The 57,671-nt window shown below is 47.4% G+C and carries 57 protein-coding genes and 6 pseudogenes (2 of these 63 running past the window's edge); 53 read left to right on the top strand and 10 right to left on the bottom strand.

Annotated elements, in window-relative coordinates; all coding sequences use genetic code 11:
* Positions 1-1,220, bottom strand: partial view of an alkaline phosphatase D family protein gene (locus ACFPYJ_RS18840; RefSeq protein WP_379189724.1) — the 5' portion only. 403 nt of this gene lie to the left of the window's left edge; 1,220 of the gene's 1,623 nt are visible here — the first part of the coding sequence; the start codon lies at positions 1,218-1,220; its stop codon lies off the left edge, out of view.
* A 366-nt stretch (positions 1,221-1,586) separates the two neighbouring features.
* On the opposite strand from ACFPYJ_RS18840, the gene ACFPYJ_RS18845 reads away from it, so the two are divergent.
* Entirely contained in the window at positions 1,587-2,075 is a 489-nt protein-coding gene (locus ACFPYJ_RS18845; RefSeq protein WP_379189725.1) for a hypothetical protein, read from the top strand.
* A gap of 62 nt (positions 2,076-2,137) precedes the next feature.
* On the top strand, positions 2,138-3,067 hold the full coding sequence (locus ACFPYJ_RS18850) for a glycoside hydrolase family 43 protein (protein ID WP_379189726.1): 930 nt from the start codon (positions 2,138-2,140) through the stop codon (positions 3,065-3,067).
* Positions 3,068-3,201: 134 nt separating this feature from the next.
* Here ACFPYJ_RS18850 and gdhA read toward each other — a convergent pair whose 3' ends face one another.
* The 3 genes from gdhA to ACFPYJ_RS18865 form a co-directional block, all read right to left on the bottom strand.
* The gene (gene gdhA, locus ACFPYJ_RS18855; RefSeq protein WP_379189727.1) at positions 3,202-4,578 is read right to left on the bottom strand and encodes an NADP-specific glutamate dehydrogenase; all 1,377 of its coding nucleotides are present in this window, start codon (positions 4,576-4,578) and stop codon (positions 3,202-3,204) included.
* A 209-nt stretch (positions 4,579-4,787) separates the two neighbouring features.
* Positions 4,788-5,768 carry a diaminopimelate dehydrogenase gene (locus ACFPYJ_RS18860; protein ID WP_379189728.1) on the bottom strand — a complete coding sequence of 327 codons (981 nt, stop codon included), beginning with the start codon at positions 5,766-5,768 and terminating at the stop codon, positions 4,788-4,790.
* A 475-nt stretch (positions 5,769-6,243) separates the two neighbouring features.
* Complete coding sequence (locus ACFPYJ_RS18865) at positions 6,244-6,726, bottom strand: hypothetical protein (protein WP_379189792.1); 483 nt, start codon at positions 6,724-6,726, stop codon at positions 6,244-6,246.
* A 360-nt stretch (positions 6,727-7,086) separates the two neighbouring features.
* On the opposite strand from ACFPYJ_RS18865, the gene ACFPYJ_RS18870 reads away from it, so the two are divergent.
* Positions 7,087-7,419: a DUF3139 domain-containing protein gene (locus ACFPYJ_RS18870; RefSeq protein WP_379189729.1), complete on the top strand. Its 333-nt coding sequence runs from the start codon at positions 7,087-7,089 to the stop codon at positions 7,417-7,419.
* Positions 7,420-7,478: 59 nt separating this feature from the next.
* Here the strand turns inward: ACFPYJ_RS18870 and ACFPYJ_RS18875 are convergent, their stop codons facing one another.
* Positions 7,479-7,949 carry a GlcG/HbpS family heme-binding protein gene (locus ACFPYJ_RS18875; RefSeq protein ID WP_379189731.1) on the bottom strand — a complete coding sequence of 157 codons (471 nt, stop codon included), beginning with the start codon at positions 7,947-7,949 and terminating at the stop codon, positions 7,479-7,481.
* Between the two features lie 296 nt (positions 7,950-8,245).
* Positions 8,246-9,016 (bottom strand): carbon-nitrogen hydrolase family protein, encoded by a 771-nt coding sequence (locus ACFPYJ_RS18880; protein ID WP_379189733.1) that lies wholly within the window; start codon positions 9,014-9,016, stop codon positions 8,246-8,248.
* Positions 9,017-9,309: 293 nt separating this feature from the next.
* On the opposite strand from ACFPYJ_RS18880, the gene ACFPYJ_RS18885 reads away from it, so the two are divergent.
* The 12 genes and pseudogenes from ACFPYJ_RS18885 to ACFPYJ_RS18945 all read left to right on the top strand — a co-directional run bounded on the left by ACFPYJ_RS18885 (position 9,310) and on the right by ACFPYJ_RS18945 (position 17,419).
* The gene (locus tag ACFPYJ_RS18885) at positions 9,310-9,804 is read left to right on the top strand and encodes an effector binding domain-containing protein (RefSeq protein ID WP_379189734.1); all 495 of its coding nucleotides are present in this window, start codon (positions 9,310-9,312) and stop codon (positions 9,802-9,804) included.
* A gap of 54 nt (positions 9,805-9,858) precedes the next feature.
* Positions 9,859-10,101, top strand: a pseudogene (locus ACFPYJ_RS18890) (aminotransferase-like domain-containing protein); the annotation flags it as partial.
* A gap of 553 nt (positions 10,102-10,654) precedes the next feature.
* Positions 10,655-11,422, top strand: coding sequence for a hypothetical protein (locus tag ACFPYJ_RS18895; protein WP_379189735.1), 768 nt, complete (start codon positions 10,655-10,657; stop codon positions 11,420-11,422).
* A 479-nt stretch (positions 11,423-11,901) separates the two neighbouring features.
* Positions 11,902-12,354: an NUDIX domain-containing protein gene (locus ACFPYJ_RS18905; protein WP_379189736.1), complete on the top strand. Its 453-nt coding sequence runs from the start codon at positions 11,902-11,904 to the stop codon at positions 12,352-12,354.
* A 48-nt stretch (positions 12,355-12,402) separates the two neighbouring features.
* Positions 12,403-12,732 (top strand): annotated as a pseudogene (locus ACFPYJ_RS18910) (TetR/AcrR family transcriptional regulator); the annotation flags it as partial.
* Positions 12,733-12,819: 87 nt separating this feature from the next.
* Positions 12,820-13,188: a DUF4180 domain-containing protein gene (locus ACFPYJ_RS18915; protein ID WP_379189737.1), complete on the top strand. Its 369-nt coding sequence runs from the start codon at positions 12,820-12,822 to the stop codon at positions 13,186-13,188.
* Between the two features lie 59 nt (positions 13,189-13,247).
* Entirely contained in the window at positions 13,248-13,892 is a 645-nt protein-coding gene (locus ACFPYJ_RS18920; RefSeq protein ID WP_379189795.1) for a formylglycine-generating enzyme family protein, read from the top strand.
* Positions 13,893-14,157: 265 nt separating this feature from the next.
* Positions 14,158-14,625, top strand: a complete 468-nt coding sequence (locus tag ACFPYJ_RS18925; RefSeq protein WP_379189738.1) for an AAA family ATPase — start codon at positions 14,158-14,160, stop codon at positions 14,623-14,625.
* Positions 14,626-14,696: 71 nt separating this feature from the next.
* The gene (locus tag ACFPYJ_RS18930; protein WP_379189740.1) at positions 14,697-15,137 is read left to right on the top strand and encodes a ParB N-terminal domain-containing protein; all 441 of its coding nucleotides are present in this window, start codon (positions 14,697-14,699) and stop codon (positions 15,135-15,137) included.
* Positions 15,138-15,389: 252 nt separating this feature from the next.
* Positions 15,390-16,445, top strand: coding sequence for an ankyrin repeat domain-containing protein (locus ACFPYJ_RS18935; protein ID WP_379189741.1), 1,056 nt, complete (start codon positions 15,390-15,392; stop codon positions 16,443-16,445).
* A 68-nt stretch (positions 16,446-16,513) separates the two neighbouring features.
* Entirely contained in the window at positions 16,514-16,720 is a 207-nt protein-coding gene (locus ACFPYJ_RS18940) for a hypothetical protein (protein ID WP_379189742.1), read from the top strand.
* Between the two features lie 201 nt (positions 16,721-16,921).
* A complete protein-coding gene (locus ACFPYJ_RS18945) occupies positions 16,922-17,419 on the top strand; it encodes a DUF2690 domain-containing protein (RefSeq protein ID WP_379189744.1) in 498 nt (165 codons plus the stop codon).
* Between the two features lie 123 nt (positions 17,420-17,542).
* Here the strand turns inward: ACFPYJ_RS18945 and ACFPYJ_RS18950 are convergent, their stop codons facing one another.
* The gene (locus ACFPYJ_RS18950) at positions 17,543-18,853 is read right to left on the bottom strand and encodes an ankyrin repeat domain-containing protein (RefSeq protein WP_379189745.1); all 1,311 of its coding nucleotides are present in this window, start codon (positions 18,851-18,853) and stop codon (positions 17,543-17,545) included.
* A 479-nt stretch (positions 18,854-19,332) separates the two neighbouring features.
* On the opposite strand from ACFPYJ_RS18950, the gene ACFPYJ_RS18955 reads away from it, so the two are divergent.
* Positions 19,333-20,259, top strand: a complete 927-nt coding sequence (locus tag ACFPYJ_RS18955) for a dienelactone hydrolase family protein (protein ID WP_379189746.1) — start codon at positions 19,333-19,335, stop codon at positions 20,257-20,259.
* A gap of 117 nt (positions 20,260-20,376) precedes the next feature.
* Positions 20,377-21,023: pseudogene (pcp, locus tag ACFPYJ_RS18960) on the top strand (pyroglutamyl-peptidase I).
* Here pcp and ACFPYJ_RS18965 read toward each other — a convergent pair.
* Positions 21,020-21,253 carry an IS3 family transposase gene (locus ACFPYJ_RS18965; RefSeq protein ID WP_379189796.1) on the bottom strand — a complete coding sequence of 78 codons (234 nt, stop codon included), beginning with the start codon at positions 21,251-21,253 and terminating at the stop codon, positions 21,020-21,022. The pseudogene pcp and the gene ACFPYJ_RS18965 overlap by 4 nt on opposite strands.
* A 143-nt stretch (positions 21,254-21,396) precedes the next feature.
* On the opposite strand from ACFPYJ_RS18965, the gene ACFPYJ_RS18970 reads away from it, so the two are divergent.
* The 3 genes from ACFPYJ_RS18970 to ACFPYJ_RS18980 are packed head-to-tail and all read left to right on the top strand — an operon-like array spanning position 21,397 to position 23,069.
* Entirely contained in the window at positions 21,397-22,563 is a 1,167-nt protein-coding gene (locus ACFPYJ_RS18970; protein ID WP_379189747.1) for a GNAT family N-acetyltransferase, read from the top strand.
* A 57-nt stretch (positions 22,564-22,620) separates the two neighbouring features.
* A complete protein-coding gene (locus tag ACFPYJ_RS18975; protein WP_379189748.1) occupies positions 22,621-22,884 on the top strand; it encodes an SRPBCC domain-containing protein in 264 nt (87 codons plus the stop codon).
* Positions 22,875-23,069: an SRPBCC domain-containing protein gene (locus ACFPYJ_RS18980; protein WP_379189749.1), complete on the top strand. Its 195-nt coding sequence runs from the start codon at positions 22,875-22,877 to the stop codon at positions 23,067-23,069. Before ACFPYJ_RS18975 ends, ACFPYJ_RS18980 begins: the two co-directional genes overlap by 10 nt.
* Before the next feature lie 173 nt (positions 23,070-23,242).
* Here the strand turns inward: ACFPYJ_RS18980 and ACFPYJ_RS18985 are convergent.
* Positions 23,243-23,724, bottom strand: a pseudogene (locus tag ACFPYJ_RS18985) (LD-carboxypeptidase).
* 164 nt (positions 23,725-23,888) lie between these two features.
* Between ACFPYJ_RS18985 and ACFPYJ_RS18990 the strand changes: the two are divergent.
* The 15 genes from ACFPYJ_RS18990 to ACFPYJ_RS19060 all read left to right on the top strand — a co-directional run bounded on the left by ACFPYJ_RS18990 (position 23,889) and on the right by ACFPYJ_RS19060 (position 40,198).
* Positions 23,889-24,995, top strand: coding sequence for an amidohydrolase/deacetylase family metallohydrolase (locus ACFPYJ_RS18990; protein WP_379189750.1), 1,107 nt, complete (start codon positions 23,889-23,891; stop codon positions 24,993-24,995).
* Entirely contained in the window at positions 24,973-26,076 is a 1,104-nt protein-coding gene (locus tag ACFPYJ_RS18995) for a DgaE family pyridoxal phosphate-dependent ammonia lyase (RefSeq protein WP_379189751.1), read from the top strand. Before ACFPYJ_RS18990 ends, ACFPYJ_RS18995 begins: the two co-directional genes overlap by 23 nt.
* Before the next feature lies 1 nt (position 26,077).
* Positions 26,078-26,833 (top strand): 2-dehydro-3-deoxy-phosphogluconate aldolase, encoded by a 756-nt coding sequence (gene dagF, locus ACFPYJ_RS19000; RefSeq protein ID WP_379189752.1) that lies wholly within the window; start codon positions 26,078-26,080, stop codon positions 26,831-26,833.
* Positions 26,826-27,848, top strand: coding sequence for a sugar kinase (locus ACFPYJ_RS19005; protein ID WP_379189753.1), 1,023 nt, complete (start codon positions 26,826-26,828; stop codon positions 27,846-27,848). The genes dagF and ACFPYJ_RS19005 overlap by 8 nt, the downstream gene beginning before the upstream one ends.
* Positions 27,848-28,564 carry a GntR family transcriptional regulator gene (locus tag ACFPYJ_RS19010; RefSeq protein WP_379189754.1) on the top strand — a complete coding sequence of 239 codons (717 nt, stop codon included), beginning with the start codon at positions 27,848-27,850 and terminating at the stop codon, positions 28,562-28,564. Before ACFPYJ_RS19005 ends, ACFPYJ_RS19010 begins: the two co-directional genes overlap by 1 nt.
* A 296-nt stretch (positions 28,565-28,860) precedes the next feature.
* Positions 28,861-29,670: a phytanoyl-CoA dioxygenase family protein gene (locus ACFPYJ_RS19015; protein WP_379189755.1), complete on the top strand. Its 810-nt coding sequence runs from the start codon at positions 28,861-28,863 to the stop codon at positions 29,668-29,670.
* Positions 29,671-29,796: 126 nt separating this feature from the next.
* Positions 29,797-30,825: a DUF4432 family protein gene (locus ACFPYJ_RS19020; protein WP_379189756.1), complete on the top strand. Its 1,029-nt coding sequence runs from the start codon at positions 29,797-29,799 to the stop codon at positions 30,823-30,825.
* Between the two features lie 440 nt (positions 30,826-31,265).
* Complete coding sequence (locus tag ACFPYJ_RS19025) at positions 31,266-32,639, top strand: GGDEF domain-containing protein (protein WP_379189757.1); 1,374 nt, start codon at positions 31,266-31,268, stop codon at positions 32,637-32,639.
* Positions 32,640-32,774: 135 nt separating this feature from the next.
* Positions 32,775-33,791, top strand: a complete 1,017-nt coding sequence (locus tag ACFPYJ_RS19030) for an NAD-dependent epimerase/dehydratase family protein (protein ID WP_379189758.1) — start codon at positions 32,775-32,777, stop codon at positions 33,789-33,791.
* Between the two features lie 3 nt (positions 33,792-33,794).
* Positions 33,795-34,877 (top strand): dihydrodipicolinate synthase family protein, encoded by a 1,083-nt coding sequence (locus tag ACFPYJ_RS19035; protein ID WP_379189759.1) that lies wholly within the window; start codon positions 33,795-33,797, stop codon positions 34,875-34,877.
* A 229-nt stretch (positions 34,878-35,106) separates the two neighbouring features.
* Positions 35,107-36,333, top strand: a complete 1,227-nt coding sequence (locus tag ACFPYJ_RS19040) for an MFS transporter (protein WP_379189760.1) — start codon at positions 35,107-35,109, stop codon at positions 36,331-36,333.
* Positions 36,320-37,486: an iron-containing alcohol dehydrogenase gene (locus tag ACFPYJ_RS19045; RefSeq protein ID WP_379189762.1), complete on the top strand. Its 1,167-nt coding sequence runs from the start codon at positions 36,320-36,322 to the stop codon at positions 37,484-37,486. Before ACFPYJ_RS19040 ends, ACFPYJ_RS19045 begins: the two co-directional genes overlap by 14 nt.
* A gap of 186 nt (positions 37,487-37,672) precedes the next feature.
* Positions 37,673-38,626: an aldo/keto reductase gene (locus tag ACFPYJ_RS19050; protein WP_379189763.1), complete on the top strand. Its 954-nt coding sequence runs from the start codon at positions 37,673-37,675 to the stop codon at positions 38,624-38,626.
* Positions 38,627-39,218: 592 nt separating this feature from the next.
* Entirely contained in the window at positions 39,219-39,692 is a 474-nt protein-coding gene (locus ACFPYJ_RS19055) for a hypothetical protein (RefSeq protein WP_379189764.1), read from the top strand.
* Positions 39,689-40,198 (top strand): hypothetical protein, encoded by a 510-nt coding sequence (locus tag ACFPYJ_RS19060; RefSeq protein ID WP_379189765.1) that lies wholly within the window; start codon positions 39,689-39,691, stop codon positions 40,196-40,198. Before ACFPYJ_RS19055 ends, ACFPYJ_RS19060 begins: the two co-directional genes overlap by 4 nt.
* Positions 40,199-40,790: 592 nt before the next feature.
* Here the strand turns inward: ACFPYJ_RS19060 and ACFPYJ_RS19065 are convergent.
* Entirely contained in the window at positions 40,791-41,234 is a 444-nt protein-coding gene (locus ACFPYJ_RS19065) for a hypothetical protein (RefSeq protein WP_379189766.1), read from the bottom strand.
* Positions 41,235-41,976: 742 nt separating this feature from the next.
* Here ACFPYJ_RS19065 and ACFPYJ_RS19070 point away from each other — a divergent pair.
* From ACFPYJ_RS19070 to ACFPYJ_RS19155, 18 genes and pseudogenes are all read left to right on the top strand, one after another.
* Positions 41,977-42,357 (top strand): PadR family transcriptional regulator, encoded by a 381-nt coding sequence (locus ACFPYJ_RS19070; protein ID WP_379189767.1) that lies wholly within the window; start codon positions 41,977-41,979, stop codon positions 42,355-42,357.
* A 20-nt stretch (positions 42,358-42,377) separates the two neighbouring features.
* A complete protein-coding gene (locus ACFPYJ_RS19075; RefSeq protein WP_379189768.1) occupies positions 42,378-43,052 on the top strand; it encodes a hypothetical protein in 675 nt (224 codons plus the stop codon).
* A gap of 262 nt (positions 43,053-43,314) precedes the next feature.
* Complete coding sequence (locus tag ACFPYJ_RS19080; RefSeq protein WP_379189769.1) at positions 43,315-43,740, top strand: SRPBCC family protein; 426 nt, start codon at positions 43,315-43,317, stop codon at positions 43,738-43,740.
* A gap of 430 nt (positions 43,741-44,170) precedes the next feature.
* A complete protein-coding gene (locus tag ACFPYJ_RS19085; protein ID WP_379189770.1) occupies positions 44,171-45,112 on the top strand; it encodes a phosphotransferase enzyme family protein in 942 nt (313 codons plus the stop codon).
* A 254-nt stretch (positions 45,113-45,366) separates the two neighbouring features.
* A complete protein-coding gene (locus ACFPYJ_RS19090) occupies positions 45,367-46,392 on the top strand; it encodes a LacI family DNA-binding transcriptional regulator (protein WP_379189771.1) in 1,026 nt (341 codons plus the stop codon).
* A gap of 79 nt (positions 46,393-46,471) precedes the next feature.
* Complete coding sequence (locus ACFPYJ_RS19095; protein WP_379189772.1) at positions 46,472-46,795, top strand: MocE family 2Fe-2S type ferredoxin; 324 nt, start codon at positions 46,472-46,474, stop codon at positions 46,793-46,795.
* Between the two features lie 21 nt (positions 46,796-46,816).
* Complete coding sequence (locus ACFPYJ_RS19100; protein ID WP_379189773.1) at positions 46,817-47,800, top strand: aldose 1-epimerase; 984 nt, start codon at positions 46,817-46,819, stop codon at positions 47,798-47,800.
* Positions 47,801-47,826: 26 nt separating this feature from the next.
* Positions 47,827-48,918, top strand: a complete 1,092-nt coding sequence (locus ACFPYJ_RS19105; protein WP_379189774.1) for a Gfo/Idh/MocA family protein — start codon at positions 47,827-47,829, stop codon at positions 48,916-48,918.
* 40 nt (positions 48,919-48,958) lie between these two features.
* Entirely contained in the window at positions 48,959-49,861 is a 903-nt protein-coding gene (locus ACFPYJ_RS19110) for a sugar phosphate isomerase/epimerase family protein (RefSeq protein ID WP_379189775.1), read from the top strand.
* Between the two features lie 24 nt (positions 49,862-49,885).
* The gene (locus ACFPYJ_RS19115) at positions 49,886-50,956 is read left to right on the top strand and encodes a fatty acid desaturase family protein (RefSeq protein WP_379189776.1); all 1,071 of its coding nucleotides are present in this window, start codon (positions 49,886-49,888) and stop codon (positions 50,954-50,956) included.
* Between the two features lie 406 nt (positions 50,957-51,362).
* Positions 51,363-51,572: a hypothetical protein gene (locus ACFPYJ_RS19120; RefSeq protein ID WP_379189777.1), complete on the top strand. Its 210-nt coding sequence runs from the start codon at positions 51,363-51,365 to the stop codon at positions 51,570-51,572.
* A pseudogene (locus ACFPYJ_RS19125) lies at positions 51,563-52,174 on the top strand (alpha/beta fold hydrolase); the annotation flags it as partial. The gene ACFPYJ_RS19120 and the pseudogene ACFPYJ_RS19125, both read left to right, overlap by 10 nt.
* Before the next feature lie 150 nt (positions 52,175-52,324).
* Positions 52,325-52,759 carry a YciI family protein gene (locus tag ACFPYJ_RS19130; RefSeq protein WP_379189778.1) on the top strand — a complete coding sequence of 145 codons (435 nt, stop codon included), beginning with the start codon at positions 52,325-52,327 and terminating at the stop codon, positions 52,757-52,759.
* The gene (locus ACFPYJ_RS19135) at positions 52,756-54,021 is read left to right on the top strand and encodes an RNA polymerase sigma factor (protein ID WP_379189779.1); all 1,266 of its coding nucleotides are present in this window, start codon (positions 52,756-52,758) and stop codon (positions 54,019-54,021) included. The genes ACFPYJ_RS19130 and ACFPYJ_RS19135 overlap by 4 nt, the downstream gene beginning before the upstream one ends.
* Positions 54,022-54,138: 117 nt before the next feature.
* A complete protein-coding gene (locus ACFPYJ_RS19140; RefSeq protein WP_379189781.1) occupies positions 54,139-54,573 on the top strand; it encodes a YciI family protein in 435 nt (144 codons plus the stop codon).
* A 73-nt stretch (positions 54,574-54,646) separates the two neighbouring features.
* Positions 54,647-54,986: pseudogene (locus ACFPYJ_RS19145) on the top strand (DUF1801 domain-containing protein).
* 540 nt (positions 54,987-55,526) lie between these two features.
* The gene (locus tag ACFPYJ_RS19150; protein WP_379189782.1) at positions 55,527-57,128 is read left to right on the top strand and encodes a type 2 periplasmic-binding domain-containing protein; all 1,602 of its coding nucleotides are present in this window, start codon (positions 55,527-55,529) and stop codon (positions 57,126-57,128) included.
* Positions 57,129-57,199: 71 nt separating this feature from the next.
* Positions 57,200-57,671, top strand: partial view of an ABC transporter permease gene (locus ACFPYJ_RS19155; protein WP_379189784.1) — the beginning only. It continues 494 nt past the right edge of the window; the window shows 472 of its 966 coding nt (coding positions 1-472); it begins with the start codon at positions 57,200-57,202; the stop codon falls past the right edge of the window.

The following is a 57,671-nucleotide window of genomic DNA, read 5'->3' on the forward strand; positions in this document are numbered from 1 at the left end:
CGGTCACGGTTGGCGGAATAACCGTCCCATGCATCCATGCTGTATTGTTCTCCCTCTCCAATCCTGGAGTCTCTCTTACAGAAAAACACCTGCTGTGCGATGATATTCCACTGCGCCTGCGATTGGTTGAGGCCTGACAGCAGCCACTGCTCCTGCTCTTCGCCCATAATTGACCGGTCAACGCTTGTGGATTCGGGGGTCGGCGGCTTGCTTCCGTCTCCGCTAGCCTGATCGTCGCGGAACTGGCGGGTATCGAGTACATTAATATTAGCCAAGTCACCATAATTAAAATGTCTGTACAACTGAATGGTAAATCCGTTCGGCAATGAAGAGCTTCTTAAAGGCATATGCTCATAGTAGGCCTGATAAGCCGCCGCACGGCGGGCCAAGAATGGTTCGACAGGCTGATTCGCCTCAGGGATCAGACCTGCATAGTTGTTCTCGACCTCATGATCGTCCGGTGTAACCACCCACGGAAACTTGGCGTGTGCGGCTTGCAAATCGCCGTCGCTTTTGTACTGCGCGTAGCGGTTGCGGTAATCCGTAAGCGTCATAATTTCGGGACTGTTATGTAAGCGGGGTTTACCGGTAGTGGCTCCGCCTTCATAGATGTAATCGCCGAGATGAAAGACCAGATCCAGTTCTTCTTCTGCCATATGACGGTAAGCAGAATAATAGCCTTGTTCGTAGTGTTGACAGGAAGCAAACGCAAAAGTCATTTTTGATACTTTCGATCCGACTGCAGGCAGCGTTTTCGTCCGGCCTGTAGGGCTCATTTCCTTTCCGGTTTGAAAGCGGTAGTAGTAGACTTGGTTAGCTTTCAGTCCATCCACCTCGACATGCACAGAATGTCCGAGCTGGGCTCTAGCATAGCCTACCCCTTGACGCACGATTTTGTGGAATTTTTCGTCGGTAGCCACTTCCCATTTGACCGGAACGTCGCTGCCTGACATGCCTCCGCCATTCATCGGGTCGGGTGCAAGCCGGGTCCACAGCACAACGCTGTCCGGCCAAGGGTCACCGGACGCCACTCCTAAAGTAAATGGATAAGCCGTAAATTTCGGCGCTGCGTCGACAGGACCACCTTTAAGCGAAGCGGCGATCGTCAAACCGAGCGATGCGAGTGCGACCTTTCCTGTTGCCTGTAGAAAACCGCGGCGATCCATCTTGCCTTCCCGAAAGCGTTGTTCCAGATCATTGAATAGTTGTTCCTTGTCCATTTCATCGTCTCCATTTCATTGGGGTTCACTCTATTAAAACGTTTTTATATTAAACTAATATCAACTCAGTGTTAAACTATAATGAAGTTATATAAAAATAAACATCAGATATTTTTGGTGTTATTTGGATGTAAAATGGGATAAAATGGATGCATATAACGAGTAATACTCAAAAAATATAGTCTATGTATCTAATCGACAACTTTTCGAGCGAGGGGAGAATAGTTCAAATGACATAGAAGGACTATAAAATGCGGAAAAAATATGACCGCTTTCTTTCACAGACATTTACAAAACATACATAAGTAGCCGCTATATTCTACTTAAGAAGATTTTTCCACACGAACGCCGGCTGATTAGATTTCTATGAAGGCGAAGAAACACAGTGGCTCGAAGGGCTTTATCTTCTTCGGACGCAAGGATGATGGCAATCAACTGCTTTGGGAAGCAGGCGGATGGAAAAATCAGGACTCCATGATTCATGCCCATGTTAATGGACGAAACTCTGTTCTCACACAGCGATTATTTACGGTAGAAATCGGCGTGGAATATGAATTGGCGCTGGAAGTCGAGGGGAGGCGCATTCGCGTTTTCATCGACGGGGAATTGATCTCGGAAACCGAGGATATTCTTGTACAAGGCAGAGAAGTATCGGCTGGAATCGTGTTTGCTGACATGGAGAAGAGACAGCTGGAAGTTGAGGCATTCGGAGTGTCCGGTTATGCTCTACATGATGAAAATAGTTTTGAAACGCCTGATCGTATTAAACCGGAGACAAAACGCATGCATACGAAAGATTCGGAGAATGATTATCTGTTCCCGAAGCATTCGATTACCGTTTTGAGAGTGAAATAAGCAGTGGAGAAATATAAAGCAAGAGCAAATTTTGCCGGGTACTAAAGAGGAGGAATGATGGAATGGAAGCCTATTTGTTTGTTCATTTCAGGGAGAAAAGAACACCGGATGGCGAGCAGGTTTATTTTGCGCTCAGTAAAGATGGGTTTAATTGGAAAGCGGTAAACGGCGGCAAGCCCGTTCTTTGGAGCGAACTTGGCGAGAAGGGCGTTCGGGACCATACTGTCGTAAGAACGAAATACGGGAAGTTTTATATTCTGTCTACGGACTTGAGCCTGGCCAATTGTTTCCATACCAAGTATAGAGGTGATTGGAGCAACATCAACCTTGAGGGAAGCAAGTGCCTGTCAATATGGGAATCGGACGATCTTGTAAATTGGTCGGAGCAGCGATTAATCGAATTAGGCGATGAGGATTTCGGCTGCCTTTGGGCGCCGGAAGTATTTTATGATGACCAGAATGAAGATTATGCGGTTCACTGGACATCGTCTCACGCATCCAATAATTTCGGGAATAAAGCCATCTATTATTCGCGGACAAAGGATTTTAAGAGCTTTACGAAGCCCCAATTGCTCTGCAGGAAGGATGGAAGCGGAATTATTGATTCTGCCATTTATAAGGAGAACGGCTTGTTCTATCGTTTCTTAAAGAGCGAAGCCAACCCCTTAGGCATTATTATGCAAAAGGGCAAAACCTTAACGGGTGAATACACGAGAATCGAGGCCTTCGACGAGGAAATGGCGAAGCTCGGGCACGGTGCTTACGAAGCGCCGACGGCGTTTAAGCTGAACAATGGCAAATGGTGCTTGATGCTGGACTTTTTCGGCGTTGAAGGCGATGGACAAGGTTACGTTCCTTTTATCGCGGATGACATCGACACGGGAAGATTTATTCGCTCGGACGAAAGCTTTAGCTTTCCTTATGGATTCAAGCATGGAACGGTACTCGTCATAACGATTGAAGAGTACGACAGGATAAAATATCTGAAATAACAATAAGACCGATGCTATCATCTAACTCATCCTTCCATATTAGATCTAGGATGGAAAAAGGCTGGACCCCCTCTTAATAGAAGGATTCCAGCCTTTATGCATGATTTATATCTCTAGCTAGTCGAATGTCTCCGTTACACGATCCCTTGGGCCATCATAGCATCAGCCACTCGGAGGAAGCCTGCAATGTTGGCACCCGTGACCAAATTTCCTTCAGCACCATATTCCTTCGCTGCATCAACGCTATGATCATATATATTTTGCATAATGACATGTAGTTTAGCATCTACCTCTTCAAAGCTCCAAGAAAGTCTCATGTTGTTCTGAGCCATCTCCAGAGCAGATACAGCCACTCCGCCGGCATTTGCCGCTTTGGCAGGTCCGAATAAAATCCCATTGCTTAAGAAGACCTCGATAGCCTTCAATGTTGAAGGCATATTAGCGCCCTCGCTTATCGCTGTGACGCCATTTGCTACCAATAACTGTGCGGAAGCCTCATCAATCTCATTCTGCGTCGCACATGGAAGCGCAATATCGCATGGAATGGACCAAATGCCCGAACAACCTTCGACATATACCGCTTGCAAATGCTCAGAAGCATACTCGCTAATTCGTTTGCGCTCCACTTCTTTCAACCTTTTGAGGGTATTCAAGTCAATTCCGCAAGGATCATAGATATAGCCATTGGAGTCGCTGCAGGCCACAACCCTGGCTCCTAACTGCTGAGCCTTCTCAATCGCATAGATCGAAACATTGCCTGAACCGGACACGACGACTTTGGCGTTTCGAAAGTTTAACCCTTTTGACTTGAGCATCTCATTGGCAAAATACACGCAACCGTACCCCGTGGCTTCCTTCCTTGCCAGACTGCCTCCATAGACAATGCCTTTACCGGTTAGCACGCCTGCCTCATAGCCCCCGCGAATACGTTTGTACTGCCCGAACATATATCCGATTTCTCTAGCTCCCACGCCGATATCGCCGGCGGGAACATCCGTATCGGGACCAATATATTTGTAGAGCTCCGTCATGAAGCTCTGAGTAAATCGCATAATTTCATTATCCGATTTGCCCTTCGGATCAAAGTCAGCTCCACCTTTCCCGCCGCCGATCGGTTGACCTGTGAGAGCATTTTTGAAAATTTGTTCAAAGCCCAGAAACTTGATAATGCTTGCGTTAACGGAAGGATGAAAGCGCAGGCCGCCTTTATATGGACCAAGCGCACTGTTGAATTGTACGCGGAATCCACGATTGACATGAATCACGCCCATATCATCCACCCAAGGAATACGGAAGGTGACCATTCTTTCCGGCTCAACCAACCGCTCTAAAATCCCTTGTTTTACGTAATGGGGGTGCTTGGCAAACACAGGGACAAGGGAATCCAATATTTCTTTAATCGCTTGATGAAATTCATACTCGTTAGGGTTGCGCTGGATGACTTTCTTATACACCGACTGGACATACTCTTTGGCCGTGCTGCCCCTCTGCTCCGAAGTATAGGTTAACATTTGATCATACCACTCCTTTTAAACGACTACACTTGTGTTATTTGCATAATAGCTTGCACTTTATGTATATAAATACTAACTAACGATAGATTAATAAGCCAATAAAAATAAATTGGTGGGGTAATTAAAAAAGGTCGATCGCTTGGATGAACGTCGAGATATATCGACTCATCGTTAGTGATCGGCTGTTTGCGTTCACCTAAATTTCACTATAGCAGCTCGCGGCGAAGCTCCTCCGCGGACTTAGGAGACAAGTGCCCCAGCGGAATATCGAATACGGTCTTCGCACCGATCTGTCCTTCCTTACTTAAACGGAATGCGGCTCTAGCGTAGGCAACCAGCACACTTGCCGTAAATTCCGGATTGCTCTCCAGCTTCAAACCGAACTCAATGATCTGCTTCGTGCCCGCGCCGGTAACGCCGCTCCGAATAACAAACCCGCCATGAGGCATTCCCGCATGCTCGGATTTTAACTCTTCCTCCGAAATAAAATTCACCTTTGTATTGTAATCAGCAAAGTAATTTGGCATCGAGACGATCGTTTCCCGAATTTGCTCCTGATCTGCACCTTCTTCAGCTACGACAAAACATTCGCGCAAATGCTTCTCGCGTGTCGACAACTCCGGCGTTTCGCCCGTACGAATTTGATCTATGACTGCTTGAACCGGGACCGTGTATTGTACGCCGGCTTTTACCCCTGGTACGCGACGAATCGCATCAGAATGGCCTTGGCTGACCCCTTTGCCCCAGAATGTATAATCTTTGCCTTCAGGAAGAATCGCTTCGGCAAGCAGCCGGTTCAGGGAGAACAAGCCCGGGTCCCATCCTGTCGAGATCACGCTTAGCGTGCCTCCTTGTTTTGCTGCCGTCTGAACTTGATCAAAAAAAGCTGGAATTTTGGCATGCGTATCAAAACTGTCGACTGTGTTGAACAAGCTGGCAATCGCAGGCGTCTGCTCTGGAAGGTCCGTAGCTGAACCTCCACACAAAATCATGACATCAATTTGACATTTATATTGCTCTACAGAAGAAATATGCTCGAAACGAACGCCAGCTTGTCCAGCCTCCAACTGCCCCGGTTCTCTTCGCGTGAAAATAGCGACAAGTTCCAAGTCTGGATTCTGTCCAATTGCTTGATGGACACCCTTGCCCAAGTTCCCATAACCAACAATACCAATTTTAATTGCCATGTTTTTGTCCCCCTAAAAGTTTTTGTCCGGCTCTGCTCATTCAGCCCGATTAAGACGACAGCTGTTTCTGATACGATCTGGTGAATACGTTTCTATTCATAACTACACCGGAAGCATTGATAAAAACGACATAATTAAGAGTATATAGATATAACACGAAATGTAAACTATTTTCTTTAAAAATCCTTATTTTACTTAGGAATCCCGGATTCTTATAAGCCCATAAATTCGGTTTTTCTGAATAATCTGGCCCGTTCAGGCTTAAGGCTCGAGGCAATATATGAGCTCTCTAAAAGAGATTCGGAGGAAACTCAAGAACATTAATGAAGAAGCCGCTTCATCGAGAGTAGAGGAGCTTACTACGCGGGTGCTCTTTTGTTATTGAAATAATAGTTGACAGGCATGTTCACTGTCTTGAATAACTAGTTAATTGCACTAGAAAGGCCATCCCGCAAAGAATGGCCTTTCACAAATACTACCTCGATTTCTTCCGGCGCTTGCTAATCCATTTATTCAAAGCAGTTCCGCCTCCGCCGACAGCATGCTGCTGTTTGGTTCCTGCACTTTCAATTGCGGAGTTAGTCCCGCTCGTACTGTATCTTCCGCCTCCGCTTGCCACCTGGGTAGCCGAGGCGTTAGCGGCATTTCTTGGAAGCTTGACGATCTGATCATTAAGGACAATGACAATTTCTTTGCCGCGAAGACGTGTTCCGGGCCGGGTATGGCCATGATAAAGTCCGCCATTGGCGCCCTTTAACCATTTGTTCTTGGCTGTTCCTCCTGCCCCGACGCTCTGTTGCTGCTGCGTATTCGGGGATTTAATAGCGGCGTTGCTGCCAGCAGCGCTGCTTCGGCCTGCACCGCTTGCAATTTGCGTCGTGTTGGGGGCGTTGGTAAATTGATGGTTTACGACGAACACCAGCTTGTCAATTCCAGTGATCGGCGTTCTTGCGATCATGCGTTTATTACCTTTTTCTATAATAATCGTGAGTCGGTCTGATTTCATAACCACGCGTATCCTCCCCATCCGGTTTTCTTAAGTATATGTACAAATCAAGAATCCGTAAGGGATATCTGTCGAGTAATTAAAAAAGACATGATGCCTAAAGCGGAAAAGAAGCGAAAAACAAACGCAGGGCTCCCAAATTTGTGTTCTAATATTGCGCCTTCGCAACGATACATTGAACTGCCAGGGCAGTCTGTTGCTGCGTTAAAGTAAAGAATAGCGTACTAATACACCGAAATTGAAGCAATAACAACCAATAGAGGTATATGTACCCTGAAGAAACTGATCAACTTACGACCAGATTTCCCTAACATGAAGGCAGAGTGGTCGATTGACTTCTCTCAACTAAAGATCAGTTTAATGGAACTTTATATTAATATGTATCTGCGAGGTGGTTGCGGAACTGTAACGAATTACCTTATTGAAGAAAAAGGTTACACAGCGGAGGAAATACAGTCTGTTAAGGGAGTGTGGGGAATTAAACTACCTGCTTTTTATGCTGTAGTTGTTTTTAAAGATGAACCCTTTGTTGAATATATCTATTTTGCACACAATGCTGTACATCAATTTGAATACAGACTTTCAGATGAGGGAAAACAAAAAGGGATTAATGAAGCTGATTTGAAGCATTTTGTACCCTATTAACAAAACTTCTTAAATTTAACTTCGTTTGGTTAACTGGCAGTTATGTCTATTGTGCCGGTCTAATTGTCAAAATGGATAGAACCGATACGAGCACTAGTAAACGCCGCGTCTCCAACTCCAAGTAAGTTCTTGAAGGCTTGAACGGCTGCATTGGCCACTTCGATGTCTTGAGCGCTCGTGCCCCCACTTACACCGATGCCACCGATGATTTTGTCTTTACTGACGAAGGGGATACCTCCGCCCAAGATAACAAGTCTACCTTGGTTGGTAGTATTGATACCGAACGAGGGACCGCCAGGAAGCGCCGATTGCGCAAGGTTGGCTGTCGGCATCTGCATGGCTACGCTAGTCCAAGCCTTGTTCTGGGAGATGTCGATACCAGCAATTCGGGCATTGTCCATGCGATGGAAGGCAATTAGGTTCGCGCCTTCATCAACGATTGCGATATCACTGGATAGCCCCATTTGCCGGGCTTTCTGTGCCGCGACTTCAAGCAATTGTTTTGCAATTTCTAAGGTTAGTTTGAACAACTCATTCACTCCTCAGGATTTTGATACTCCGTTATTGTATGGTCATTCCCCTAGTAAGGTGAATTCAACAACGGGCAAAAGAAGGAAAGCGCTGCAGCAAACGGTTATAAGAAAATGGGACTAAGTTCATATTTTTAAAAAAAATATGGTATTATCTCCTCCCGGCGGTCAACAAGGCTAAGTTCATCTTCCAGATGTTCTTTTTGTCTTGTCTGCCAAAAGGGGATAATACCAATGGCCATGTCTTCTTTGTTCTAAGCCCTACTATTTGGGGAAGGGGTTTATTGCCCTTCGCATTAAAACTCTATCGTGTGAGCAAAGAAATGTTCACCTTGCTCCGGTAAACGAATCGTCCAATTACCATCTGGTGAAATGACACCGCCGCTGCAAGAATTCGGCATTGTTACAGGGAAAGCGTTATCAACTGTGACAATCCATACTTTTCCCGCCCGAGCTCTCATTCTAAGATTACTTTCATGGTAGTTTCTGATGACGAACTGAGAGAATTCGTCGTTATTCCGTCCTCCGTTAACTGCATGAAATATAATCTTTGCTCCCATTTTCGCCAACTGCTGGGATAAATGAGGATCCGGCATCGGACTGCATTCAGGATTGGCCCACATGTCATTGCATATTAGCCCACCAATTTCCAATCCCTCGAACGAAAAAACTTTCAATGGCGCGACGGTAAAATATTCGATTTCCCCTTTAGGCGTATCGTCCATAGTGCCACAATTTAACGTTTTGGAATGAAAACCCAAAAATTGTCCCTGCTTATCGTAAAATCGGATCTGGTTATAGCAGAGTCCATCATCTTCGTAATAACAGGTGCCCAGTGCTAGTCCAATCTTCATTACTTTCGCTCTGTTAGTTACATCCTTTAGAGCCTCTTTGATCTCTTTCGGATTGAAACGATTCGTGTATCCGCTTAAAGCTCCTTCTGGAGTTAGCAATATGTCCGCATTCTCACTGGCCGCATAATCGATTGCACGGTGGATCGTTTTCAAGTTTTCGTTCATATTGTCATCATTTACACAGATTTGGGCTCCTGCAATACGCAATTTCATTCGACCACGTCCTTTCTGCAATATGAGCACATAGATTAGGCACAAAAAGACATAACTATGGCTAACGGGTTAATTTTGTTCTTAACGTCTTCTTCTTGTAATTTAATATGTTTTTTGTCGGAGTACAAGAACTTTATCTCATTCCCCGATGGTATTACTTTATGGAATGACTTTGCTCAACTATTCCAGCTAATAGTTTGTAAATTTTTATTTGTAATATAAAATCATGGAAAAGGAGTGTCGCGGTTGTCTGATGAATAGTAACTTGTAGATATTCGTATAGGAGGAATTAGATGAACGAAATCATGGTTTCTTTTTTGCCGGAGATGGAAGCTCAGGTTATTGAGCACGGGGAGTTGAAGTTGGTCGGCATTCCGTGCATCGGCCTAAATGACATGGGGAGCAAGTACCATCATGCGAAGGACAGCTTGCTTGGGCTCTCCGCTCACATGCCCCAAATTGTAGACGCCGCTGTTCAGTATGGCATGTGGCCGCAGGTTCCCGGGCAGGATATCCCAAATACGCATGCCTATATTTTATGCGTAGAGGTTACCACATTTGATGGAGTGCCAGAGTGGTTTACACGCATGACCATTCCAGCGCAACGCTGTGTCGTAGCGGCCAGCAAAGAAGGTGATTTTGACGGGGCTGGAAAATTGATCGACGCTTTTATCGCTGAGAACAGCTTAACAGTCGATAAACATGGGCGCAATTACACGATCTGCGAACGGTACCGTTATAACGCTGAAGGTTTCTCTCGATATTCGTTGCCTATTGTTTCCGATTAAGTTAACGGGAAACGATAGCTCAGTTACTAAGGAGTAGTTAATATTGAACCAAAAGTCCATTCCGGTGTGTTCGTTCAGTTCAAGATGCCGCAGACGGTCAATCTTGAACGCTTAGTAGAGCGGCTTGCGGCAAAGGATATCGTTGTCGTCTCCGGCAAGCGATTTTATTTATCGGATTATATGGAACGGGAGAAGTTTTTACGGATCAGCATCTCACGGGCGCAGCCGGAGCAAATCGAGGAAGGGGTGCGGAAGATTATTGAAGAAGTGAGGCAGGAAGTCAGGTTCCCATCTTAATAACGTGCCTGAATACTTCTATAGTCATCTATATAAAGAGGTGCATCAAATGAATCCCTTAAAGGAGTATAATAACTAGCTGTGAGTATAATTCCCAGCCTTGTTTTTACTTTGCCTATTGTTTTACTGATCGTTTTTTTGGCAAATTGGTTTGCACTATGGTTTAAACCACTCCATATTGTTTTGTTAGGTGTTCAGCTAAGTATCACAGGCATATTTATGTTACTATTGTGGTTGGTATTAAATCACAATGTTGACGAACATCATTATGGAGCGTTGGCATACTTTGCTGCAGTAATCTCTATTTTAGGCCTTTTATTAAGTAGTTCTTTTGCATTGAGAAGGCATTAATTAAAACCCAGTAGGCAAACGTCTGTCGTGGTTTCTGCCGTAATATAAACGATTCACAAAAAGGACGCTTCTTATGAAGTGTCCTTTTTTGCGGGAAAGGCTCGCTGTCCTTGCAAGCGGCTGGTTCTACAAAACTTAGAACTGCCCGGCAGATGAACTTGCTGTTACGCTTGAAGCAAGAAGAATTGAGGAGGGAGACATCATGGCGATGCCAAGTTGGGCTCAGGTTGCCGCCTATGCGGCTTCAAAACTAGCGGCTGCAGGGCTTGTATTTCTCGGCTTTCTCGTTATAGTGGGAGGATTTGAACGCTATGAGATGTCGGAGCTAACCCGGCAGTTCCCGCTGTGGGGGTTTATTTACGGCTATGCCGTTCTATTCTCTGCCGGGGTGGACGCGGTGCTCTGCAAGCGCAAGGCTGGCCCTGCTAAAATGGCGCTTACCGTCTTGCTTTATATGCTCGGAGGGTATGTCCCTTTTTTGGTCTGGTTTCCTGGCCAATGGATCTTGAGTCTGTTTGCTGGCGCCTACGGTGTGGCCTGCGCGCTGGCATTTCTCGCAGCTACTCATCTGTTTCGCTGGCGGTGGCCCTACAGCGCAGCCACGGCAATGCTGCTGTTTGCCGGGGCATTCTACGTCTCCGTGGCTGATTTCACGGTGGCAAAGCAGTGGACGGAAACAAGAACCGCCGATGGCTATCGCGCAGAATTCGCTTATTTTCACGGGCAGAAAGAGATTCCGGTCGAGCTCGGAGCGGGTCAGACATTGTCATATCACATCGACTGGCAGGTCACCAACGGCGGCGGCTACGGTACTTACTTGGACGCCGAGGGCGGGACGTACACGAACGATTTGCGGGGCGGCGAAGCGTGGATCGCGTATCGGGTGAAGGCAACGTCCACGGTGCGAATCGTCGTCACGGGTGATCGGGCGCAGGGGCGCTTAACGATAGAGTGGGAGATAACCGGATGAGGAAGCATGACTTCTGCTCCTGCCAATATCTTGGTTGGAAAAAAGGAAATAAGATGAGAGCCGGATTGCTGGTGAACAACGCTTCTTCTTCCTGATGTGCATGATTGATGTATTTGACAGCGCGATTATTGAAATGTAGGGTTTAGAAAATAACAGGAAATACGAGAAATTCGGAGCATTGTCCAGATTAAAGGAGTTCAACTGGTGCTCAAATGGGATTTAAATACTGGGACTTTTTAAATGCTTTCCCCTACTGAGTGAATTTATTCAAGAGTACAACCGTAAGCGCATACATAAAAGCATTTATGATCTGTCGCCCTATGAGTACAGAGCAGCTTTGAAAGCAGGTTCCATAACGCCGATCGAAGTTAAGGTCTAGTAAATAACAGAGGCATTCGGTCAATTGGACAGGAAAAGTGTTAAAGAAGGGTTTACCAATTATCCAATGCTTATAGAAATAATGAAATTGGAGGGATAGAATGCTGAGTCCTTTAAATGGAACTTTTCCTGTTGACAAAAAAATCGCTGGCGTAAACAGCATACCAATTACCGAAGATGGCTCAATTGTTATGGTCTGGGATAAGAATGAGAAGGCACTCACTACAGTTGGTGGGAGGATAGAAGTTAATGAGGATATGGATACTGCTTTAAATCGTGAGACAATTGAAGAAGCGGGTCTTATTTTAGAGTCTAAGAGAGTACCGATTGCCGCTTGGTACTGGGAGAGTACGGATACATACACTGTTTTTGTTATGGCAAGAGTACAGGATTATGCAATCATGCCGGAAGGTTTTGAAACAACGGGAAGAGTGACCATGAATTTTGAAACTGCTCGTCAAATCATATCAAAAATTGAAGGGGACGGGTTCCGACTTGAATTACTAGAAATGGCTGAATCGGTATATGAACAGTTATTTAAAAATATGGGATAAGGTGAAATAATGCCCAAATTAGGAATGGAACCAAAGCACCGAGCAGATGCGCAGCTTGAAGGAATTGAAAAGATGTTTATCCCTCATGAAGATCAAGCAAGGCCCTTTTTACAGTTTTTCTCAAAAGCCGCGTTGGATCGCAATTTGCAGGAAGTCGTATCCAAGAGTTATACGGCTGATCTCCATGGCATAGCAAAGATTTTCGATTACGGTAACCTCAGGGGGCAAATGTCGGTAAAAGATTCCCAAAGTGCTGCATATGGGCTGCTAGCGATGGTTGTAGGTCTAAGCTTCTTTAGAGTAGCGAACATTCCGCCAATAAATGACGAAGATAATCGATACATTTGCGAGGATTATGTGAATATGTTTACCAATTGATGAGAATAAGCTAAGCACATGCTACCGAAGCCAGTTTGCTCGGAAAACTAGCGCTTTCTGTCTCACAAAACTTTTAGGAGGATGATTATGCATATAACGAAGGTAGAAGCAGCTGGGGGAAATATTGCCGTCGTGAGCAGCAGCGAGAAATTAATAGTGGATGTCCAGTCAGCATTGGATCTTATGGCAACCGTACATTACGAAGCTGGCTGCGATCGTATCGTGATAAATAAATCCCTGCTAAGCGAAAGTTTTTTCGATCTGAAAACACGCCTTGCAGGCGAAATCCTTCAGAAGTTCATCAATTATCGCGTGAAGGTAGCAATTATTGGGGATTTTTCCGCGTTTTCAAGTAAAAGCTTTCAAGATTTCATTTATGAATGCAACAGAGGGAGCGATATCTATTTCTTGCCGACCGAACAACAAGCGATTGAAAAGTTAAGCATCTTGAAGTAGAAGATGGAACGGGAGGAAGATAGTTGTCAAACACTCGGCGTAGTCATAATGAGTATCCAATGGTGCAAATTCCTGCAGGTGAAATTGAATTAAGAGACGATCGAATAAAGACTATATGGACGGCCCAGGTGAATTCTTTTTTACTTGCACCGGTTCCAGTTACGAATGAATTATATTTCTCGATCGTGCAAAAGACAGTTGGAACGAGTGACGAACCTCAGGTTCCGGTAGTGGATGTCTCATGGAATGATGCTATTCTCTTTTGTAATTTGCTTTCTCAGCACTCGGGACTAAAGGAATGTTACTCGGTAAGCGATGATGGTGAGAGCGTCGTCTGTAACTGGGAGGCGGATGGTTATCGTCTTCCTACAGAAGCGGAATGGCAGTATGCGTGTAAAGCAGGAGTGAGTGGTTATCAGTACGGCGAGCTTGATGAAATAGCTTGGTATCATGGAAACTCTGAGGGCATGGTACATGAGGTAGGCAGAAAGCTGCCGAATGCGTGGGTGCTCTATGATATGTTAGGAAATGTTTGGGAGTGGTGTTGGGATTTATACGATGTGAAAGTATACGATACCTACAGAATTTTTCGAGGTGGCAGCTGGGCGGAAGAGGCTAGAGGCTGTGGGGCGACGTGCCGCCGCCGCAGTCACCCTACGTTTCGAATTGATGATCTCGGGTTTCGTCTTGCTAGGACCCTGTAAGGTGGCGAAAAAGGCAAGAGCGGCGAAGATTATCAGGTGCAGGATAGCTCAATGATTTACCGAATACTTTAAAGATTAATTATTGCGAAAATAGTAAAAACGATACATCCTAGAATTGGAATAACAAAATAGACCTTCTTAGTTGTTCGATAGTTAACGTTGATATATCCTATTCTGCTAACGGATACGATAGCTTAAATCCGGAAGTTTGTTCATGATTACGAGCAGCATTCTTGTTATGCTCGCAGGTGAATGAGGAGGGAAAATGCTGAGAATACTGGTCACCGGAATGTCCGGAACTGGAAAGTCGACAGCCTTGGAGAAGCTTGGTGAACGAGGCCACTGCGTTGTGGATACCGACAGCGACATGTGGAGCCATTGGGTCCATTTGGCAGATGGTTCAACCGACTGGGTCTGGCGCGAAGATGCGATTATGGAGCTTCTGACCAGACATCAGGAAGGCAAACTCTTCGTTGCTGGTTGCAAGTCAAATCAGGGAAAGTTCTACCCATACTTCGATCATGTGGTTTTGCTTAGCGCGCCTGCCGATGTAATACTCGCGCGGATAGCCGTCCGGGAGAACAACAACTACGGGAAAAACCCCGAAGAGCGAGACCTTATCCTGCGTCATCTCGCTGAAGTCGAACCCCGATTAAGGGCCACAGCAACTACTGTAGTCGACGCCTCTGCACCGTTAGACGAGGTCGTTCGGCAACTCGAATTACTGGATTAAGTCGAAGCTGAGTAAACTGCCATTCAACTAACGGACACGATAGCACAATTAAGACAGAGGGGGATTGCCGTATGCTGCCTTTATCATTTACAACCGAAGAAGCGATCGAATTTGCCAAGCACGGTTGCATCGAAGAGTGGGTACACCTTTTTCTGAAGACGGCGGGGGGCAACGAGCCGTTTTCTGAAGGGCTTAAGCTACAGCCGAGATTTTGGGCGGGGCCTGTGCGTTTAACGCTTCAGGAGCTTATTCGCTGCTGCGGACCGGAAGCGGAGATGGAATATTGCGTTTCGCAGGACAGCTGGGACCTGCACGTAGCAGAGCTGATGGAGCTTTATCGCAAAGACTGGTCATACCCGCCGTTGATCGTTCAGCTCGTGGGCGGACAACTGTCGATTCGTGATGGCAATCATCGTCACGAAGCTATGCGGCGTCTGAATTTCACGGAATGCTGGGTCGTTCTGTGGGACAGCGACAGTCAGGAGAACCTGGCTCATTATGCTGAGATTTAGCCTGTACAAAAAAGGCTGCCGAGAGATTGAACTTCAATTCTCCTTCCCCGATGATAAAGAGTTTTTATTAGATTACATAAATAAATTTTGCCGGAGGTCGGCTAGGTATTATTACGAATGGCGATCTAAATCAACAAAGACAGAAGCTTGAACGAATGGGGATATCGGATCACTTCGAAGTTTTGATTGCCTCGCGTTCTTTCCAGCGAAGTTCGGACTGAAAAAGACACTTAATCATTGAGGAGCGAAATCATGGAGATCAACTCATTGAAGCCGAAGGATCGATTGATCGAAGCGATTCACAAGAATGACATTGGAGCCGTAGAGTCAATCATTACGCAGCACCCAGAATTGTTGAATGAACCTTTGCCTCGAGTAGATGGAGGGGCAGCACTCAGCTTGGCAGCCCAATGTAATAACTTGGAAATGGTCAAAGTCCTTGTTCAATTAGGACCTAAAGATTTGCAACAGGCACTATCCCGTGCTTCGATGCGTGCTCATCGAGAGGTATCCGAATACCTCGTCCAGAAGGGTGCTGACCCGAACGGGTTGTATTCAGATACAGCGATACATTATGGACCCGTTATCCTAGCAGCTTGTGAAGCTTTGAATCCTGATGGAATCCGATTGATGATTGATCTAGGTGCGGATCCGAATGTGAAGTATCGAACAAGCCATGGATACATTAACTCCCCGATTGGGTTCATATTGGGAGCCTATGCTCGAAATCCACACAATAAACATGAATGTCTCGAAGTTCTCTTTAACTCTGGAGTACCGTTCGAGGATACGCCATTAATGGCTTTTCATCGTGGGCGCATCGATTTACTGGAAAAACACCTGCACAACGATCCAAATCTTGTTCACCAGCGTTTTCAATCGGAGGACATCTATCGTCCTGAGATGGGATTTAGTAAGGCAATGGCCCTAACGCCGATTGAAGGAACGACCCTGCTTCACTTGGCGTTGGAATATGACGAGTTTGAAATTGCTAAGTGGCTTATCGACCATGGTGCTGATGTAAACGCCCGTGCTGATATTGACTCCAATGGATGTGGGGGACATACACCGTTATTCCACGCTGTTGTTTCCATCGTATCACCGACAGACAAACGGACGAGATTCCTGTTAGTCCACGGAGCCGACCCCACAGTGCGGGCAACAATCCGTCATCCAGAAGGAGGATGGGATGAACTCGCGGACAAGGTTTTTGAAAATGTTACCGCATTGGAATACGCATTGCTATTCAAGGATGGACCAAGCTGGTGTAATCGTGATTCAATTTCGGTGTTATCCAATTTGGGGTAGTTTGGATAAAGATGTATGAGATGTATGAGTAGATAAAGGAAATCGGAAATCGCTTTAGCAGCCTATATGTGTGTGAAGATGCAGTAAAGCCGATCTATTCCGGCAAAAAATCGTCGACAACCATCCCGGAGAGCGGTCTTGCCAAGTGGTATACGGTGCCCGAGAAGGCGGCAGGGAAGACCATGAAGGTGAAGATGCCTGCAAACTCCTCGTTTGCCGTATACGACGCCGATTGTACACGATGTACAGTCGGCGTTTTTTGCGTTTTTTTATAGTAACCCTAGTAGCTGAACAAAATCCTGATCGCACCATATTAATTAGAAATTTCTAATCGACATAAATTGGGCTACTTCATGTGGTAAAGTAATATCCTGTAAAAGAAAAATATGGATCGTTTACTCTGAAAGGAGGTATAGGAAGTTAAAGGCATGATATCGAACAGTCAAGGCGATTCAACGATTAGGAGGAATGGAGTAATGGGCAAAAAGATTTCCAAGGTAGTATCAGTAGGTGTATTATTTACTGTTTTTCTAAGTCTGTTTCTTACCTTTGCACCAACAGAAAAAGTATATGCTCTATCTTATGATGGTACAAATCCTTATTCAACAGGCTGTGCGTACAAAAGTCCAATCACCTATGAAACAGAATATATTTATGTAGCCGGTGTCAAAATTGGATATGTACAGCTAAAAGGAAGTGCTTATTGTCATACGGCTTGGGGCTACTTAAAATTTTATTCAGCTGCTCCGTATAATTATTATGCGAATGTTTGGGTTGACAGCTATAACGGTACTACTAAAAGAAAATATGTAAGTTGTGCTAGTTCCGGTGGTAACGGATGGATAATGAAAGGTCAGACCTCTTGTTATACCGCTCAATTATGGGATAAAGATCCGTATAATGCTTTGGCCAAAGCAGGTATTTATTCTTCATCTGGTGCGCTCGTCTTTTCTGCGAATACCCGTCGTTATTAGTGATATTTCCTTATAGTGCATAAAGTCGAATGTTGATCTAGAATTCACAGAAATAGCAGGCCAAGACCGCTTAGTTCCAGTCTTGGCCTGCTTTTTGTTATTACTCCCGCCCTGATTGAAGGATCAGTCCGTTACTCCGTAATCGATAAGTATCTTCTTAACGACATCGCTGCCCGTCACTTGATCAGGCAGTTTCACTCCGGCCTTGATGAGGCTTTCTGTTACCGCCGCGTAATCTCCAGAAGGATCTTGGATATGCAAAGACCCCCAGATACAGCTATTCAATGGCGTTCCGCCAAATTCATTTATTGCATCTACAGATGCACCTTGTGCAAGCAGCAATTTAACGATTTCGTGATGCCCTCGAATGGCGGATGAATGAAGTGCTGTAAATGATTGGGGGCTGCGCCTTGCATCGACATTGAATCCAACCTCCAACATCGTGCGGACCGCATCAAGTCGATTATCTCCCGCCGCATCAACAATTAAACTTTCATCCATCGGCTGCAGGGAGGTAACAATTTTCGGATGTTCAACTATTATAGATTGGACGGTTTCCGTATCCGCTTGTAAACAAGCAAGCAAAAATTTTTGTTCGGCCGAACTATAGCTCAGCATCAATTCCATGATTTCACGACGATTCAAGCTTTGAGCGAGAAATAACGGACGACCCATTCCGCCGATTTTATACAGGTAAATATGTCCGCCGTCTGAATCGCCTGATGTAAAGTTTCCTTTACCAACTTGAGCATTCAGAGCATTCGGATCAGTCTCTAGAATTCGGTTAACTATTTTAATATCGTCCAGCATACATGCCATAAAGATATCCGGTTCAGCGCCTCGCTCTATGAGGTACCTGCATTTTTCCGGATCATCCACAGCCCATTGGGCGGGTGTGCTACCGTGATCAATATCGCGCAGATCGATCTCCGCACCATGAGCAAGTAGAAAATCGATGATCTTGAGTTCTTTGGCAAAGTGCAGGGGGACTTGTCCGTCAGGACCGCGTTGATTAACGACAGAAGGGTCCTCTTCCACCATCTTTGACAGCATCTCCATCATTCCTAATGCAGCGGCTGCGTGGGGATCGACATGAGCACCGCGGTCAATAAGATAACGTGAAAGATCATAATGGTCATGATGCAATACTCCAAATCCTCCAGCCCACCACTGACTTTTAGCATTGATGTCCGCTCCATACTCAAGCAATACATCGACCATCTCGCGATTTCCTTTTGAAGCTGCTATAACAATAGCCGGACTATCAAAAGTAAAGCATGGTACATTTATCAGAGATACCAGCCATGAATGAGTTTTAAACAGACGCGCTGCAGTCTCTACATTGTCATTGTTAATAGCTTGTGTTACTTGTTCTACGACTTCTTTGTCTTGATCATTCATTGAAACGAGAAAATCCCTACTCTTTTTGTCCATAGCAATTACCCTCCATTTCAATCGCTGCCGATTCTCTGCTTGAACTATTTCGTCAACGGCTTCCAGACTCCTTTAATCTGTTAACGAGCCTTTAACCATTATTTGAGGCGGATCTGGATTGAAATGAAACATTCGCCAAGGATGATGCGTTGGAATATTGATGCATTATTTTTAGGCTTACAAGGGGGTTCTGATAAAAGAAGCTAAGCAATATTCTAATGTCGGCCACAAAGAAAGTTAAACAAGCTGACCCCGGTACAGTACGATGAATTTCTGGGGTGTATTTTTTTATATGAGGCGTGATTTTCAGCTGTTACATGCGAAAATAAATTTTTCACACTTAAGGCTGCCCCATAGTGGGAGGATATCGCAACAGCGATCACGTATTTTTAGTAAAGAAGGAAAGTTTCATATTGTAGGTTCTAAAGATCATAGACGGAAGGGTAACCCAAAGAGACTATCCAAGGAGGAGCAATAGAATGACACATTCAGAACTAATGAGCCAGCAGGAGGAGAAAAGGAATCAATTGTATCGCTTGCTGGGCAGACTGCCGTCTTTGCCAAACGGTGTTAACGCTACGCTAGTATATGAAGAAGAGCGAGAATCGTATACGCTTGAGAAACTCATGCTGGATTTGAACGGAATTGAAAGGGTACCTGCTTATTTTCTGCGTACAAAGAAGGCGGTAGGGAAAGCGCCTGTCATTTTATACAACCATTGGCATGGAGGCCAGTATGAGATTGGAAAGGAAGAGATATTGAGTGGTCATCAAGGGCTTCAAGATCCCGCCTATGGAAACGTGCTTACTGATATGGGATTCTCGGTAATGTGCATCGACACTTGGGCATTCGGAGAACGCGCTACGCGTACCGAAAGCGCTATTTTCAAAGAAATGCTGTGGCGGGGACAAGTGATGTGGGGAATGATGGTGTACGACAATATTCGTGCGTTGGATTACCTTTGCCTCCGGCCGGATGTAGATTCGGAGCGCATTGGTACGATGGGAATTTCCATGGGCAGCACGATGTCTTATTGGCATGCCGCATTGGACAGACGAATAAAGGCGGTCATCGATATTTGCTGCTTAACCGACTTTCAGTCACTGATCGAAGAAAATGGATTGGATCTGCACGGCATTTATTATTTTGTTCCCGATCTCTTGAACCACTTCACAGCTGCAGAGATCAACGCATTGATTGCACCGCGTCCCCACCTGAGCCTGGCCGGCAATCATGACAAATTAACACCCGTTGGTGGTTTGCAAAAAATCAATGAAGAGCTTGAAGCCGCTTACCGGGCTTTCTCGGCCGAGGATGCATGGAAATTGCTGCGATACGATGTTGGGCATATGGAGACGGCAGATATGCGGCAGGAAATCATTCAGTTTTGGAGAAAATGGCTGTAGCACGGGTGTTGTTGCTAAGGGAGGGGCGGTAGCGTGTTTTGCTAAATTCACAAAGGATTTCCGATTACAATGCCGTGAAGTAAGTATACATTGAAGCCAGACTGTGGAGGGTATGAGATGAATAGAGTGCTGCTAACCGGCTTTGATCCGTTTGGGGGGAAGCGATTAACCCCGCATGGGAAGCGGTCAGCCATTTTCACCATAGGAACTACGAAGGATTTGAGGTGGAGGTCAGACAAATCCCGACGGTGTTCAAAAAATCAATTTATGCACTTAGGCAGGTGCTACTGGATGTAAAACCTGATGTTGTCATCTGTATCGGACAAGCCGGCGGTCGAAGCGATATCGCGGTCGAACGAGTGGCGATCAATATTGACGATGCCCGCATCCCAGACAACGAGGGAAATCAGCCTATTGATGAGCAAATTGTCGTAGACGGCCCAGCAGCATATTGGTCATCCTTGCCGGTTAAGGCGATTGCAGCACATATACGCAGGGCAGGTATACCGGTCTCTGTATCTCATACCGCGGGTACTTTTGTGTGCAATCATCTTTTTTATGGACTTCAGCATGTGATCGCAACGGAGTTTTCTAATATTAGAGGCGGCTTCATTCATATACCTTATTTGCCAATACAAACTGTCGTAAGACCGCAATTGCCAAGCATGAGTTTGGACGTTATGGTGAAAGCAATCGAAATTGCCGCATGCATAAGCATACAGTACGATAATGATATTACCGTTGTTGAGGGTCAGCTGTATTAAAATTTTATAGAAACTGAATAAATCTGCTCCACCTGACGATCATTCCTCTTGGCAGCCTTAAGCAGCCTTGTTCGGTATTCAACCGGACTAAGGTTGTTTAGTTTTTTCTGAAAACGCTCGTTGTTATAAAACTCGATGTAATGATGGAGTTGCTGAAATGAGGAGATACATATGGTGAAAAAACTAAAAAACAAGGCTATAGTTATATTAATAGTGATTGCTTGTTGTATTCCATTTCTTTTATTATGGTGGTGGTATCAAGTCATAAATGCACCAATGATACCGTGAAATTCACTACGAATCTTTTAGGTACAGTGATGATTTTGACACAAACTTATTGAATGAATATTAAGATATTAGGGAGGATTGGATCATGGAATTAAGACAACTGATACAAGAGGAATTTAAGTCTAGTATAAAGCTTTCATCATTTGCTTTTCAATATGAAGTAGAAGAGCAGCGACTGAAAGAATTGGAGAAGCGCTTTAAACCAGAGCAGACTTGGGGTTTCTTTGAGGAAAACAGCTTAATTGCAAAAATGTCTATCATTCCTTTTGATACGTATATCGGGGGAAAGGTATTTGCTATGGGCGGCATTGCTGGCGTTGCTACTTGGCCAGAGTACCGAAGACAGGGCCTCGTGGCTAAGCTATTAGAACATGGTTTGCGGTTGATGAAAACAAATGGACAGTCGATATCATTTCTCTATCCTTTTGCCTTTAACTTTTACCGTAAATATGGCTGGGAAACGTATACGGATTATAAGAAATATACGATTGAGACTAGTCATTTTCCAGAACGTAAATCTTACTCAGGTACAATTTTGCGCATTGGTAATGAGTGGGGAATATTAGATGAATTGTATCAGGCTTATGCGAGCAACTACAACGGTACACTTGTCCGAAATCAAGACTGGTGGAACTACAACGTCCTTCAAAAGAAAGAATCACAAGTAGTCGTGTATTACGATGAAACGAAGCAAGCTCAAGGCTATTTAATCTACAATGTGAAGGATCAAGAGATGACGGTTCATGAGATGGTGTATGTAAATGAATTGGCGTCGGATGCACTTTGGACCTTTATTGCGAATCATGATTCGATGATTTTAAGAGCAGTTTTGAAGGCTCCTAGCAATGACCAACTCCCTTTCAAATTATCTAACCCTCGTATTAAACAAGAAGTTATTCCTTATTTTATGGCCAGAATTGTAGATGTGGAAGCCTTTTTGAAAGAATATCCTATTCATGACACGGGGGAGAAGGATACCTTTTTGTTGGAAGTGGTAGACACTTTTGCTCCATGGAATCAGGGGAAGTATGAGTGGACAATGGGTGCAGACGGTCAGACTCAAATTAGTCGAAGTACGAGTGATGTGGTGGACATCACCATGGACGTGCAGACACTAACGACTCTAATGCTCGGTTATCAGAGTGCAGCTTTCCTGCAACAAATCGGCAGATTAAAGTGCAGTGAAAGCTTGGCTAATCGTCTGAATCAGAGATTAGCCATTAGGCAGACGTATAATATGGATTTCTTCTAAAGCTTCATTCGGTCAACCCACGCAAACCCCGTAAAACCGAAAGAGGAGGTTGAAGTCATGACAAATGCATCGGGCAAGAATAGAACTGACTCAGCTTCGGGAGTCATCAAGGCATCACCGCAAACGATCTATAAGGCATTCGTGGATCCGGGGGCTCTGGTTTCGTGGCTTCCACCGAAGGGTATGAAAGGCCATATCTACGAGTTCGACACTCGGGTCGGCGGAGCCTATCGAATGTCTCTAACAAGACCTCGGAGCATGCTGATGTCGTCAAAGGGAGATTCTTGGAGTTCGCCCCAAACGAGCGAATTGTGCAGGTAGTAGAATTCGAGTCCGAGGACCCCGTGTTCGCGGGAGAGATGATCATGACATGGACCGTAGCAGCCGTTCCGGAAGGCACCATGGTTACCATCGTTTGTGAGAACGTACCCGAAGGAATACGGAAGGAAGATCACGACGTTGGTTTGAGGTCCACTCTGGAGAATCTCGCCGTCTACACCGAATGATCACCTCGGCTATCATGAACTACGGTAATTGAACAATTGATTACACTAATGGAACACGATAATAGAGGAGTCTGCTATGCGCAGCTCCTCTTTTCTATTGAAGACGGAATTGAATAGGATAGAGGATGAAAAAAATGGGGTGGTGTTGTTGTTGAAGCGGAAAAGACAGTTGTCTAGTCAACGCTGACCACAGGTTCCAGGACTGTCAAGCTGTTGGAGTATGTATTCATATTCACTGTGGCTCCGATGGGTATTGCTGCTTTGTAAACGCCATGGGCGGTCGTAAGATTCGTCATGAGTGGTTTTCCAAGCGGCACAACGAATTCGTCAATCAAATCATTGTATGATTTAAAAGTTATAGGAGGGTGTATTTTGCCGGAAGTCGATAAGCAAAAGGCTCTGAAATGTAATCAAATTAACCCGGCTATCGCCGAACATCTTCATTAAATCCGAAGCCCGCTCCTGATCTGTTCCCGCAAGAAAACTGTTGTTTGCATATACATAATCACCGAGCACGACATTAAAACCAATATTCTCCAGAAATCGTACTCGATCGTTAATTACAGCAGCATGGACTGCCCAATGTCACAATTCCCACTGTATCGCCTCTGCGCAGAATGGGAGGTTTAATGTGGTTGGGGTTTTGCTTTGCAATCCATTTGTTTCGCCATGTTCGACAGTATGTTAATAGGATTGAGTTAAACATTATAATGTTTGTTGACGCCAAACTCTATTCCATGTATCTTAACATTATAACGTTATAACTTAATAAAGCGTGCCTAGTAAACCGAGAACGACAACACCGGAGGTGAGCTTACGATGCTAGAAAGGTTAGTGCTGCGCAGGGCGACGCTCGCAGACGGCAAGACAACGGTCGATATCGTGATCGAGGACGGCGTCATTGCAGAAGTGACTGCAGCGGGCAATGCCAGTGCCACTGACGGCAGCATGATAGACTGCTCCGGGCTTTACATTTCGAGTGGATGGGTCGATCTTCATGTCCACGCTTTCCCGGAATTTGATCCCTACGGCGACGACATCGACGAGATTGGCGTGAAGCAAGGCGTCACGACAATCGTCGACGCGGGCAGCTGCGGCGCGGATCGAATCGGCGATCTGGCAGCTAGCCGCTCGAAGGCTATGACGAATGTATTCGCGTTGTTGAATGTCTCCAAAATCGGCTTGCTCCGAATCGATGAACTATCTGACATAGGTTGGCTCGATAGGGAGAGCGCTTTGCAGGCCATTCGAGCTTATCCCGGCTTCATCGTCGGATGGAAGGCGAGAATGAGCGGCAGCGTCGTTCGGAACAACGGCATCAAGCCTTTGTATATCGCAAGGGAGCTTGCGGAAGAAACCGACCTGCCGTTGATGGTCCATATTGGCTCCGCTCCGCCGCGCATTCAGGATATTCTTCCTCTATTGGCGAAGAATGATGTCGTGACGCACTATTTGAACGGTAAGAGCAACAATTTATTCGACGACGGTCAGCCGCTGAATGAGCTGACTGAAGCCATGGCGCGAGGCGTTCGACTGGATGTCGGGCACGGAACAGCAAGCTTTTCCTTTAAGATCGCGGAGGCGGCGAAACGAAGCGGCATTCGGTTCGATACGATCAGCTCGGACATCTATCGCGGGAATCGGCAGAATGGTCCTGTGCGCAGTTTATCGCATGTCATGTCGAAGTTTATGTACTTGGGTTACTCATTAAGCGAAGTGATCGACGCTGTGACGGTACAGGCGGCAGAATGGTTGAAGAAACCGGAGCTGGGCCGCATTCAAGTTGGAGATCAAGCCAATCTGACATTGTTCTCCGTCCATCATGAGCAAACGGAATTCGTCGATTCCGAAGGGGACAAGCGCTTAGGCGATCATCAAATTCAAGCAAAAGGGGTTTTTGTCAATGGTCGGTTCATTGAATGCTAAATACGGATTGAAACGCGTCATTAACGCCAGCGGGCGAATGAGCATTCTCGGGGTGTCGGCTCCTACCGACACGGTTATGGATGCGATGAAGCAAGGCGGACAAAGCTACGTAGAAATCGCCGATCTCGTCGATAAGGCCGGAGATCATATCGCGGGCGTGCTGGACTCCGAGGCGGCTGTGGTCGTCAATTCAGCATCGAGCGGCATCGCGCTTTCCGTTGCGGGTATTGTAACGGGGGGGAATAAGCGTCTCAGCGAACGTCTTCATCAGGAGCCGATCGCCAAGAATGAAATCATTATCCTGAAAGGACATAACGTCCAATATGGCGCTCCGGTAGAGACGATGGTGTTCTTAGGAGGAGGCAAACTCGTTGAAGTCGGTTATGCGAATGAAGGCAAAGCCGAGCATATGGAGGACGCAATCAGTGATCGCACGGCCGCGATTCTATACGTCAAGTCTCATCACTGCGTGCAAAAAAACATGATCAGCGTAGAGGAAGCTTGGGAGGTTGCGCAGCGAAATGGCGTGCCTCTTATCGTGGATGCGGCGGCGGAAGAGGACGTTCAGAAATATGTAAAGTGCTCGGATCTCGCAATTTACAGCGGCTCCAAGGCAATCGAAGGGCCGACCTCAGGTATCGTCGGAGGCAAGCGAGCTTTCATCGAGATGGTCAAAGTGCAGCTGCACGGCATCGGCCGCAGCATGAAGGTTGGCAAGGAAACGACATTCGGGCTGCTTCAAGCGCTCGATGAATATATGGTGAAAAAGGATAACAGCGAGCAGGAGAAAGCTGCCCTGCAGACGCTTATGCCTCTTAACGAGCAAGCTGGCGTCAAGGTAACTATCGTGCAGGACGAAGCGGGACGCGCGATATTCCGCGCGCGCATTCATATCGATCCGCAGCAATCGGGCACGAACGCCAAGAAAGTCGTCGATGGGCTGCAGGGTGGCGACATCGCCATCTATACGCGAGATTACGGCGTGAAGCAGGGCTATTTTGACATCGATCCACGTCCGCTGCTGGGCGATGACATCGATGTGATCGCAGCTAGAATTCGTACGCTAACGGGAGGCAACTAACATGTCGAATATGACAAAGCGATTGTACAAAGGCCGTGCGGCTCTGAATGTTCTGGCTAACAGTGTAGATAATGCAAAAGAAGTATTCGAAGCTGCTGAAGGCTTCGTGCTTGTCGGTGTCCTCTCGAAGGACTATCCGACCGTCGAAGCTGCCGTTGCCGCGATGAAGCAATACGGGGAAGCGATCGACGATGCGGTATCGATCGGATTGGGCGCCGGAGACAATCGGCAGGCGGCTGTCGTCGCGCAGATCGCGAAGTATTATCCGGGCACGCATATCAACCAAGTGTTCCCGGCTGTCGGAGCTACTCGTGCGAACCTTGGCGATCAGGACAGCTGGATCAATAGCCTCGTATCCCCGGCAGGTCAAGCCGGTTTCGTGAATATTTCGACAGGCCCTGTCAGCGCTGCACAGCCTGTACATGCGATCGTGCCCGTGAAGACGGCGATCGCGCTCGTACGCGATATGGGCGGCAACGCTTTGAAGTATTTCCCAATGAACGGCCTTAGCCGCGAGGATGAGCTTCGTGCCGTAGCAAAGGCTTGCGCAGAAGAAGGATTCGCCCTTGAGCCGACAGGCGGCATCGATATGGACAATTTCGAGCCGATCTTGCGCATCGCGCTTGAAGCGGGTGTTCCGCAGGTGATTCCGCATGTATACTCTTCGATTATCGACAAGACGACCGGCAGGACGAACGTGCAGGACGTGCGCGTATTACTCGAGGTCATGAAAAGGCTGGTCGATCGCCATGGCTAACCGAGTGCGCGTCGCCTCATTCGGAGAAGTCATGATGCGCTTGCAAGTGCCGGGATACGACTTGCTGTCCCAGGCAAGCTGCTTGAACTATTCGTTTTCCGGTACGGGCGTGAATGTAGGCTCGGTGCTGGCACGTTTTGGTCATGACAGCTTTCTCGTATCGAGGCTGCCGGACAACGCAATTGGAGACGCGGCGGCAGCGAGCCTCAGGAAGCTGGGGCTTTCGACAGACTTCATCCGCCGTGGCGGCACCTACTTGGGCATGTATTTCCTGGAAAACGGCTTTGGACCAAGGCCAAGCCGTGTCACATATTCCAACCGGCAAGAAAGCAGCTTTAATACGGCTCCAGCCGATGCATATGACTATGAAGCGATCGCAGGCAGCATCGATGCCGTTCATTTCTGCGGTATTACGCTGGCGATGAACGATGCCGTCAGGCACCATATGCTTGAACTGGCCAAGGCGGTCAAAGGAAAAGGCGGTACGGTCATCTTCGATTGCAATTACCGAGCAGGCCACTGGGGCGAAGGAGGTTACGCCTTAGCGAAGCCCTTTTACGAGAAAATGCTTCAGCTTGCAGATATCGTCATGATGAACGAGAAGGACGCGATGTTCATTCTGGGCATGACTACGGACAAGGAAGACCGGCTGGATCAGCTGCAGGCATTAATTCCAGCGGTTGCAAGCGTTTATGGTATTTCCGTCATTGCCGGCACGCATCGGACGATCAACGGTGATCATACGCACTCGTTGCTCGGTTTTCTGTACAAAGACCATGCTTTCGCATTCTCCGAGCGGCTTACGTTTGCCGTCTACGACAGAATCGGAGCGGGAGACGCCTTCGCTAGCGGAATCATCCACGGGGAGCTTTCATCCTTCGGCCCGGAGCGGACGGTTCGTTTCGCTGCAGCTGCCGCGATGCTTGCGCATACGGTGGCTGGAGACACGCCGATGTCTAATGAAAGCGAAATTCTGCGCGCGATGACGGATACGAACGGAGATGTGATCAGGTAATGAAACGATCCCGCAGTAAAAAGCCGTTATACGCGCAGATTGCCAACATATTGAAGGACCGAATTCTGCATGGCGTTTATCCGGTGGGGACGAATGTTCCATCGGAGCCGCAGCTTGAGGAAGAATTCCAGGTTAGTAAAATCACAGTTCGAAATGCGATCAAGGAGCTGGCACAGGACGGCTACGTGGAATCGGGCAGCGGCAAAGGAACGAAGGTCATCCGCAACACCTCCTCGTCCAAGCTGTCTAAGTTAAAGCGGTTTACAGAGGTACTGGTCGAAGAAGGCCACCAGATCCGCAAACAACTTCTTCATGCAAAGAGCGTTTCGAATGAAGCGGGTTCGCTCGCACACCAATTGTTCGGGGAACGTTGTCTGCGAATCGAAAGGCTGTACCATCTGAATGAGCAGCCCTATATTCATTACACGCATTATCTGTCGAGCCGGGCTGCTAACATTGAGCTGTCCGATCTGAACGCGCAATCGCTCTACGGCCTGCTGGAGGAGCAAGAGGTGTCGTTGGAGAGATACCGGGACGAATTTTCTGTATCCGCTGCGGCTCCTGCTTCTATCCTTGCAGCGCTGCGGATCAAGGAAGGAACGCCGCTTCTGAAACGCACCCGTCATTCTTATGACGAGAGCGGCGAATTGATCGAATACAGCGAAGGCTATTATCATACCGAACTTCATCAATACGTCGTGAATTACGACGTATAAACTGGTAATAACCCTTTCTAAGAATCATTAGTCAACAATACCGAAAAGTTAGAGGAACAGGCTTCTGTCGATAGCAGATGCCTGTTTTTTTATGCAACCTTAGACTATAGGAAGTCCAAACAAGCTCTTTGACCATGGTGAGAGGTGTTGGATCTCGTCCTGTTGATGATGAGAATCTTAAATATTGAAGGAAAAGGGCAGGTTAACGTGAAGCTCGCGTAGAAGATTACTTGAAAGGGAAAAAATAAAATTCTTCCACCTGTTTATTCTTATAGACTAATTTGGAGGTTATTTCATTGGAAAATCATACCACAATTTCATTGACGGATGCACAGATTGAAAATTACAGAGAAAATGGATATTTAATGATTAAGAAATTGTTTACGTTGGCCGAATGTGATGAAATTATCCAGAATGCCAATGACATGATTACCGGAAAAATTCCGCTTGGTGCACCTAATGGTATATATATGGAACCAGAGGCAGTCGCGCAAGGGCTTGTATCGAATGATAAGCCTGATCCGGCCTATCTGTTTAAACTTGGTCATCGCATGCATATGACAGATGAAATCTTCCGCTATTATGCTATGCATGACAAATTAGCAGATGCCCTGGCAGATCTGATCGGACCCGATATCAAGTGCGTACAAAGCATGTATATTGATAAACCGCAAAATTTTGGTGTCGGTCAACCCTACCATCAAGATTCCTATTATCTGAAATCCGAACCTAATACGTTAATCGGAGTTTGGATCGCTCTTGACGATGTTGATGAACAAAATGGCTGCCTGCATGTCATCCCAGGGAGCCATCGAGGGCCAATTCTCCCTCATGAGGTGCCGATCGACGAACGCCAACGGAAGTATTTTCAGGAAGTATATGCAGCAAAGAAGGAAGATGAAGTCCCCTGCCGCCTGCCGAAAGGATCAGCCGTCTTTTTTCCGGGGACGATGCTGCATCGTTCGGGAGATAACGAAACCGCGGATCGTCAGAGGCGTGCGTACGTCCTGCATTATGTGAGTGCACGATCGAAACAGCCTAACCTAACCAACTCACACAACCCGCATCTGCTCGTGCGGGGTCGTCAATACCCAGGGTGTGTATAAGTAACCGGCAGATTAAAGTGCAGTGAAAGCTTGGCTAATCGTCTGAATCAGAGATTATCCAATAGGCAGACGTATCATATGGATTTCTTCTAAAGTTTCATTCGGTCAAGGAGGAGGCAAGAGAATATGCGATTATACGGCAAAGATTGGACACGGCGGGAGATCGAGGCGCGAGTCGGGAGAATGGAGCAAATCGGCGGATTGCGCCGCTATAAGCTGTCCGAAGGACTGGAAGCCGGAACGGAAATCGTCGAAGTACGCACCGGCACAGGGCTGCGGTATCTCATCTCGCCTTCCAAGGGTCTTGATATTGGACTTGCGGAATGGAAGGGTATTCCGATCTCGTGGCAGTCGCCGAACGGAGACGTCAATCCGGCGTATTACGAATCGAATGGAAAGGAATGGCTTCGAACCGCATCCGGCGGGCTGCTCATGACTTGCGGCTTGACTCATATCGGTGCGCCTGAATCCACGCCCAGCGTCCAGGGGCTGCACGGCCGAATTCATCATACGCCTGCCTCACAGATATGCGCTGTCACCGAATGGATCGAAGACGAGTACTGCTATCGAATTGCCGGTGTCATGGAAGAGACTTCGATTTTCGGTGACAAGCTGCGGTTGCATCGGACGATATCCGGGCGGCTTGGGGACAGCCGAATCGTTATTGATGACCGGGTGGAGAATGCGGGTTTCCGCCCCGCGCTTCATCGGATTCTGTACCATTTCAACTTTGGATTTCCTCTGTTGTCGGAAACAGCCGACATTCAGCTGCCCGCAGCGGAGCGTTCTGCTGTCGTCCCCGGTACGCCTCTTGAGGGCTTCGACAGTTGGTGCGCGCCTGATGCATGGGTCGGCGAGAAAGTGTACTACCACCGCCTGCTGGATGAGGCTTCCGATATCAGAAAGATGGCGGAAGCATCGATCCGTAATATCGATTTTCCGGCGGGAGCATTAACGGTGCGGCTGCGATGGTCGGCTGACACGCTTCCAATGCTCGTGCAATGGAAGATGCCCGGGGCTTGCGAGCATGTACTCGGTTTGGAGCCTGCGAACGGACCGTTCAACGGACCGGGGACAGATGTCGCCTCGTACTCGCTAGAGCCGGGACAAGCAGTTAAATACAAGCTGGAAGTCAGCTTGGATATCGTCGAATGAAGAAGTGAGGATTGGCGATTCGAAGGAGCTCGCGAACGTCAGCGAGATAAGCCAGCACGACCGAGGGGCGTGTTCAGGAAGAGATTCGATTACGTAAAAACCTACCGGCGCGTATGCCATTAGGCTAGCGGGGTGAATTAAACCAAGTCCAAATTGTTTTCTGTGTCGGTCCGCCTGCGAATATTACTCGCCAATAAACGGTTTCACCTGGAGCCACTACTCCGAAACGTAAACTCAGGGTCTTATCCCCCCTGTTATTTGCCCAAACCGGCTTTAAAACACCGCTGCGTCGATCATGAAAGCAAGCATAACGCTGTATGTTCTGAGCTTATTTCTAACGCAACTCCTCCAATGGAATATCAGATCTCTGCTCTACAATGTGCTATATTTATATAAAGACGTTTTGTAGACGTTGTCCTAATCGTGACGGAGGGTTTTAGATGTATAACATAACCGAATCAAACGCAACCAAGGCCACAAACTCGGATAAAGGCATCTCGATCGGCGTAATCGGCCCGGAAGCTTTGGTGAAGCAGATATTGAAGGTGTTGAAGTCGTTTCCCTCATTCCAGCCAATACCGATCGCATACAGGAAAGAAGACGAGGCTCCCGGGCTTGCTGAGGAAATCGCCGATGAAGTCGAAGTGCTTCTCGTATCCGGGCCGGTCCCGTACCGCAAAATCCGTGAAGAGACGAATTTGAAGGTGGCCCTGCATCATATTCCGTTAACCGATACCAGCTTCTTCAGGGCGCTGTCCAGGTTGAAAAACGCACTCGGTCCGGAAAGACGACTGCGGGTTTCCATCGACACGGTTGGGATGCAGATGGTGGACAAGTCATTAAAGGAAATCAATGAAACCCGAGTCGATGCGGTTCATTATGTCGGTCTGGCCTATCCATCCAGAGAAACATTGACCGCTTTCCATAAACACCAATTCGAGTCCGGAGCTTGCGATGCAGTCATGACGGCCGAAGGATCGGTAGCCCACGCGCTGTCTGAGCTGGGCATCCCATGCGAATGGATCGTTCCGACTGATCAGAATATCGTCGTAGCGCTGGAGAGGGCACTGCTGTCGACGGAAACGAGGCAGAGTAAGGAAGCACAAATCGTCGTAGGTTTATTGAACGTCGATCAATTCGAGAAGCACATTCATTATCATTCCTCCGAACATGAGGTTCAAAAGTTTAAGCTGGAAATACACCGGATATTGCTCGACTATGTGGAATCGCTTGACGGTTGTTTGACGCATCTCGGCGGGGACGAATATTTGTTTTTTACGACTAGGGGAATCTTCGAGAGGGAAACCGGCGGCTACAAAACGATCCCTTTGGGCAAACATGCTTATCATAAACTCGGCCTTTCCTTGAGCATTGGAATCGGTTTTGGCCGATCGGCCAATGAAGCGGGGACGCACGCCAGAACCGCACTGCGCAAATCGAAGGAGGCGGGCGGAGACGCATGCTTTATCGTACGGGAAGACCGCACGCTGATCGGACCGCTTTCCATGTCCGACCCGCTTACTCTCGACCTGTCCTTGACAGATGAGGGATTATTGAAGAAAGCAGAGAAGGCGGGGATGACCTCCGATTATTTGAGCAAGCTGATGGCGCAAACGGCCCGAACGGGCAAAACGGATTATAAAGTGCACGAGCTTGCCGCCATTTTGGATATTACGGTCAGGAGTACGCACAGGCTGCTGCTGCAGTGGATCGATCATGAGCTGGTAAAGGTCGCCGGCGTGGAGAAGGTACCCAAAGGAAGACCGCGTCAAATTTTCCGACTCTCTTTCCTGGAGGATAAAGCTGGCGTATAAGAGGAAAGAACCGCCCTCCGCGGACTTTCCTCTTTATTAAAAGACAACATAAAGATTTGTCTTTTATTAAATCGGCGATTAAGATGAGATTAGTGACGCGTACATATCTCATGCATGGAAGGAGAACTGTGAATTTTGAAAACGATCGAACAATTGGAAACCAAGCTGGCCGAGCCCTCGGCAGCGCTAATACAAGACATCAAGGAAATTGAAGGCGATATTGTGTTGTTCGGCGTCGGTGGGAAGATGGGGCCGAGTTTGGCCAGACAATTAAGGAACGCTATCCAACAAGCGGGAGTCGACAAAAAAGTGATCGCTGTTTCGCGGTTTTCGGAGCGCGGGCTGCAGGATCAACTGCAAGCCGAAGGCATACAGACGATTGCTTGCGATCTATTGGAGGATGAGAAGCTTCAAAGCCTGCCGGACGTCAAAAATGTTATCTATATGGCCGGTAACAAATTCGGTACGACCGGCAATGAATCGTTCACGTGGGCGATGAACGCCTACCTGCCCGGTAGGGTTGCCGAGAAGTATCGGAATTCTAACATCGTCGTATTTTCCTCCGGCAACGTGTATCCTTTTACCCCGGTCGGGAATGGAGGCGCAAGCGAAGCGGTGTCTCCTTCTCCGATCGGCGAATACGCGCAATCCTGCTTGGGGCGGGAACGCATCTTTGAGCACTTTTCCAAAAAGTATGAAATACCGATGGTCATTTACCGTCTAAATTACGCCATCGATATGCGTTACGGGGTTCTTCTTGAAATCGCCAAGTCCGTAATAAACGGTAAAGCGGTCAATCTAACAATGGGCCATGCGAATGTCATTTGGCAGGGAGACGCGAATGAAATCGCGATCCGTTCCTTGCTCGCTTGCGAAGCTCCGGTTAATTTTCTGAACGTTACGGGACCGGAAACGATGTCGATTCGCTGGGCTGCGGAGGAATTCGGCAAACGGTTCGGCGTCGAACCTTTATTCGAAGGCGTTGAAGCCGATACTGCTTTGTTGAGCAATGCGTCCAAATGCCATCAGCGATTCAGTTATCCACGCGTGCCGCTCCTGCAAATGATTGATTGGACAGCTGAATGGGTGAAGGCTGGCGGTGCGACATTGAACAAGCCGACTCATTTTCAGGAGAGAAAGGGGAAATTTTGAACCATGATCCATCGAAATGAGATGTCTCAAGAGCAGACTCGGGCTCTGCACGACGGGCTAGTCATTCCGGCCCATCCTCTCGCTCTTGACAAGGACCGCCGGTTGGATGAAGCACACCAGCGAGCGCTGACACGCTACTATATGGCTGCTGGAGCGGGAGGCGTCGCAGTCGGCGTCCATTCCACGCAGTTCGAAATCCGCGATCCGAAATTCGGTTTGTACGAGAAGGTGCTTTCTCTGGCGGCCGAAGAGGTCAAACGTGCACAATTGCAGCGACCTTTCATCCAAGTAGCAGGTATCTGTGGACCGATAGAGCAAGCGCTTCATGAAGCGGAAATATCCGCGGGGCTTGGGTTTGATGCCGGACTGCTCAGCATGGGCGGGCTTCAGGGCTCGTCAGAATCGGACATATTGAAACGGACGGAAAAGGTGGCCGAGATCATCCCCGTCATCGGCTTTTATTTGCAGCCGTCTGTAGGCGGAAAAGCGTTCAGCTTCGACTTTTGGCGGGCGTTCGCCGATATACAGGGTGTCATAGCGATTAAAATGGCGCCGTTTAACCGATATCAGACGATAGATGTGGTTCGCGCTGTCTGTTACTCCGAGCGTCGTGACGAAATCGCCTTGTACACAGGCAACGACGATAACATTGTTGCTGATTTGTTGACGGCATACCGATTCCGGATAGAAGACCGTATTGTGGAAAAAAGAATTGTCGGCGGACTGCTGGGCCATTGGGCGGTTTGGACGAAAAAAGCGGTGGAGCTGCTTGAAGAAATAAAGCGTATAAGGACACAACAAAATATATCGCCGGAATGGCTCACACGCAATATTGAAATAACCGATGCGAATGCCGCATTTTTTGATCCCGCTCATGGATTCGCTGGTTGTATTCCGGGCATACATGAAGTGCTGAGGAGACAAGGTCTCATGCAAGGGACATGGTGCTTGAATCCTCACGAGCAGCTGTCCGAAGGTCAACAGGAAGAAATCGACCGGGTATATCGGGAGTATCCGTATTTGAACGATGACGATTTTGTGCAAAAGCAGCTGGCGGACTGGCTCCATCCATTCCCACAAGAGTGACGTGCTTTTTTGGGGTGAAGTCAGGGGCCCCCTGAAAAGAATAGAATGTGTCTGAAGACGCCCGGGCCGCATGATCCGGTAGTTGTCGTCGGATTCGGGGCGGTAAACGCGCTTCCTTATTATTTTTATATACGTATGTTCTTGTTAAAAATGAAAGGATGCAGGTGCACTAAATTATGTTATTGTTATAATAGCTCGAAATTATTTGGTAACGAGAGGTATTCATGCAATGCAAATCATTCGTGACGTTCGCAAGTTTATTTCGATCCCCGGAGCGAGAACACTGCTCACCATGTTATTTCTCTACGGCATAGGAACCGGCATTTTAGCACCTATGAACGCAGTATATCTCGACGAGAGCGTAGGGCTTTCGAAAGTTCAGATCGTTGCCGTCTTCGCGGTATCCCTGTTCTGCAATATAGCCATTACGATTACAGTCGGTTGGATCAGCGACCGTCTGAACAACAAGAAGAAGCTCCCGGTATTAGCGGCTTTCCTTTGCATTATCGGGTTGTCCATCTACATGAATGCTTCTGGTTTTCGGAGTGCGCTCATTGGAATGACGATCACAGTCGCACCGTCCGGTTTGATCATGGGGCAGTTGTTTGGCATGGCTAGAAATCATTTTTCCCGCAGAGCCGGTGACATTGTGGAGATGGCCCAACTTTGGCTTCGGGCATCCTATAGTGTTGGATTTTTCACGGGGCTGCTGCTTGGAGCGAACATCTTCCTTATTGCAACGTTTAAAGGCGTATTGTGGGGGAATATGGCAGGTTATGTGTGTTTGGTGGTTTTGTTGCTGTTGTATAAAGAAACGACGGGAGGACCGGGAGCGAAGCAAGCGTTGAAAGGAGAACCGTTCTCCCTTGTAATGCTGGTTGCACTGCTGATGCTCTCTTGTGCCGATGCCATTCGAGGATTATATTTGCAGCTTGTCGTATTAAAGCTGTTCGGTAAGCCGGAGATTATGTCCTACATATGGAGCGCCCAGGCGGTATTTGAGCTGTTTTTCATGACACTGGGCGGATATTGGGCGGCACGGTACGGTAGTAAGAAGATTATTTTTCTTGGCAGTTGTTTCGCGCTCGTCACTTATTTGACTTATACGAGCAGTTCCTCGCTTCCTGTCTTCTTTGCCATACAGCCGTTGTATTCATTCTTTGTTTCGATTCTGTACGGAGTTGCCATGGGATATGTGCAGCGGATGTTCTTAAGCCGAACAGGCTTTGGGGCAAGCTTATACGTGTTCATATCGCAGACGGCTTCTTTAATCGGATATTTCTTACCTCTGTTCATTCAGGGGATAACGCCGAACATATTCTTCATACCGAGCGCTCTTGTTGCGCTATCATTACTTATAATCGGAATGGTGTTGTACCGGGAGAGAGGATCGAATATGAGGAGTACGATGAAAAAATCTATTGTAGATAAGGGAAATCTAGATGCAAACTTATAGCTACTTCTGTAATACGAGAATCGAGATGGGGATGGGGAAATCCGAGCAACTGCCCGAACTATTGAATTCCTTAGACATCGGTTCATCCATTCTGCTAGTCAGTGATCCAGGCATCGTGAAGGCAGGATTAGCAGCACCGATTCAAACTGCGTTGGAGGCGTCAGGTTACCGGGTAGTTCTATTTGATTCACTCTCGCAAAATCCAAGGGATACGGAATGTATTGCCGGGGCCAAGCTGTTTACTGAGCAGGGCATGGATGCTGTGGTTGCCGTTGGCGGCGGAAGCGCGATGGATGTGGGGAAAGCGATCGCACTGCTTGGTCCTAATGGAGGTGCGCCGATTGATTATTGTGAAGGAAGAAGGGCTTACACCAACATCTCACCCATTATTTGTATTCCGACCACGGCGGGCACCGGATCAGAAGTGACGCGTTCCGCAGTTATTACAGAGTCTTTCACGCATCGGAAATTCACGCTTAAGCATGCCTCGTTACGGCCGCTGCTTGCTCTTCTTGATCCGAAATTGACGTTCACAGTGCCGAAGTCCGTCACAGCGGCAACAGGTGTTGATGCATTGGTTCATGCGATTGAAGGCTATACGTGCAAAGTCGCTAATCCAATCTCGCAAGCGCTGGGTGCAAGGGCAATGCAGTCGATTGTTTCTGCTTTGCCGATCGCATTTAGAGATCCGGAACATGAACAGGCTCGTTATCACATGATGGAAGGCAGTCTGTTGGCGGGATTGTGCTTTGGCTCAAGCGATGTTGCGGCTGTCCACTGTTTAGCTGAGGCGCTTGGCGGGCTGTACGATACACCTCATGGGGTTGCGAATGCGGTATTTTTGCCCTATGTGTTGCGATTTAACACGCAAGAAGAGAAGGCGATCCATGCGACACTGGCGCGAATAATGAATTTTGCTGCAGAGTCGGATAAAGATGAGATTGCGATTGATAAGATGATCGAGGGAATTAGGGAGTTTACGAACAAGCTCGAAATTCCGAAGCTGAAGGACTTGCCAGGAGTACAGATAGAGGATTTTCCTCGAATCGCCGAGTTAGCTGTCCAAAATAATTCAACGCCCAGCAATATCCGTTCGATTGGCGCCCAGGATTACTTGCATATTCTTCAACAGACCTACGATGATGTTGTTTAGTAAAAGCGGCGGCTTTAACCGACGTCCTTATGAAGACTTGAGATGAATTCGGTGAATGCCTCTCCTCGGATAACGTTAAACGAGTTGCAGAGGGTCTCTGGAGCAATCTCTTAATTATAATTCAACAGCATCAATAATCTTTCCATGCTATAATAGTTGGTAAAATTAAAACTGGAGGAATTTGGCATGCGATATCGGAATTTGGGGACAAGCGGATTGGAAGTTTCGGTGCTAGGTTTGGGTACGAATGCATTCGGTGGACGCGCAGACAAACATACTTCGATTCGAGTACTGCATCACGCTGTTGACAATGGGATCACATTCATTGACACCGCCAATATTTATACAGGTACGAAGTCGGAAGAGATAATCGGAGAAGCGTTTGAAGGACGGCGTCATGAGGTGCTCCTTGCGACAAAAGTGGGCATAAAGCTAGGAGAAGGTCCGAACACCAGAGGCTCCTCACGTCAGCATATTCTAAAGGAACTCGAAGGGAGTTTGCGTCGCTTACAAACGGACTACATTGACCTGTATCAGATCCATGTTTTTGATCCGAAGACTCCGCTTGACGAGACTCTCCGTGCTTTGGATGATCTAGTGACATCCGGAAAAGTGAGATACGTGGGGGCCTCGAATTATGCAGCTTGGCAAATGATGAAATCCCTGGCCATTAGCCAAAGTCAACATCTGATCAAGTATGTTTCGGTTCAACCCGGTTATTCACTGGCTGATCGCGGTGTTGAAAGGGAACTGCTTCCGTTCTGTGTAGATCAGGGGATCGGACTCATACCTTATTTCCCTCTGGCAGGAGGAATTCTTACAGGCAAATATTCTGGAGGTTCGGTACCAAGCGGATCGCAGTTGGACAAGAACCCTAACTTTGCGCAACGTGTGAACTCCGCCCGAGTGGAGTTGGGTGAACAGGTGGCAAAAATTGCTGCGGAGATCGGTACTTCCGCCACGGCCCTCTCGCTGGCTTGGTTGATGCACCAACCTGCAGTAAGCACCGTCATCGCCGGAGCGACTCGTGAATCGCAAATCGATGAGAATCTGAAGGCGGTTAACCTCAACCTTACCGAAGACGTTCTGAAATCGCTCGATGAAATAAGTAAAGACTTTATCTATTCACCTCCGTTTTGAAGCATAATGAACTGCGCGTGAAAAGGTGAAAGATTGGTTTCCAAAACATAGGGCACCCTCAGGTACCCGAAGCGATGGAGCGTGCGCGCACGAACAAACGGCAGCTTAAAAATTATGGTATCCATCATTCAATAACAGCAGCGGCAGCTTAGGACTTTTTTCGAGTCCGAGGCTGCCGCTGTTTTTTTTACATCACACTGCTCGTAGTCTGGTCCAATTTTTACACCATTAATCGAGGTCATTCATGTGCGTTTTTTTTCCTGCTGGACGGCTATTTGTCTCGTGGTTTTCCGACATTAGTCCGAATGGAGTTTTTTTAAAACTCAAAGAAGAAACCTATTAATAAAGGTTTACCTCCTTTTAAGGTACAGGAGCTACAAATTAGGATTTCCAGTAAAGTTGAGTGGAAGTCCCAACGTACTTATAACACCCACACTTCCTTCGACTTTTCCTTGAATGTATTTGAAAAAAATGGGAAAAGTTATAGGAGTACATATTAAAATCTGCATATAGCATATATTTCCCCTTGTACAAACATACTTAAATTGAAAAAACACACAAGTGTCCACGGTGGAGGAGAGGTGCTTCTAAGATGGTCATCGTCATATTCCTGCTGTTCGCGTGGTTTTGCATTCATGTACTGATTAGTTTGCCGTGCAAGCTGCCGTTTGTTACGAACGTCCTCTTAATTATGACAATAGAAATTGTACTCATTAACAAACTGACCATTATCGGCTTCAATCTGCGGTTATTCGAGATTAATATGAGAGTACCCCAATTTCTATCCTTGATCCTACACAATGATTTTACTGTTACTTTCATCCTGCTTACATTTGCCAACGTATTTCTTACTACCTCCAAAGCCAGCGTACGCTTGGGAATAACGGCGTACACGTTCTTCTTACAGCAAGTAACAGGACTTGCGCTGCGTTGGAACGGGGTACTCACAGATAATGGCTGGAATATCGTAATGGAGTCGGTGATGATTGTTTTGGTAATGGCATATACCTTGCTCATGGGAGCGCTCTTTAAACGAATGTCCTCTAAAGAAGGGTGGATACGGTGACGGACAATATCGTGTATGACAATCATTTTAACGGGAATGAGTGGTTCGTCATCGGGGTGACTGTAATCTTCTTGGCAGCAATTTGGTTGTTTCCCCGTCGATTTTCACCGACACAAACCACTTTTAATCTGCTAATCGGGATTGTGCTCGGACTCATATTCGACCATACGATCGCGGTGCCGCCATTTGACCTTTACGATGTTGGAGACCAATCGAAGTACCAGTTATTTGATATGTTCTCTTATGTGATGTATGCACCATTTGGGTACTGGTTTATTTATTGGTATGAAAGACTGCGAATCTGCGGGATATTAACGATAGCGTATATACTCGTTTGGACGGGACTTAGTATCGGAATGGAGTGGCTGAGCGTACAGGTCGGAGTATTTCACTACAAGGACAGCTACCGCTTATTCTACTCGATCCCTATTTACTTGATTCTGCAGAGCGTCCATCTGGGGTTGTATCGTGAGGTGTTTGCTCGGGAGCGCTGGAAGAGGCGGTAACTGTCAAACTCAAGTATAGAAAATTCGACTCCTTTTTGATCCTTTATGATGAAGCATATTCTTGCCAAAAGTGATTTGAAGCATATCTGTGTCAAAACGGCAAAAAGATATGCTTCAAGTCACATTATTTATTCCAGGGCAACATTTGCAGCAGCTTGGAACATATAGTGTTCCAGGCTGCTGCTTTTTTTCGTTAAATCTTTAGCTGAGGAAAATGGCAATAGGCGTTGATCCCGTTCCGGGCTCTGAGGCGTTCCATGATGCATACATACAGACATTGGAAAGTAATCCTGAAATTCCAACTCAAGTCATCCGTCAGGCTTAATTCATTTGCCTGACTCAAGCGACTCAGACTATTGACATAACCACGCCTTACTTTGTGCCTGAAGCATAACTGTATATTGCCAGCAACAACACAAAACGGCCGCTGTTCGCATTGCGAAAGGGCAGCTTTGTGTGTATATGCTAGTCCAAATTACTCGGTCTCTCAAAACTTGTGAAATGTGATTAATGCGTTTCTGCAAAATAAAGGGTGTAAGATACATAGTACCTTAGTGGTTCCTACTCAGTTATCAAATGGCATATGAAGTCCTTACCCTGTGAAGTTGCCCGCAGCGGCCGTCCCACTAAAGTTTCTTGCCCCGATTGTCGAACCGGCTGCTGCCGCAAAAATCTGAACTCTATAGCGGATTTGTCCGGTTGTGACAAGTGCTGCGGATGGGAAATCAACGGCACTGAAGCCCCAACCTTCATTGTCCAAGTTATCAGCAGCGCCAAAAGTTGTTGAGAAAATAGGAGTGGCCTCGTCATTTCTAATAATTTGAAGAGTTAATAGTCCAAATTGAGGACTAACGACTACTTTCGCGTAGCCTGTCAATAGGACCCGAACCAGTCCTTGGTTTGCTGCTAATACCCCACTGGTTTGAAGCCCGATATCCCCGAAAACCAGCGGTGCAGCTGCTAAGGGGATTGCTACGGGAGCTGCATCAGAATTATCTTGTGACGATATGCGTAAGTCTAAAAATTGAATAGTCATAAGTTAATTCACCTCCTTTTAGTTTACTATATTCAAAACTTGTCCAATCCGTTCTGGGCATGCGGTAGCATGAAATAATGCTTTACCAACGTTGTACAATAAAGATCGGGGGAACCGTTCGAGTCAATGATTGCTGCATGAAGGACGTTGTAAACGACAGCCGCCTTGATTTGGACAGTTCTGGTTCTACCGGCAAAAACGCGTGAAATCACTATACGTGTTGACACGCCTTTATTCTTGCTCGAAGTTAGTTTGGAGCATGTTCGAACCTATCTTCTGCTTTCCATTTTTATTCCATACTTTTATCTTTCGTTCGATTGAATTTGTTTAGCACTTGCCTGCGTTCATTCATGATCGGCGTATCTAACTCTATGTATGAAGAAATTAGTTTCCCTTCTAGAGCTGATTTGAGGCTCCCTTTTTACCGCCCTTCGATTCAATCTCTCCCCCAGGCAAACGGATTCAGCTGCTAAATCCGTATAGAAGTTTCAATTTCTGTATTTAGATGAGTACGGAAACAACAATATGCTAAACACCTCTGTAGATGCAGCATTCGATAGCTGCTGCAAAGTTCGAGTCTAGGTACAGAAGAGTAGAAGAGGTAGCAATGGGAGATAGGCGGGGGGGAGAAAAGTGGCTGCAAAAGTTTAGATAAGCATGCCAACACGTATATTGTTGGCACGCCTAAATTGTGGTAGATTAGGAATAAATCATTAGTTCGATGAAAGGCAGGTGCCCCTCTTTGCCGCGTAATGAGAATCCCGTTGTGAAGGAAGAAACATTAGGCCATGTGGTGAAGGTACAGCAGGTCATGGACTTTATTGTGCTCGCTGAATTGCAAAAAGGCAGACGCTACGGTAAACAAATTGATGATTATATCGTCGAAGTATTGAACGGAGTCGGTGTCAATGATTCGTATCTTGCGCAGCGCTTAAAGACACTTGCGGAGAAAGGGCATGTCATCGGGAAATGGGACAGTGATAACCGGTATAATCGTTTCTATGAAATTACGGATTCAGGCATCGAATATTTCAACCAGCTGCTTCGTGAACTGCCTGAACGGGTTGAGCTTGCGCAAAAGGTCTATCGGATGTTCAATAAATTTATGAACAAATATGATTAATGAGAGAGGACGATAACCAGGTGGATTTTAATTATGCCGAAGTTGTTGCTGATCTGAAGAAGGCCTTTGTCAAAGGTACCGTGCAATTCCGCAGTGATAATGGCCGGCCGTATATTCCGAATCAAGTGTATACCGACCGCGTTGAAGCAGCCACCAACAGCCGGTGGAGCAGGGAAATTAAAGAGCTTGAAATTAATACAGCAGGCCGGTTCGTCAAAGCGATCGTCCGGATCCATATTGGAGCTTATTATCGGGATGGGTACGGGTTCTGCAGTATAGAGGAAGATTCAGCTAATCATCCGAAGAAGATTGCTAATGCCGTGGATAAAGCGGTGAATGAAGCCCTTCTAGAAGCCTTCGACAGCTATGAGATGGGATGGAGAGATCTGGCGCCATATAAGAAAGAGGATTGGGCAGGAAATCCTGCTCTGCGGCATCTGCTCGAGTCGGATGCCCCTCCTGCACCCGGCACAGAGATTTCCGTGCGCAGCCATTTCATCTCCGAGCGTACCTGTATCTTTACCAATTGCGGTAAACGGCTGACCCGTGAGGAGTGGGATATTCTAGGGATGGTCAAGGGGTTGAACCGTGACAAAATGACCTACTGCTACAACCATCTGCGGCCTCATTATAAGAAGCTCCTGCCCGAAGAACTTAAGAATAGACTTGATCATGAGTACAGCGAAAACCCTTGATAATCAAGGGTTTTTTTATTGCATCAATTACTGCGGCAATTGTTGATGGGGATGGATGCACTTTTATCATCACTTAGCAGCTGCAGCGTGAAAGCACTTGAACATTATTGGATAGGAAGCTGAAAGTTTCTGTTAATGAATTCCTTATTCGTTGATCGGCAGGTTATTCTAAATATTGACAGTGACGAACATTTGTTCTAAAATTTTAACTAGAATGAAGGCTCCATCTGACAGGATTTAAGATTTAACTAGGAGGCTTATGATGTCCACGAACACTTCCCGAATTATGATTCAAGCATCTGCGAATAGAGTCTGGGATGCACTTACGAAACCCGAATTAGTTAAGCAGTGGCAGTACGGAAGCGATCTTATTACGGATTGGCAAGTCGGCAGTGACATTCGTTTCAGCAGCGAATGGGAGGGTGTCGTCTATGAGCAATGGGGGAAGGTACTGGAAGTCGTCCCGTTTTCGCTGCTTAGATACTCCCTTTTTGCACCGCGGCCGGGCCTGGAGGACAAGCCCGAGAATTATTTCATCATGAGCTATGTGCTGAACGAAGAAGAGAATCGTACGTTATTAACGATTGAACAGCAGGATAACAGACCAGAAACCGGTACCCAGGAATCTAATGAAGATGAGAGTCAGTCGGTTCTATCTGCACTCAAGGCCATAGTCGAGGCCAACTGATTAAGTTGAATCTCGTGCTTACAGATAGGAACTCATAGCGAACCGCCCATTCATCGGGCGGTTCTTTTGTATTGGAAGGAACAAATATGGAGCGCGTATTAATAAACGCTTAGTTAAACTAAAGAATTAGTTTACATATTATAATTTATGTAATCTATGATCCTGCACAGGCAAGACTTCCAATGTTGGCATGCTGTAGATTATTATTGTTGAAGTTGATTAATCAACTAATGTTGGTATGTTTTAGCACCAACGAACGAGTAGCAGCTCGCTATATACATGTGCAAAGTGCGTTTTTTTAGTTGTGCAAACGCGATCGCTGTAGGATGATGAGAATGACGTTATTGTAGAAGGTGGAAATAAAGCTGGTATACAATGACTTTCAAGGACCGCTTGTTAACGAAACTATAATCCTAGGAGGAATTTTCTGGTGACATTAACGGAAATATCTTTTGCATATCTAGAATCATTAGAAATTCCCGTTGGAACTCCGCAAGCGCTTTCAAGAATGTCTGGCGGATTTAGCAATGATAATTACTTGCTTACGACCAGTCTTGGCAGGTATAGACTCCGAGTGCCGCAATTTTCTATTCAGGCAGACCAACTTTTGGCTGAACAAATGGTTTTGAAATGGGCATCAGAAAAAAGTAATATTGTTGTTCCGCTGCTGCATCACTTTACACTGCCGAAAGGTACGCACCTGAGCATATTTCCATTCATTGACGCTGATCTCAATTTTGATTTACATAATGAACAATTGATGCGCAGTGCCGGCATGGCTCTAGCTGAATTTCATCTGGCTGTCGAGGGGTATACGGGTAAATTGCCTATGAAGCCGTTATCCAGGTCCTTCAGTCTTCATGCGGTAGATATTGAAGATCTAAGAACCATCTTGAATGAAGAAACGGTATCCGAGTACCCCGGTATTTGGGATGCTGTAGAAAACCTATTATCTCGGATGCAAAAGATCAGTAAGCAAATGACCGAGGAGCCTTATATTTCCCTGCCTCATCTTTCGTGCCATGGAGATTATGCGCCTGCTAATCTATTAGCACATCAAGACAGTGTAGCCGGAATTATCGATTTTGAGTGCTGCCGCTGGGCGCCGAGAGTATACGATTTGGCCACCTTTTTACTTGCCTTGCAGCAAGGTGAGGGATATGAGGAATTTATGTCAGCTTGGTTCCTGAAAGGATATAAATCCATGATCACCTTATCGGATACAGAGCTTGGGTGGATTCCAAGATTACAAATGATCCGTTCTTTGGACGCGGCCAACAGACATTTTAAACAAGCGATTCAAGGAGATTACCAAGTACATGCGGGTCTAGTGATGTATTGGGACCGTATAACAAGTGTTGGACAGAACTGATCTAAGCATGGAACAAACTGCGTACTGACATGGACCGGTTCGGCAGACAAATCGCAGCCGATAAGTCTGCCTTATTGGCTTGCACACTTCAACTAGAAGCCTGTGTTTGCATCATTGCACGTATCATCCAGAGGCTCGATCTGCAAGCAGCCCAAGAAAAACGCGAACGACAAAAAAACCTCTTGAAATCATCGCTAATCTCCCTCATAATTGGAATGTGCGCGGGCACGAAGTGTCAACTGAGGAGAGAAATAATGACGATCACGATTAAGCATATCGCCGACAAGGCCGGAGTCTCCAGAGGCACGGTAGACAGAGTACTTAACGGACGAACGGGCGTTAAGCCGGAAGTAAGAGAGCGGGTTCTGGCGATTGCCAAAGAGATGGATTATTCTCCTAACGTTGCCGCAAAAGCTTTGGCTTACAGCAAAAAGCCCATTCTATTTGGCGTAGTGATGCCGCCGCGGGAGATCAGCTTTTTTGACGAGGTCAGACGCGGCATTCAGAACGCAGCAGATGAATTGAAAGATTTGGGCATTCGCCTGGAATACGAATATGTGAACAACCGCAAGCAGGAGGAAAGCGCCGCTGCCATCGATAAGCTGGTAGAGATGGGCGCGGACGGTATTCTTTTTTCAGCGATGGATAACGACCTGACCAGGGCAAGCATCGACCGGGCAGTAAAACAAGGAGTTCCGGTTGTTACTTTTAATTCGGACGTGGAGAATTCAAGCCGGGTTTGCTTTATCGGCCAAGATCTCCCCAAAAGCGGACGGATTGCAGCAGGACTATTAAGCAGGATTTTGAAAGCGGATTCCAAAGTGCTTGTTGTCACAGGCAGTTTGAATTTCCACGCTCACCGCTCCAGAGTGAAAAGCTTTCAGGACAACCTGCAGCAGACTAGAAGCGATATTGAGATTGTGAATGTCGTCGAAGGTTTCGATCAATACGAGTTAACCTTTTCCCAGATCGATCAAGCTTTGCACCAAGAACCAGGCATAGAAGGGATATATATGGCGACCGGCGATGTCGGAGCATGCATAGATGCCATTAAACGCCATGGAAAGGAGGGAAAGGTGAAAGTTGTATGCAACGATCTGCTGCCCGAAACAGAGCGTGGCATGAAGGAAGGCATTATCGACTTCACTATTGTTCAGAATCCGTCGATGCAGGGTTACCGGGCGCTTCGTATTCTGTTCGATCATCGATTTTTGGGTAAGCCTCCGGAGATCGAATACTATTTTACAGAAACGAATATTATGATCCCAGAGAGTATGTAAAATTTTTTATCCTAATTCGTGCTCGGGCACGAAATGAACGAAGCATTGTATTTTCAGCATAGAAGAAGGAGCGAATGTTATGAACCAGCAGAATTGGGTTGAAGCCTGCGCTGAAAACGAGGTTGAGGTCGAGGACGTTATTCGGTTTGACTACGAAGAAGGGACGTATGCGATTTATCGTACGGATAAGGGCGATTATTACGCGACGGACGGGTTCTGTACCCATGAAAAAATTCATTTGTCGAACGGTCTTGTCATGGGCCAAATCATTGAATGTCCCAAGCATAACGGCAAATTCGACATCCCTACAGGCCAGGCTAAACGCGCTCCCGTCTGCATTGATTTACGCACTTATCCCGTGAAGATCGAGGGCGGGAAGGTTTGGATTCAGATAGGCAGCTAATCTCAAAAAAGGCGGAGTGCCATGAACCCTTATGCAGCGAAACCTATAATGAAGACGAGTTTTCAGATCTATGAGTTAAGCGACTCTCAAAGTCAGTCAACCGTAGAGATCATCCCGGAAATAGGCAATAATCTGTACCGCTTCTACTGGATGGGCCATCAAATCCTCATGTCTCCGGAAAGCTTGCTTACCTTGAACAGCGAGCCAATGGCTGCTTTCAAATACGGGACGCCGATTCTGTTTCCGCCCAACCGGATTAAGAAAGGAACCTTCAGCTTCCAAGGCAAAACCTACCGGCTGCCGATCAACGAACCGCCCGATCATCATCTGCATGGCGAACTTTGCTCGAAGCCTTGGGAGGTCGTCGAATTCGGAGCTTCAATGGAGGAAGGGGCTTATTTGATCAGCCGTTTCCGATATGCGGACCATCCTGATGTATTCGCTTACTTCCCGCATGAGCTCGTCTTTACGGTGAAGTACCTCCTATATGAGGGGCAGCTTTATTTTCACAGCACAATTACGAACGAGGGCAAGGAAGCAGCCCCCTTTGCGTTCGGACTTCATCCTTACTTTCACATTTCATTCGCTGGGGGAGAACAACTGACCTTAAGCGTTCCCGCTACAGAAGAATGGCCGGTCACGAATCAGTCATTCGTGACGGGATTACCTTCCGCGACTCCGTTCAGCCGCGCTCTGAATGAAGGTGCTTCGCTTGAAGATATTCCGCAGCTTGCTTGCTCATTAATTGCATTTAGCGAAGCGGAACGTACATGCCGCATCACGATTGGCAGCAAAGGATACTCCATTGCTTATCAGATTGGAGAAGGCTTTCCTTATGCCGTGTTGTTTCGGCCTGACTGGGGATCGGCTTATTCCATTGAACCCTATACGTGCTTGACGGACGCGTTTAACCTTCCTTATGGGGAAGACCGGACGGGAGCCAGGGGCATAGAACCGGGAGAAGCCATCGAACTATCGACCCGTATTTGGATTGAATCCGTTTAAAGTCATTCAGAGGAGGATTCGTGGAAATGATCGATTTAAATCTGAACGTCGAACCGGCAATGCCCATGCGAAAGGATTTTCGAATCGGCTGCATCGGCTCTGGCTTCATCATGCGGGATTGCCACCTTGTGGCATATCGCGATGCGGGGTTTCACCCTTTTGCCATCAGCTCCAGAACGCCGGAGAACGCTGAAGCTGTTGCCAAGCTTAGAGGAATTCCCCATGTTTACCGGACCTCGAAAGAATTGATTCAAGACGAACGCGTGGAGATACTGGATATCGCGGTACCGCCGGACCGGCAGCTCGAAATCGTACGATATGCGGTTAAATTCGGTCACATTAAAGGCATCTTATGCCAAAAGCCGTTAGCGATGAACATGCAGGAGGCACGGGAGATCGTCAGCCTCTGCGAGGAAGCCGGCATTAAGCTCGGGGTCAATTCCAATATGCGGTACGACCAGTCAATTCGTGCTTTGAAGACGATATTAGAGCGGGGATACCTTGGAGAACCCGTGCTGGCTACAATTGAGATGCGGGCAACTCCACATTGGCAGGATTTCCTCCGACACTATGAGACAATCGGCATTCTCAACATGGGCATTCACCATATTGATGCCTTTCGCTATCTATTCGGCGACCCGGAGAACATTACGGCCGTTACAAGGCGTGATCCGCGGACGAAGTTCAAACATATTGACGGCATTTCGCAGTACACCTTTCAATATGGCAGTGAGCTCATGGCTACCAGCCTCGATGACGTATGGGCTTGGCCAGGTGAAGGAGCCGAGAAGGATATCTACATTAAATGGAGAGTCGAAGGGCTGGAGGGTTTCGCTCAAGGAACTATCGGCTGGCCGGGTTATCCCGAACGAACCCCGAGCACACTGGAGTTCACAACCAAACAATCGCCCAGCGAATGGTTCCGCCCACTATGGGAAGGGGTTTGGTTTCCAGATGCGTTCCAGGGAACGATGGCACAGCTGCTGCGCGCCGTTGAGACCAATACAGAGCCGGAAATAGGGGGCAGAGACAATCTGGTGACGATGGCATTGGTTGAAGCCTGCTACAGATCGATTGCTGAACAACGTACGATCGCATTTTCGGAAGCGTTTTCTTAATTAATTGTATATAAACCTCAATTTCAAGGAGGAATCGTCCATGATATCAGTAGGCATATTTAATGGGTATTATCCTTATTCACTGGCGGAAAGCATTGCACGTATTAAGAAAGACGGTATGTCATGCGTTCAACTTGATCTGTCCTTCAAAGACATGGATGTATCACCGGCATCGTTAAACCGCAGCAGCGCCCGCCAGATACGCGATGCGTTCCGAGATGCGAATCTGCCGATCGTCTGTATCTCCGGATACACCAATATCATTCATCCGGACCCGGTCAAACGCGCAGAGAACATCTTCAATCTGAAGAAGCTGCTGGAATTCGCGCGAGATCTCGGATCCCCCTATGTGATTAGCGAGACCGGAACCTACAACACCGAGAGCGATTGGGTATGGGATCCGAAGAACGGCACGGAGGAAGCATACGAAGAGGTGTGCCGGCAATTAGAGGACTTGGCCAAGTTCGCCTACGAACACGGTTCCATGTTTCTCGTCGAGAATTACGTCAATAACGTCATTGGCTCCGTGGATCAATTGGCCCGGTTGTTCTCCGATGTCTCTCATCCCGGTCTGGGCTTGCTGATGGATCCGACTAATTATTTCACAGACATGAATATCTGTCATGTTGACGAGGAACTCGACCGCATCTTTAATATTCTCGGCGACAAAATCAAAATCGCCCATGCCAAGGACTGTAAACCTGCACTGGATATATCGGAGAAGCATGCTTCAATCGACGCGTCCGAGTCGCACACCTTCCGCGGCGCCGGGGCCGTCGAGCTGCCCGCTCCCGGCCTCGGTATTTTAAACTATGATTTGTATTTAAAGCGTTTGTCTAAGCTTCACCCGAATATTCCGATTATTATCGAGCATTTGGATGAAGCAGACATCCCCCGGGCGAAACAGTTTCTCGATGGGAAATTGAAAAATATTGGCGGCTAATGAGCAGGAGGAGGTAAGATCATCATGGCCGAAGCACTGAAGAAAAGGGATTACAGCATTACCGGCCCTGAGAATCGACGGGCGCAAGAGAGGGGGCTCGCAACCGCGGAATGGTACGCGAGCCCGATTCCCCGGCAGCGGATGAAAGAGCTCATGAAAAGAAGGAACGGTCCGGCCATTCGGGATACGCTGATTTGGTTCGCTCTTCTTATCCTCGTCGGGTATACGGCGTATCTATCATGGGGAACATGGTGGGCGATTCCGGCTTTTCTGGCTTACGGTATTCTATACGCCACGCCGGGCGATTCCAGGTGGCATGAATGCGGTCATGGCACTGCGTTCAAGACGATGTGGATGAACGAGGCTGTCTACCAGATCGCTTCATTCATGGTGCTAAGATCAGCGACACCCTGGCGTTGGAGCCATTCCCGTCATCACACGGATACCATTATCGTCGGACGCGACCCCGAGATCATTACGGAGCGTCCACCGGTATGGAAAATCATACTCATGCAGATTTTTCACCTCTATGGAGGTCCGATTGAAATCAAACGGTTCGTACTGCACTGTTTCGGCAGGCTCGATTCCATAGAGCAGGAGTATATACCTCCAACAGAGCGGCGTAAGACATACCGGGAGGCTCGCATCTATTTGTTCATTATATTTGCAGTCACAGCCGCGTGCCTTTCAATGGGTACGATCCTGCCTGCAATGTACATCTTTTTACCTTCCTTTTACGGCGGGATTGTCGTTATTCTGTTCGGTATTACCCAGCATTTAGGCCTCTATGAGGACGTATTGGATCACCGGCTTAATACCCGTACGATCTATATGAATCCGATTCTGCGTTTCCTTTACTGGAACATGAATTACCACATTGAGCATCATATGTTCCCGATGGTTCCCTATCATGCGCTTCCTAAACTGCATGAAGAGATGAAACGGGATTGCCCGGACGCCCGCCAGGGTCTATTGGCTGCATTGAAGGAGGTCATTACGGCACTAAGAAAGCAAAAGCACGATCCTTCTTACGTAGTCGAGAAGCCGCTGCCCAATACGGCGCACCCTTACAAGTTTGGGCCGGATTCGGTTTAATAGGATTCAAACAAGAAGCTTACTGCTCCGGTCTCTGGCGGAGCCGTGAGTTTCTTTTTTTTGAGGCAGGAGAAAGGGATAGGAATGTACTGAGTTATCCTGGTGAACGCAATTTGCTAATGCAGGAAATGTCTGGGGATGCGGCGAATATGTGACCAGCCTATCAAGCATAGCAAAGTCTTTTCAGGGTGTCCCACCAACACGGTAACAAGAACCACAAAAACCTCAAATTCAGTTAATCAATCATTACATTTTTTTGCGGATGTGTCGATTTTGCCTTCAGCGGTTCGTCGTCTTCATAGAGGCCCGGATATCCTGAAAGCCGACGAGCAGGAATAAAGTGGTGCATGTATCCACTCGAAGCCATATCTAAACCAGCTGTTTGAGCAGCAAAGGAGACATAGACATGTACAAATTAATTTCAAAAGATGGCACCAAGATCGCCTATGACAAAGCTGGTCAAGGACCGGCTCTCATAATGGTAGCGGGAGCGTTCAGCTACCGGAAATTTCCGGGACAGGTGCAGCTGGCTAATCTGTTGTCCAGCACTTCACGGTCTACAACTATGACCGCCGCGGCCGCGGCGATAGCGGAGACACACAGCCATATGCCATAGAGCGCGAGATTGAAGATCTTCAAGCAATGATTAATGAAGCTGGCGGCTCAGCATATGTTTGGGGATTGTCATCCGGGGCGGTTCTTGCCCTGCAGGCAGCAGCGAGGGGGTTAAACATCACGAAATTGGCCTTGCATGAACCTCCATTCGTGGTTAATGCCGCAGACCGCAGGCCGCCGAATCATTTCGTCATGCACGTTACTGAGCTTATAGCAGCTAATCGCCGGGCCGAGGCCATCAAGTACTTTATGACCCAGGGCATGGGTGCGCCTTCATTCGTTGTCAGCTTGATGCGCATTATACCTGGCGTGTGGTCCAAGCTCTTAGCCGTTGCACACACGCTACCCTACGATGCGGCTTTGTTGGATGGATATATGGACGGGAAGCCGCTGCCTGCCGAATTATGGAGGGCAGTCACGATGCCGACTCTAGTGCTCGAAGGCACGGAGAGCCCGGCTGTACTGCGTCATGGTGCCCAAGCACTTGCAAACATACTCCCCAAAGCGCAGCTGATGAGTAAAAAGGGACTCGGCCATACCAAGAAGCTCCATAAAAAAATAATTTCATCGGAACTTGCAGCTTTCTTTAACGGAAATCGCTAAGCTGCAGGAGCCTTACTTCCTGCAGTCGAAAATAATTGATATGGGCTGTCGATCCAGTCAAGATTGATTCGTCATGTATATAGAAGCGGATTTACTTGGACGGTCTTACACCGGTATACGAAGCTTCACCAATAATAGGAGGGTACAACTATGAGATTTATGATGATTGTTAAAGCGACAACAGATTCAGAGGCGGGAGCTATGCCGAGCCGGGAGCTTATTGATGCCATGCAGAAGTATAACGAGGAGCTGGTGAAAGCCGGTGTTTTGCTCGCTGCCGATGGACTGCAGCCCAGCTCAAGCGGAATCCGGATTTCCTATCCGGAACCCGGAGGCAAACCGAAGGTTATTGATGGTCCGTTTACGGAGGCCAAAGAAATGATCGCTGGCTATACGCTGATCGAGGTTAGATCCAGGGAAGAAGCCATTGAATGGGCCTTGCGCATGCCGGATCCCCATGGATTTGGACAAGGCGAAATCGAACTCAGACAGGTGTTCGAGATGGAGGATTTAATGGACAATCCCGAAACGCTGGCCAAAGAAGCCGCACTCCGCAAACAGGTAGAAGAGCAGAAAAAAGCGTGAGCTTGTCCCATACACACCGAACCATTGATGCGATATGGAGAGTGGAGTCGGCCAAGATTATCGCGGGATTGACGCGCATGGTTCGGGACGTGGGTCTAGCAGAGGACCTTACCCAGGATGCTCTGGTGATTGCCCTGGATCGATGGCCTGAGGCCGGCATTCCGGACAATCCTGGCGCCTGGCTGATGACGACGGCGAAGCGGCGTGCGATCGATCTTATGCGCAGGACCAAGCTGCGCGATCAGAAATACGTAGAGATTGCCCGCAATACGGATTTGTATACCGAGGAAGATATAGATCATGCTTTGGACGGGGAGATCGGCGACGATCTCCTTCGTCTGATCTTCTTGACCTGCCATCCGGTGTTATCACAGGATGCCAGGGTTGCCCTGACGCTCCGCCTGCTATGCGGGCTTACCACGGATGAAATCGCACGCTCTTTTCTCGCCGCCGAATCAACGATTGCCCAGCGAATTGTCAGGGCCAAGAGAACTCTTAACGCGGAGAAGGTACCTTTCGAAATGCCTGAAGGGGAAGAACTCAAAGACCGCCTGTCTGCCGTGCTTGAGGTCGTTTATTTAATGTTCAATGAAGGATATTCGGCAACCTCCGGGGAACACTGGATCCGTCCATTGCTTTGTCAGGAGGCGCTGAGACTGGGACGCGTACTTGCCGAGATCGCTCCTCAAGAACCGGAAGTTCACGGTCTGGTTGCCCTTATGGAGATTCAATCTTCGCGGTTTAAAACCAGAGTTAACGCCAAGGGAGAACCGGTTCTTCTCATGGATCAAAACCGGGCGCAGTGGGATCAACTGCTGATCCGCCGCGGCTTGACGGCACTGGAGCGCAGCCAGAAGCTAGGACGTCCGCTCGGACCTTACTCGCTGCAGGCTGCGATTTCTGCTTGCCATGCGCAGGCACCGACTGCAGCTGAGACCGATTGGATTCGAATAGCTGCTCTTTATGAAGCGCTCTCGAGAGTAACGCCTTCGCCGATCGTTGAATTAAACCGGGCGGTCGCCATTTCCATGGCGTTTGGTCCGGCCTTCGGGCTCCAGATTGTCGATGAGCTGGGTGCTGAACCTTCCTTAAAGGGATACCATCTGCTGCCGAGCGTTCGCGGCGATCTCTTGGTGAAGCTGGGGCGCTTCGATGAAGCCCGTACAGAATTTGAACGCGCCGCATCCATGACCCGGAACGAGCGGGAACAGGTGTTTTTACTGAATCGGGCAGCTGAATGTGAGTCTGAAACATCGAAATAATTCTTTTTTCAACCGTTTTGTCGATCACTGCGTTTCCCATTCGTCGTTATAGTAAGGGAAGAATTGCGGCAGCCTATACGGCCCTCAGGTCTTCTTCCCACTAGGAGGGAAACAAAAATGCGATTTATGTTAATTGTCAAAGCGACAGGATACTCGGAAGCTGGAGTCAATCACAGCCGGGAACATAGCGATGCTAGGATTGCGTACAAGAAGTCTTTGTCCAAGGCCGGTGCACTCCTTGCAGCAGAGGAGCTTCAGCCAAGCTCAACCGGGATAAGGATATCGTATCCATCGCATGGCGGAGATCCAGAGGTACAGGCCGGCCCTTTTCCGCCGGATCAAGAGCTCATTGCGGAATATACCCTGATCGATGTGGGGACGGAGGACGAGGCTCTGAATTGGGCTCTCCGGATGCCGGTTCCGGCGGGCCGCGGCGAATGCGAGATCGAACTGCGGAGGCTCGAGGAAAATTCGGATTCGTTACGGGAACCTAGATTACAGGCATTGGAAGCTGATTTGCAGGATCAACTCAACATGTTAAAAAAAATCTAATTCTTCTTAATCTGCTGTCGATTTCTCCTAATCCAAAAAATAACCGCGACGAACCTAAAGGAGAGTATTCAGAATGAATCAGGACGTAACCGATTTTATTGAAGCGTTAAAAGAACCGTGGCAGGGGGAATTGTCCGCTAATCTGCGGGAGGTTGTCCACCAGGCTATACCGGAAGTGCATGAACGTATTCAGTATAAGAAGCCTCATTTTTTGAAAAACGGCAAATACGCCGCTGTCATCTCGACATCCAAAGACGCGGTCAGCTTTACGATCTTCAATGCTGCCGCGCTGGAGCTCCCGGAAGGCATGTTCGATGGTCCCCCGGAAAGAAAAACGCTGAAGCTGCGTAGGGGATACGTTTGATTCGGGGCAGCTGATGTCGTTGGTCAGCCAAGCTTCTGGCTCACTTTAAAGCTAATTGATCCCAATAGCGACAGCGCATAATTTTGTAAGGTCAAAGTTAGATTGAAATCAGCTCACCATGAGGCGGGCTGATTTTTGTTTTCTAAATCGGTTTAATGCGGAGCTTGTCTTTTTGGCGAAACATCGGCTCGCTCACCGGTGTGAAAGTGCAGCCACAGACATGCCTTCTGGACCGGCGCCGAAGAAGGCCGAAACAGTCATGCTGAAAAGCAGCTAATAAAAATCCATGCAATGGAAACGTTGTTACCGTTATGAAATGATGTAATGCGTGCCGGATGTTTATTCAACTTCACTAAGAACCCACAAGCAGAGCGCTGCTGACCTTAAGACGCTTATCCGCTCTGAAATAACGGTCGTTTTTGCTCTAAACCTTTAGTTTTAACAGGCCGGAAGAAAAAAAGCATGTTCAGAATTATAAAAATAAAGGTCGACATTAAATATCGTTTGTAGCCTATTCCAAGTCTTGCGATTACGATAATGTGACACCAGATTTGATTCCGGGTGATAAGACAAAGGAGGAGATATAGTAATGACAAAAAAGAAGCAGGTCTCGAGTATTCTATTCATTACGTGCCTGGGAACATCAGTTTTAACCGGTTGTAACTCATCCAGTCCTGCTCAAGAAGCAAATACCGATCCGGCAGAGGTTCCAAAGCTGACCAGCCTGACATATTGGACAGGCATGGCCGGTCAAGCGTCCGCAACTATGAAAAGCTATAACGAAATGGAACTCTATAAAGGACTGGAACAAAAAACCGGAGTCAAAGTCGACTTCCAGCATCCGCCTCAAGGACAGGATGCAGAGCAGTTTAACTTAATGATTACTTCGGGCAAGCTTCCTGATGTCATTGAATATCATTGGACGACAAGCTTCCCCGGCGGTCCGGAGAAGGCGGTCAAAGACGGCACCATTATTAAATTGAATGATTATATTGATAAATACGCCCCTAAATTTAAACAAATGCTCGATTCGCACCCGGATTGGCGCAAGCAAATCACTACAGACGACGGCAGCATCATATCATTCCCATTTATTCGGGACGGTAAAGAGCTGCAGGTGTTCATGGGACCCGCAGTCCGGCAGGATTGGATGGATAAGCTCGGACTGAAAACGCCAACGACGATCGACGAATGGTACAACGTTTTGAAAGCGTTTAAAGAAAAGGATCCGAACGGCAATGGCAAGCCGGATGAAATTCCTCTGCTGCTGCGGGTTGCAGAACTCGGAACACACGCATTCATTGGCGCTTATGGCATTACCAACGGCTTCTACCAAGACAAGGGGACAGTCAAGTTCGGTCCGGTTCAGCCTGAATTCAAGGAATTCCTGATGACGATGAACAAATGGTACAAAGAAGGCCTGCTGGACCGTGATTATGCAGCAACGGATGACAAGCTGTACGATGCCAAAATTACTGGAAATCAAGTCGGATCTGCCGTACTCCTTGTTGGTGGCGGGATCGGAAAATATTCCAACTTGATGAAGGATAAAGATCCGAACTTCAAGCTGGCGGGCGTACCGTATCCCGTGTTGAATCCGGGCGATAAGCCGGAGCTCGGGCAGCTCGATTTTGCGTTCAACGGCAGAGGAGCGGCAATTACAACCAGCAACAAGAACCCGATCGAAACGGTGAAATGGCTCGATTATGGCTATTCCGAAGAAGGTCACATGCTGTTCAACTTCGGAACGGAAGGCAAAAGCTACAATCTCGTTGATGGCTATCCCAAATGGACGGATGACATCTCGAAAAACGCTAACGGGCTGCCGGTTCAGCAAGCTATGGCCCGCCATAACAGGGCGTCCTGGGACGGTCCGTTCGTTCAGGACAAGCGTTATTTGGAACAATATTTAGCGCTGCCACAGCAGAAAGATGCGGTTAAGGTATGGTCCGAACCGAGCAACGAGAAGAAGATGCCGCTCGTAACCCCGACCAAAGATGAAAGCAGCCGGTTCGCATCCATTATGGCGGACATCAATACATATAAGGACGAAATGTTCAACAAATTCGTCATGGGAGCCGAACCGATCGACAGCTTCGATAATTATGTCCAAACCATACAGAGTATGGGCCTCGATGAAGCTTTGAAAATCCAGCAGGCCGCCCTGGAAAGATACAACAACCGTAAATAATCGGCCGTACGAGTCTCCGGAGGTGGAAGTTTGGGGAATCATCGGAAGCGATCGAGAGGAAGTGAATGTTCATGTCCGTCACGCAAACGGAGCTTGCGGTACGCAAAACCGCTGTAGAGAAAAAGGATAGTGCCTGGCGCACCATACGGAAGGATCTAAAGGCTAACAAACTGATCTATCTGATGGTATTGCCCGTCGTCGCTTATTACATCATCTTCCATTATGGTCCCATGTACGGCTTACAAATCGCCTTCAAAGATTTCAGTCCGGGACAAGGGATTGCCGGCAGCTCCTGGATCGGGTTCCGTCACTTTCAGGAGTTTTTCAGCAGTTATTATTTCGGGCGTCTTGTCTGTAATACGATCCTCATTAATATTTATGAGCTGTTGTTCGGTTTTCCGGCCGCTGTCTTGATGGCCCTTCTGCTCAATGAAATTCGCAGCACCTTATTCAAGCGCTCCGTACAAACGATCTCTTATTTGCCTCATTTCATATCGATCGTTGTCGTGGTCGGGATGATGGTTGATTTTTTGGCCCGTGACG

The organism is Paenibacillus solisilvae, assembly GCF_042656405.1.
In the GTDB taxonomy this organism is placed as follows: Bacteria; Bacillota; Bacilli; order Paenibacillales; family Paenibacillaceae; genus Paenibacillus_Z; species Paenibacillus_Z solisilvae.

Bases quoted from the DNA above. Each gene is read 5' to 3' on its own strand.
- ACFPYJ_RS18845 (WP_379189725.1), top strand. From the start codon at position 1,587: ATGAAGGCGAAGAAACACAGTGGCTCGAAGGGCTTTATCTTCTTCGGA.
- ACFPYJ_RS18850 (WP_379189726.1), top strand. From the start codon at position 2,138: ATGGAAGCCTATTTGTTTGTTCATTTCAGGGAGAAAAGAACACCGGAT.
- gdhA (WP_379189727.1), bottom strand. From the start codon at position 4,578: ATGTTAACCTATACTTCGGAGCAGAGGGGCAGCACGGCCAAAGAGTAT.
- ACFPYJ_RS18860 (WP_379189728.1), bottom strand. From the start codon at position 5,768: ATGGCAATTAAAATTGGTATTGTTGGTTATGGGAACTTGGGCAAGGGT.
- ACFPYJ_RS18865 (WP_379189792.1), bottom strand. From the start codon at position 6,726: ATGATCGCAAGAACGCCGATCACTGGAATTGACAAGCTGGTGTTCGTC.
- ACFPYJ_RS18870 (WP_379189729.1), top strand. From the start codon at position 7,087: ATGAAGGCAGAGTGGTCGATTGACTTCTCTCAACTAAAGATCAGTTTA.
- ACFPYJ_RS18880 (WP_379189733.1), bottom strand. From the start codon at position 9,016: ATGAAATTGCGTATTGCAGGAGCCCAAATCTGTGTAAATGATGACAAT.
- ACFPYJ_RS18885 (WP_379189734.1), top strand. From the start codon at position 9,310: ATGAACGAAATCATGGTTTCTTTTTTGCCGGAGATGGAAGCTCAGGTT.
- ACFPYJ_RS18895 (WP_379189735.1), top strand. From the start codon at position 10,655: ATGGCGATGCCAAGTTGGGCTCAGGTTGCCGCCTATGCGGCTTCAAAA.
- ACFPYJ_RS18905 (WP_379189736.1), top strand. From the start codon at position 11,902: ATGCTGAGTCCTTTAAATGGAACTTTTCCTGTTGACAAAAAAATCGCT.
- ACFPYJ_RS18915 (WP_379189737.1), top strand. From the start codon at position 12,820: ATGCATATAACGAAGGTAGAAGCAGCTGGGGGAAATATTGCCGTCGTG.
- ACFPYJ_RS18920 (WP_379189795.1), top strand. From the start codon at position 13,248: ATGGTGCAAATTCCTGCAGGTGAAATTGAATTAAGAGACGATCGAATA.
- ACFPYJ_RS18925 (WP_379189738.1), top strand. From the start codon at position 14,158: ATGCTGAGAATACTGGTCACCGGAATGTCCGGAACTGGAAAGTCGACA.
- ACFPYJ_RS18930 (WP_379189740.1), top strand. From the start codon at position 14,697: ATGCTGCCTTTATCATTTACAACCGAAGAAGCGATCGAATTTGCCAAG.
- ACFPYJ_RS18935 (WP_379189741.1), top strand. From the start codon at position 15,390: ATGGAGATCAACTCATTGAAGCCGAAGGATCGATTGATCGAAGCGATT.
- ACFPYJ_RS18945 (WP_379189744.1), top strand. From the start codon at position 16,922: ATGGGCAAAAAGATTTCCAAGGTAGTATCAGTAGGTGTATTATTTACT.
- ACFPYJ_RS18950 (WP_379189745.1), bottom strand. From the start codon at position 18,853: ATGGACAAAAAGAGTAGGGATTTTCTCGTTTCAATGAATGATCAAGAC.
- ACFPYJ_RS18955 (WP_379189746.1), top strand. From the start codon at position 19,333: ATGACACATTCAGAACTAATGAGCCAGCAGGAGGAGAAAAGGAATCAA.
- ACFPYJ_RS18970 (WP_379189747.1), top strand. From the start codon at position 21,397: ATGGAATTAAGACAACTGATACAAGAGGAATTTAAGTCTAGTATAAAG.
- ACFPYJ_RS18975 (WP_379189748.1), top strand. From the start codon at position 22,621: ATGACAAATGCATCGGGCAAGAATAGAACTGACTCAGCTTCGGGAGTC.
- ACFPYJ_RS18990 (WP_379189750.1), top strand. From the start codon at position 23,889: ATGCTAGAAAGGTTAGTGCTGCGCAGGGCGACGCTCGCAGACGGCAAG.
- ACFPYJ_RS18995 (WP_379189751.1), top strand. From the start codon at position 24,973: ATGGTCGGTTCATTGAATGCTAAATACGGATTGAAACGCGTCATTAAC.
- dagF (WP_379189752.1), top strand. From the start codon at position 26,078: ATGTCGAATATGACAAAGCGATTGTACAAAGGCCGTGCGGCTCTGAAT.
- ACFPYJ_RS19005 (WP_379189753.1), top strand. From the start codon at position 26,826: ATGGCTAACCGAGTGCGCGTCGCCTCATTCGGAGAAGTCATGATGCGC.
- ACFPYJ_RS19010 (WP_379189754.1), top strand. From the start codon at position 27,848: ATGAAACGATCCCGCAGTAAAAAGCCGTTATACGCGCAGATTGCCAAC.
- ACFPYJ_RS19020 (WP_379189756.1), top strand. From the start codon at position 29,797: ATGCGATTATACGGCAAAGATTGGACACGGCGGGAGATCGAGGCGCGA.
- ACFPYJ_RS19025 (WP_379189757.1), top strand. From the start codon at position 31,266: ATGTATAACATAACCGAATCAAACGCAACCAAGGCCACAAACTCGGAT.
- ACFPYJ_RS19035 (WP_379189759.1), top strand. From the start codon at position 33,795: ATGATCCATCGAAATGAGATGTCTCAAGAGCAGACTCGGGCTCTGCAC.
- ACFPYJ_RS19040 (WP_379189760.1), top strand. From the start codon at position 35,107: ATGCAAATCATTCGTGACGTTCGCAAGTTTATTTCGATCCCCGGAGCG.
- ACFPYJ_RS19045 (WP_379189762.1), top strand. From the start codon at position 36,320: ATGCAAACTTATAGCTACTTCTGTAATACGAGAATCGAGATGGGGATG.
- ACFPYJ_RS19050 (WP_379189763.1), top strand. From the start codon at position 37,673: ATGCGATATCGGAATTTGGGGACAAGCGGATTGGAAGTTTCGGTGCTA.
- ACFPYJ_RS19055 (WP_379189764.1), top strand. From the start codon at position 39,219: ATGGTCATCGTCATATTCCTGCTGTTCGCGTGGTTTTGCATTCATGTA.
- ACFPYJ_RS19065 (WP_379189766.1), bottom strand. From the start codon at position 41,234: ATGACTATTCAATTTTTAGACTTACGCATATCGTCACAAGATAATTCT.
- ACFPYJ_RS19080 (WP_379189769.1), top strand. From the start codon at position 43,315: ATGTCCACGAACACTTCCCGAATTATGATTCAAGCATCTGCGAATAGA.
- ACFPYJ_RS19090 (WP_379189771.1), top strand. From the start codon at position 45,367: ATGACGATCACGATTAAGCATATCGCCGACAAGGCCGGAGTCTCCAGA.
- ACFPYJ_RS19095 (WP_379189772.1), top strand. From the start codon at position 46,472: ATGAACCAGCAGAATTGGGTTGAAGCCTGCGCTGAAAACGAGGTTGAG.
- ACFPYJ_RS19100 (WP_379189773.1), top strand. From the start codon at position 46,817: ATGAACCCTTATGCAGCGAAACCTATAATGAAGACGAGTTTTCAGATC.
- ACFPYJ_RS19105 (WP_379189774.1), top strand. From the start codon at position 47,827: ATGATCGATTTAAATCTGAACGTCGAACCGGCAATGCCCATGCGAAAG.
- ACFPYJ_RS19110 (WP_379189775.1), top strand. From the start codon at position 48,959: ATGATATCAGTAGGCATATTTAATGGGTATTATCCTTATTCACTGGCG.
- ACFPYJ_RS19115 (WP_379189776.1), top strand. From the start codon at position 49,886: ATGGCCGAAGCACTGAAGAAAAGGGATTACAGCATTACCGGCCCTGAG.
- ACFPYJ_RS19120 (WP_379189777.1), top strand. From the start codon at position 51,363: ATGTACAAATTAATTTCAAAAGATGGCACCAAGATCGCCTATGACAAA.
- ACFPYJ_RS19130 (WP_379189778.1), top strand. From the start codon at position 52,325: ATGAGATTTATGATGATTGTTAAAGCGACAACAGATTCAGAGGCGGGA.
- ACFPYJ_RS19140 (WP_379189781.1), top strand. From the start codon at position 54,139: ATGCGATTTATGTTAATTGTCAAAGCGACAGGATACTCGGAAGCTGGA.
- ACFPYJ_RS19150 (WP_379189782.1), top strand. From the start codon at position 55,527: ATGACAAAAAAGAAGCAGGTCTCGAGTATTCTATTCATTACGTGCCTG.